The following is a 57,671-nucleotide window of genomic DNA, read 5'->3' as shown; positions in this document are numbered from 1 at the left end:
CTGAGCAGACCTTGCTCTACCGCTTTCATTGTATCTACCTGCATCATGGTGCCGATGAAAACCAGCAGACCACTAATAACCACTACAGCATTCCAAGGGATTTTTTTCACAAAATCTTTACTTTGCTGCGTAAAAAACAGCATCATAATTACTGCCAGCGTCAGAGCAGTCAGACCGACATTGGCTTTAGCAAATATCACTAATATCAGAAAAATCAATACCGCAATAGTAGAACAGATTGCATAAAATGGTTGTAACTGATGGTTATCACCATTTTCCTGTTTAATTGGTTTTAGCAGTACAAAGCCTTTTTCAGGCGCTTTAGAATCAATTGTTTCGACTACTCTTTTATCCTGAAATACAATTTGCAGGGCAATAACCAGCACAAAACTGATTAACATTCCCAGAAACCAGACCAGCCACGGACTATACTCAACATGTGCTTTTTTTGCTGCATCCAGAATCACCTGACCAGTAGGATTAATAGGTGAAAGTGCACCGGTATTGGCACCAATAATTGCTGCCATTTCACAGATGAAAAATAATCTGGGATGCTTTCTGCCTAAAGCAGCAATAACCGGAACCAGCAACGTTATCGATGCCGTAGAAAAGGCACCGGCTGTCGAAATCGCAAATCCGATAAAATAGCCAATCCAAGGAACAATATTAGTACGATGTCCCATTTTTGCGTAAATCTGATCTGTAAACCAGCTTAAGCCACCGCTTTTTTCCAGATGAGCAAAAAGTAAAGACACACCGATTAACAGCGTTACAATGGCTCCGGGAAAATGGCTGAGTACATCTTTGCTGCTCAAGACTGTATTTGTATCAGAACCATCAGCAATTGCAGTTGTCGCCATAACCATTATCGCCGCAGCACTAAAACCTAAAAGACCAATATTGACATGTCGCCAGACTGCCAGAACCAAAATCACAACCAGTAATATAAGCGATAAAATTTGTGGTAAGTTCATAAAGTGTCCTGAATGGTTATTGTTTCAGAATGAATATGCTGAAAATCGCACAATAAATAACATTTGTATTTATTCCGGATTCAGAGAACTCTTCAGCCTGCAGCTAATATACGGATATCATTAAATTGTCATATAATTAGATTTAAAAAATATATATTCTTTATAAAATAATATAAAAAATCACTTTTTATGTAAAGTAAAGTATAAGATATCTTTTTTAATGTTAAATAAAGAAGAATAAATCTGTTAGTCTGAATTCAGATATCTATATATACAGTACTGCCATGAGAATCCTGTAACCGGCCTTAACAGGAGCCAAACGGCAGCATTTAACTTAAAGCTAAAGCATCACTGCCGGCAAAATCATTGTTAATCCCGGAATAATCGGAACAATGAAAAAAGCAATGGTTAGCAGGCGCCTGAACATTGCATCCTGCTGCTTTTCATCGGTATAACTTACCACCAGCGTACCGGCAATATGAATCGGATTAATCACACTGAGTAAAGCCGGTGCTACACAGGCAGCCAGAATCAGCGACATATGCGCTGAACCGCTGAATATCGTAAAAATCATAGGTGTCATCAGACTGATCACACCAATAGTAGAAGATTCAACATTACTCAGACTGGTAGTTAAATACGTAATAATGAATAATAAAATTATCTGATTAGTAGTCATACCGAGTAAACGGTTTTCTAATGCACCCATGGTATGTACCGACATCATCGTACCAATAAACACCAGTAAACCACTGATTACTACCACAGCATTCCAGGGGATATTTCTGGCTAAATTTTTACTATATTCCGGAAACAGTAACAGCAATAATACAGCCAGAGAAATTGCTGTTAATCCCACGTCAGTACCTGCAAATACCACCAGAGTGATAAACAGCAATACAGATAATGTTGAGCAGATTGCATAGGCAGGATTCATTTGTCCTTTATCATTATTATCAATAGCAACCGGTTTCAGTAAAGCCAGACCACGAGCCGGTTTTTTTCCATTCGCACTGTCCTGCATGCGACTAGGACTAAAAATTATTTGCAATACCAATACAGTACTGACACTAACTATTGTGCCCAGTAACCATAACAGCCATCCGTTAAAACTGACCTGGGCATGATTTGCAGAGTCACGAATAACCGTACCTACCGGATTAATCGGAGATAAAGCACCAGTATTGGCGCCCACAATTGCAGCGACTTCACTGATGAAGAATATTTTTGGCATACGTCTGCCTAAAGCCGCAATAACCGGTACCAGTAATGTAATTGTTGCAGTAGAAAAAGCGCCGGCAGTAGAAATAAACAAACTAATCATGTAGCCAACCCACGGAATCAGTAAAGTGTGTTCACCAATTGCCTTATATACTTTATCCGTTAGCCAGCTCAGACTTCCGCTGCGTTCAAAATGACCAAAAAGCAGCGATACACCAATGAGTAAAGTAACAATTGACCCCGGAAAATGCCCGAATACTGATTTAGAAGTCAGTAGCAGTGCCGGGTCTGGTGCTGTCGCTGAACCAGTTACCGTGTAGAACTGTGTTGCTGTAACCATTACTGCGGCTGCACAAAAAACCAGTAAGCCAATATTTACATGCCGCCAGATTGATAATACCAATATCAGTACCAGCAATACCAAAGATAGTATTTGTGGAAAAGTCATAAAGAAATCCGTAACTTATAATTTTATTTAATAAATTAAATATTTAAAATGTTTAAATTTTAATGGATCAGATTAATCATGTACTGTGTTTCTTCATGGATTAATACCTTCGATGTATGTGAACAATATATTATTTTTTCTTTAACTTTATAACTATTATCCATAACAAATATTGTTCTCTATTAATTAGCTTTATCCAGCCAAAATAATAATGATAAAAACAATATTGATGCTTATAGTTAATATAGGTATTAAATATTTGCACAGCCGTAAAATAAAGTAATTTATCAGACAAACTTAAAAATTAAATTTTGATTCAGATAGTATTTGAAACCGGATATTAATATTTATTAATAAAAAACATAAACTAAGCATAAAAATAAAATAAAGTACATCAGTTTCGGTGTTGCATATTTATGCAGAACGTTTATCCGGATTCAGAGCAAAACCAGTTTAGTTTGTCTGTTTTAAGCGGAAATATTGAATCAGAGAATAAAAATAGCTTGATATTCAAAGAAGATTTGATGATTCAGATGGAACTTTGATAAAACAAAATAAACAGATTAATATCAAAGTATTCCATCAATTCGTACTATTGTAAGATTTTTTTCTGAAAAGAGCGGCAAATAATATCAATTGATATAAGGCTGATTTTTCTAATCAAGTAACATGATCAGGATTAAATAAAAGAAAGCTGCCTGATTACATTGATACAAGCTGTAAATATAGTTTATCCGAAAAAATACATATATGTAATCAGACAGCTTAATAGCAGAAAATATTTAATGTTTACCGTCAGGAGTCCTGTTTTTTAATTTCCAGGTATTACCCGGATGCTGGGTTGGAGGTACTTTTTCATGGTCTTTAATCGTGGCAAAATTATCCAGCTCATGACCATGCTGATCAACTTCCTGATAAATCCCGCCATTGGTTCCAGAGTTATCGCCGGGTTTCAGATTGCTCATATACAACTCCTTTTCAATAATTACCGTGAATCTACGGTAGCTTTATTATTCTTTTAAATTTTAAATAATACAAGTACTTAACTATAATTTAATTAGCCAGAATTAAATTAACACAGTAAATTCCATTAAGGTAATGAAAAGTAAATTGCTTAGTGCCAATACTGCCATAATAATGTCGGTTCTGCTTATACCGGATAAAATGAATAAAAAATATAAATTGCTTTAAAATGCCTGAGCTTTTGCTATCCGGTATCTGCATCGTTTTCGGTTACAATACCTGTTTGCAAAGAAAAAAGTAAGGAAGTGTATGACATGCGCTCAGGTGCGTGATTACCTGCAAACGCAAGAATTGAAATTACCAGAGCAGGAAGTCCGGATGGCAATGCTGGTTGCGCAATCTGTACTGGAGCTTGCTCAGGCAGAAATCGACATGTCTGTGCTATGGTATGAAGAAAACGGATTTAGTCTGGCTCGTAAATTCAATTTAAGTCCAGATTCACTATACCAGATTTATCCGGCAGACTTATTTACAGCCAATGAGAACAGTGCATATACCTTGCGCCAGCTATATCTGGCTTTCGATTCAATAGCAAGCCGGCATCATAATGATGTATTTGCTTTATATTTATATGAAGGAAATAATGAAATAGGGGAGTTATGCCGGCTACTGGCACGCGGGTATCATTTTCCCGCTGTAATAAACTGCGATCAGCAGCAGGTAAATCAGTATTTGTTTGCACGTACAGCTTCTACTGGCTGGCTGAACCAGATAAATAATGTACAAATGTGGATTAATGACAGCAGTCTGACAGGAGAACAAAGCGGGGCTTCACAGCTGGCTGTTCCTGTTACCGGTGAAGAAGGGCAAGTACTGGGTGTATTGTTTGCCGCTCATCAGCAGCAAGATGCCATTTCCGATACGGAACTTATCGACTGGATTGCCCTGGCAATGGTAATTACACCACTGATGCATAATTTGCATAACGCTGCCACAACACATACCAAGGGATAAATATTATGTCAAAAATATATCAAAACCAAATACAAGATAATAGTCCTGTACGTTTTATTGCTTCCTGCCGTTTACCAACGCAATGGGGTGAATTTACCATGCACGGATTTGAAGATGTACGCAACAGGCAGGAACACATTGCTCTTACTGTAGGTGATATTTCTACAGGAGAAGATATACTCGGACGAATTCATTCTGAATGTCTTACCGGTGATGCTTTATTTTCCAAACGCTGTGATTGCGGCCCCCAGCTTGAAGCTGCGATGAAAGCAGTACAGGAGGTAGGAAAAGGTGTCATTATTTATTTACGTCAGGAAGGCCGGGGTATAGGCTTACTGAATAAAATCCGGGCTTACAAACTTCAGGATGAAGGGCTGGATACCGTAGAAGCAAATCTTGCTTTAAATTTACCCATCGATGCCCGTGATTTTTCTTTGGCCAAACACATTCTTGATCATCTTGGCATACAGTCTGTACAGTTAATGACCAATAATCCGCAGAAAGTCGATACACTAAAAGCACTGGGTATTCATGTAACTAATCGTGTTCCCTTACATGTCGGACAAAATCCTGAAAACCGGCATTATCTGCATACCAAAATGGAAAAACTCGGACATTTTGCGGATTAATCTGATTAAATGACATCGAGGATGTTCTCCATAATATTTTTGCAATTAGTTAAGTATTATGGATTAAATTTAAAATCTTAGAAAACAGTTACTGTGAAAACTGCAATTGTATGCCGGAAAATGAAATAAAGCCAAAAATTGCAGCTGAACGGTTTCAACAGCTTTAAATATTACATGAATCACAATCTGAATTATTTTTGAATGTAGCATATCATTCTGTTAATACTCTTTGATTCACATCTGGTGATATCACCAAATACAATCAACTCATCAGTATCATTACCCATAAATAAAAAATTATCCCCTGAAATTTTATACAGATAAATTTTCAGGGGATGAGTGTAATGTTTATGCTCAGATGAAGTTTATGAATATTCCTAGCTTAAATAACCAGTCTTAACTTCTCTCCATGATAAACGATTGATGCTGACAGGACACATAACAACTCCCTTAATCTCATATACTTTACCATCATCACCTATGCCTTTAGGTGCTTTTCGTAAACAACTTTTTACAGGGGTTTCACCAAGTTTCTTTTCTTTACCCGAAGCTCCTGAATTTAAATTATCGTATCCATTAGGATTAGTAATAAGTAACCCTACCGCATCATCCATTCTAATACTATTTGCAAGTGGATTGTCTGCATCTATCATAACGTGTGCATCATTTTCCGTTAATGCTCCACCTGTAAGTGCATTAAACTGAGTAAAGTGGGAAACAAGTTTTGTTTTTTCTGTCCGTGACGTGGCTTCACAAGGATCATCTATTTTATCATCTTTGTTAACTGAATATGTTCTTGTCATAACCGTGCCTGTTGTCACTAATTTTTGTATTGATTCTGTTACGCGTTCTCCATCAGTATTCAGGTTAAAATACCAGCCTTTATACCTTGCCGATGAAAAGGGTTTGTTGGTCAAATAACTATAAGTATCAGCATATGTCATAACCTGTTGCAATAACGAATTTTTATTAATTAACGTAGCTGTATGTTCGTTATAATTATCGTATATTCCATATATGGTTTGTTGCTCTAAACTATCACGATCCGATTGATAAATATCACTTCCCGTTCCGAATACAACAACCACTTTATTTTTTGCTAAGGGATCCTGTTTATTTTCCGGAGCTAGGAAAACAGCCGGAGCACTTGTTATAGGTGCATTAGCTGAGAAAATCTTATTTACAGTCCATTTTGCCGGATCCGGACTTCTGAAATCAAATCTATAAACATTTCCTTTGTAATCAGCAGCATATGCAAGATCGGTAACTCCGTCATTATTGATATCCACACCTGTAGGGCTGGATAAACCACCGCCACCGTCACTTTCACCTTCTTTTGCAGCAACCAGTTTTCTTATTAATGTACCTTTTGGATCACCTGTTTTTTGAAAACTCTTTGTGCCTACATCAACACCTAATGCATCATAGATATACAATGCAGATTCATCATCCGAACCTTCTGATGATGTAGCTGTGCCGGAATAGTTATAACCATTACTGATTAAAGCGGTTTCACGAATATGGTCTGTATATGTTGTATCTGATGCATTCGTATCTCTGTTAACCCGGATTCTGGCTATTGCCGGTGTACCAATTGTATAGCCGAACAGATTATCTTCACCGCTTGGTGTCTGAAACAGTGATACACCTTTATACCAACTTCCACTGCCAATATTTTCTGCAGCAATGTTGTTACCACTAACGATATCTTGTCCGCCAATGTTAATGGCAAACGCTCCACGCCCTGCCTGTCCCATTGTAGATACCATAAATATCTGATTTCCGGCTTTTACGTCATCTCTGTCAGCAGTTTCTCTGACTACAATTCCCCCATTTAATAAATATCTGTGAGGATGCAGAGAGTTTTTACCATAATCGTTATTTAGTAAATCTTTGTAATAGTGACCAACTATATCACTGCCATCATAACTGTCCCGTTCAATAGACATTGGCATATAATTAAATTTAAGATCATACGGATGATCCGGGTCATCTGCTGCACGGAAAACGTATACCATTCCATCATTAGCCGAAGTGACGAGATATTTCTGTTTATTAAACTCAGTTCCGCCTGCTGTTACAATAGTATTATCAATAATATCACCCATATTACGGGCATTAGCCGGTCGCTGACGATAATTTAAAGTGAAGCCATCCTGATAAATGTCTTTATCTTCTTTGGCACGGCTCAACCAGGTGAGCAGACCATCAAGCCATTCTCTTTTATTTTTATCAGCATTCGTGCTAATTTCAAATGAGTTATTATCCAGGCCTTGATCTGGTGTCAGATTTGAATATAAATAAGTGGTATTGCCATCATTAATTAATAGCTGTCTGTTAGCAAAAGATGGTTGCACTTTACAATCATTTTTATCAATTGTTTGTCCTTTATCTTTTGAATTTTTATTAGTTAAATCATGTATACAAAGCTGGCTACTCCAGTTTCCGGTTTCAATTCTGGCTGTTATTCCTATATCATTTGTTGATGTGCTCGAAACACCGATACTTGGAGCATTTGTAGTTACGTTAACAGCAGTAGCTTTTACTTCACTTTTAATTTGATCAAAAATAGTTTTAAATGCATCCCTGATTTGCTGTCGAGAATCTGCATTAAAAAAATTACCGTTCGGATAATGGGCAGGTGGAACTGCACCAAGTCTCAGATACTGATAAGCTTTATCTGGATTAGCATCTGGATCTTTACCGTCATCCTCATCGCCCTCCTGTGCTAAAGCAAAACCAATCGTATATGTCTGAGCTGTTTGGAAAAAAGGTTTCTTTGTTAGCGAGTCTATAGAATTCCAAGGTTTGCCTGCTTCATCTGTAGTACGCAATTTAGCTGAGATATTTTTGGTTATACCATTTGCCCCTTTACCTGTTCCATTATAATAATTCTCACTATATATATATGGTCCAAAACCTAAAGGAGTATTAGGATCTTTAGGATCTGTATGAGTAGCCGGATTTGCCAATGTTTTTGAATAAAATCCTAATCGTTCGGTTAAATGATCTGAGTGTTCAAAAAATGCCTTTCTATCATCTTGTGTAGAAAATGATTTATCAAAAAATTCATCCAGGTCTTTATTAGGTTCATCAAAACTTTTATCTGATATGGAGTATTTGTCATTAGTTAAACCATCGCTTAAAAAAACGATATAAGATTTTTGGCAACGGTATTTCAATTGATTCATTACCAGATTTCTGGCGATTACAGGAAATTGTCTTGTACTTGGTGTGCCACCCCCTGTCGGTAATTTTGCTATATATTTAAGCATATCCGCATATTCTTTTGGATTTTCTGTATCATGAAAATAATTTTCCCAATCTTTGGGTGATGTAGAAAAGTTGTTTAAGCGGTGTATTGCAAAATACATGTCATTGTGATAATCGGTAACTATGTCATATAAAATTTCTTTAGCAGGATCAATCCGTCTGTATTTATTACACAAATATCCTTGTTTAGCTTTTTCTCGATATTCTTCATAGGTTAAATCAGATGTCCAGCCTTTTCCATCCTTCCCTTTTTGAGCTTCCCAAGTATCTGTAAATGCTTCTCTTGGGCCTAATTTATAGAGACATTTATATAAATACTTTGTTTTAGATGGATCAGAATTTCTTAGTCTGTAATGCATACTGCCGGAATCATCTATAAATAATAGAACATTAGGCTTTACGCTGTAAGCTTCCTGAGTAATAGATTTTTCCTGAAGTCGTAAAGGTGTATCCGCGAAAGAATTTGCTGTAGCATAAGTATATGGTGCCATAAGAATACCTAAGGCTCCAGTAACAGCTGAAACTAAAACTTTTTTACCTTTAGGAAATCTGGTTTTCCTGTTATTTTTAATCGCAGTATTCATGCTTTACCTTGCTAAGCTGAAAATAGATTTTGGATAGATTCTGGCGAAAATTAAATTTCGCTGAAATCAGCGTACAAATTTTAATGTTAAATTGTTTGATAATATAAGTAAAAATAACCTTTAAGTCAATAAAATTTAAATGTATTTCATTGTGTAATGAAATCTGTGGTTTATATGTATAATGTTTTTCTTAACTGGTTTTATATAATTATTTATATATTAAAAAGTAAAATTTATATAAAAAATATAAATTTATTTGGCTTCATAAAAGGGAATTTTTCTGTTTAAACCGAATTTATTGGTATTTATGTATATTTGTCATAAAAATGCCGGTTAAACTATATAGTTTAACCAGCAAAATAAATTAAAATTAATTAAAAATTGTAATTAATAGTAAGTTTTGTTAAAGATAACCTTCTTTTATTTCACGCCATGAAATCCGGTGAATTATGATCGGACAACGCGGGACATTAATAGTTAATTTATTTCCGTCTGTTGTCGCTGCTATCACGGCGGCACGCGAGCAGTTTTCTACCGGAGGAGATTTTTCAGTTAATGGTTTTTGGGTATATGAGCCGCCTATATCAATATTATTATTGCCTGAAACGGTAAAACCAAAAGGTCCTTCCGTACTCACGCTACTGCCTGCTGGCGCTGCTTCATCAAATACAAAATTCGGATCTGTGCTTTGTAATGCGCCCCCGGTTTTTACATTAAACTGAATTTTACCGGTGGTAACGGAGTTGCGCTGGACGATAGAAGTAATTTTGCACGGATCAGGCAGTTTATTTTCTTTTTCTACATTATAAGTGCGCGATAGGACTGCGCCAGCATAAGAAACAATTACCGGTTTGGATACAATGCGCTCACCGGTGTTTTCTTTGAGATTAAAATACCAGCCTCGATGAACTGCCGGGTTTAGCGGATAATTACTCAGTAAACGGTAATTGCCGGCTTGGATAAATTCTTGTTTTACCAGACTGCTTTTGCTGATTTCGTGCACTTCTTGCTGGCTCAGATCGTCATAAATGCCATATACACTTTGCTGATCTTTATTTGTCAGGTCTGACTGATAAATATCGCTGCCTGTGCCAAAAGTAACAATTGCTGTTGGTATTTCGCTATTTGTATGCTGTGCTCCTTTTGCTTTAAGAAGAAATACCCCGGGTGCTGAAGTGATGGGACCATCAGCAGTAAAGATTTTATACACTTTCCAATTTGACGGATTAGGAGCACGTAAGTCAAACCGATACAAATTACCCTGATAATCACCCGCATAGACAATATCAGCTACGCCGTCTCCGTCTATATCGATAACTGTCGGGCTGGAAAGGCCGCCGCTGCCATTAGGAGCAACCAGTTTGGCGATTAAATCTCCTTTTTTGCTGCCGGTATGAATATAGGCCTGGGTGCCTACATCTATTCCCAGTATGTCGTAAATATATAAAGCTGATTCAGGTGAGGGTTTGGTAGCGATATCCAGAGCCAGAGAGGGGGAGTAGTTATAGCCATTGCTGATAAATGCAGCCTGACGTATATGGTCTGTAATAGATGAATCTGAGGCATTAATATTTGAATTGACCCGCACTCTTGCAATGGCAGGTGAACCGACAGTGTAACCAAACTGATTGTCTTTTCCTTTAGGTGTTTGGAACAGGAAAACATCTTCATACCAGCGAGATGACTGCATGTTGTCTCCGGCTAATGGTCTGCCGGTAATAATGTCGTTTCCGCCGATATTGATGGCAAATGCGCCTCGTCCCGCTTGCCCGAGGGTTGAAACCATAAATATCTGCTGTGGTCGCCCGTTGCTGCCATCTGTTTGCTGTACCGCCATGCCTCCGTTAAGCAGGAAACGATGAGGAAAATTATCATTAACGCCATATTTTTTGCTGGTTAAATCCTTGTAATAGTGAGCAACCAGATCAGAACCGTCATTACTCTGCCTTTCAATCCCCATTGGCATGTAATTAAATTTTAAATCATAAGGAAATTTGGAATTATTACTCGAGCGGAAAACATAGACCATTCCGTCATTAGCTGATGTAATCAGATACCGCTGGCGGTTATTTTCTATATTGCCGGCTGTAAGAATCGGATTATCTATAATATCTCCTAAATCCCGCGTATTCCCGAAGTCTGGCAGCGAGCGACGGGTACGATAATCCAATACAAATTCATTTTTTTTCTGAGTATCAGCAGTAAGTGAACGGTTTAGCCATGCTAGTAAGCCATCGTGCCATTCATTACGATTTTTATTATTGTTGCTGATTTTAAATGTGCTGTTATTAAAGCTGTTAAGGCTTTCGTTAAAGAGATGTGTATATTTACCATCATTAAGCAATAATTGCCGGTTGCTGTATGTAGGCCGCATCGGGCATGAGCTGCTGTTATTTTTGGTATTGATATCGTAAATACAAATCCTGCTGCTCCATGAACCGGTTTCAACCTTGGCGGTAATCGACAGATTACCCAGGTTGGTATTGGAAATGGCTACAGTCGGAGCTGTTGTAGTAGTCTGAATGGTTGATGCGGTCATTTCTCCTTTGATGGTTTTAAATATTTTTTCAAAAGTGCTGATAATTTCATCACGGGAATTTGCGTTAAAGAAACGTCCGTTAGGATTGGTTGTCTCATTGTATTCGCCACTTGGCGTTGCGGCATTTTCCAGATAAGGAATGGCGATTTTGGCTTCGTTTGTATTGCGCTGCCCGAGTCCTACTCCGATGGTGAATGTTTGTGCAGTCTGGCGAAAACGTTTTTTTGTTTTTGGATCAACTTCATTCCATGGCTGACCCGCATCATCAGTTTTTTTTCGCACTGGTGAGGCATTAATGGATTTACCGGTTGAGCTATAGTAATCACTGGTGTAGATGTAGTCACCAAAGTTATAGTTATTGAGCCTGTCTGTATAGTATTTCAGACGCAGTGGTTTATTGGTATTGTGATTGCGGGCAAGAAAATTTAAGCGATCGTTATTAGTTTCAAAATCCCGATCAAAGTAGCTATCGTAGCGTGAATCTGTATTTTTGGTGAAATTTTTATCTGAAATAGAATATGTATTATCAGCTTCACCATCACTTAGCAAAATAATATAAGATTTTTGGCAGCGATATTTCAGTTTGTTTATTACCAGATTGCGCGCAATAACAGGAAACTGGCGTGTAGTGGGGGTGTCGCATGGTGTTTCCAGTTTTTTGATGTTATTTAGCATGCTTTCATAATTGGCCGGATCAGAAGTGTCATAAAATTTATTGAATTTTTTCTGGTCACCGGTGCCGCACATCGGGCGAAATGCAAAGTACATATCTTCATGATATTTTTTGATGATATCTGTCAGTACTTCTTTAACGGAATCAATACGCCGGTAGGTATCACAGCTATATCTGACTTCTGAGGTATTTTTGGGTTTTTTTGTAAATCCGTATTCATAACTACCAAATGGCGGCCATTTGCCCCCTTTACCATCCGGATTGGGAATCCATTTACTCACCCGACATTTATAGGTAATCGGTACGATGTTCATAGACATACTGCCTGAATCATCAATGTAAAAGGTAACATTGGGTTTAACGCTATATGACGAAGTAGTAATGGATTTACTTTGCAGATGCAGCGGAATATCAGCAAAGATATTTGCCGCAGCCAAAGCTGACGGAATAGCAAAAAGATTAAAAAGGCCCAGGACTGTGCGGCACAAAGTTCGACCGGATGTGATGTGTTTTGTTCCGGTAATTTGGAATTTATCTTTTTGTTTTTTCATGGAATTCCTTGTTCAGTAGCTTCTGTTGCTTACTTTTAGTAAATTCTTAGGCAATTAAGCTTTTTATGTGACAGACAGAAAATAAAATATGAATGTGCAGCTGATTGTCAGATAAAATATAAAGATTCAAATAGAGGGTTATATTTAACTTTCCGGTGATAGTTACTCAGGAAAAATCTCTGTCATGTTTCTGATTCAATACCGACGGCATTAATATGCTAAATAACTTATTTAGCAATTTTATGCTATTAAGGTTTAAATCTGAAAAATTAAAATCTGTAGTTTATTTTAGAAGAAGATTGATTAACTTTGATTAGTTTATGCTGATAAGTTAGCGTAAAATTCTTAATTATTGCTCTTTATCTATTTTTATTATTATAAATTGCTATTTAATTTTTTATAAATAATTTTTTATTTTTATTTAATAAATATTTAAAATCATTATTTCAATGTGAATAATTTATTTTAAAATTAATTTTATAGATTTTTAGCAATTTTATTGCTTGGAAGATGATAATAAGTGTTTATTGCTGTAAATATTGTATTTGGTTTTAGATATTTTTTTAATTTTAAGTGAGTATGGGAATATTGTTTAATATAACAAAAGTTCTATATGCCTGAATTTGTTTTGCTGGCATAAAAAACATTATTTTCCACTTTCAATATAGAGATAATAGGGAAAGGAGCAGAATTTTATATATTGAATGTCTGAATTAAACTGAGTATCCAACCCCTGCTATTGGTTAATCAATAACAAGTTTCAAGTACCCTAAAATTTAAATTTAAAAAACAGTAAACTAAAAAAAATGTGCAATATTGCGATAAAAAGGGCTTGCTGTGTTTCTTACTCTGTGATTAAATACGCGCCTCGACAGCACAGGGTGATTAGCTCAGTTGGTAGAGCGTCTGCCTTACAAGCAGAATGTCGGCGGTTCGACTCCGTCATCACCCACCAGTTTTCTGTTTTATGCGTTGCATAAAACTTGCGCGGTGGTAGCTCAGTTGGTTAGAGTACCGGCCTGTCACGCCGGGGGTCGCGGGTTCGAGCCCCGTCCGCCGCGCCAATTTCATATTTGCTGTTTTCTCTCTTAGGGGTGATTAGCTCAGTTGGTAGAGCGTCTGCCTTACAAGCAGAATGTCGGCGGTTCGACTCCGTCATCACCCACCAATCTATTTTTCTCCTGATTTCTGATTTAATTAAACTCTTGGTTGTTAGTGGACTATTTGTTTGCTGTTTTTTTGTATGCAATCAAACTATCTGTGCTGGTGGCATTCATAGCCGATCATCAGTTTGTGATATTCAGACTATTATTACTTGGTATTGGGCAATAAGAAACTCCACGGTATTTATGCTTATTCACAGCTCATTTGCATCTGTCTGTATATGCTTAAGATATTTCACTTGGCACAATTTGCAAACTAACCTATAATTCATCGCTCAATCTTTTACTGATTGATTGCGGATATGGCGAAATTGGTAGACGCACCAGATTTAGGTTCTGGCGCTGAAAGGCGTAAGAGTTCGAGTCTCTTTATCCGCACCATCGAATTTTAAAGATATCTTGTAAGCTAAGATATCTTTTTTTATTTCTACTCAGTGTGTCTGAACACTAACTAAAAACTATTTAGAAATTTGTTTTATCTGCTTTCAATTTTGTATTTTAAGTATAATTGTCATTGGCATGATATTCGAATTTACCTGAATTCGAAGTTAAATTAATTCTATATATTCTGTTGTAAGCTTTTATTGACAGGTATTTATGCAGATATATAGTTTATGCGTAAGGTATGATTTACGGATAAATGATATTTATCAATAGGTAAAAAACAGGTTATCTGACTGATTTTGAGCTTATTTGCCAGTTGAAATAAAAAATGCACCATTATATAAATTTAAATGGTGCATTTTTTGCTGATATGTTTGTATTAGTTACATGGTTTCAAGAGTATCTATACCTAATAATGCCAGACCCTGTTGCAAGGTTTTGCCGGTAAGGCTGGTGAGCTGCAATCGGCTATTGCGAGTGGCTTCGTCTGCTTTCAGTATCGGGCAGGCTTCATAAAAGCGGCTGAACAGGGTGGCAATCTGATACAGATAAGCGGCAAGATAGTGTGGATAAGAGGTATTGGCAACACTATCCAGAACATCTTCAAATTTAAGTAATTCTACAGCCAGTTGCTGTTCCATGGCTTCGTTCAGGGTAATCGCGGCATTGTTATCCCAGGTACCTGCTTTGCGAAAAACACTTTGTACGCGGGTATAGGCATATTGTAAGTAAGGAGCAGTATTGCCTTCGAAAGAGAGCATGCTGTCCCAGTCGAATATGTAATCACTGGTACGGTTTTTGCTTAAATCTGCATATTTAACCGCACCTATGCCTACGACTTCACCTATATGCGCGATTTCATTGGTACTCAGTTCAGGATTTTTGCTGGCAACCAGAGCAGATGCACGTGTTACAGCTTCGTTTAGTAAATCCATTAATTTTACAGTGTCACCGCTACGGGTTTTAAACGGTTTGCCGTCTTTACCCATCATGGTACCGAAAGGTACATGTTCCGCATGCACGGTATCAGGCAGCCAGCCGGCTTTACGGGCAACTGTAAATAATTCATCAAAGTGCAGGCTTTGGCGCGCATCCACAACATATAACAATCTGTTGCCGTGCAAGGTATTAATGCGGTAACGCAGGCAGGCTAAATCGGTACTGGCATACAGGAATCCGCCATCTTTTTTCTGAATAATAAATGCTGCCGGTTCATTATCCTGATTTTTAAACTCATCCAGAAAAACAACTTTAGTACCGTCACTGTCAACGGCAATACCTTTGGCAAGAAGTTCATTTACAGTTGATTGTAACTGATCATTATAAAATGATTCGCCGGTTACATCGGCTGGTAAAAGTTTTAGGCCAAGTTTTTTATAGACCGCCTGAGCATGTTGCAAAGAGGTCTGTACAAACTGTTGCCACAATGCCAGTACGCTGGCATCTCCGCTTTGAAGTTTAACTACGTAATCACGTGCTGTGTCGGCAAAGTTTTTATCTTCATCAAAGCGTACTTTGGCATTACGATAGAATTGTTCTAAATCCGCCAGTTCGAGATCTGCACGCCCGTTTTGCTGTTGTTCTATCAGGTAGGCGACCAGCATACCAAATTGTGTGCCCCAGTCACCTACATGATTTTGGGCAATAACTTTATGTCCGAGAAAAGTAAGTACCCGGTTAAGGCTGTCTCCTATGATGCTGGAGCGTAAATGACCTACGTGCATTTCTTTAGCCAGATTGGGTGATGAGTAATCTATAACTATTGTTTGTGGCTTGCTGTTTCTGGCAATGCCCAGATGCTCATCCTGCAATGAGGTCTTAATATATTGTGCCAGTTTTTCAGGGCGAAGTTTTAAGTTAATAAAACCAGGGCCGGCAACTCCTGCTGTGGCAATCAGTGGGTTCTGCTGTAATGCATCGGCAACTCTTTGTGCCAGTTCGCGAGGGTTTTGTTTGGTTTTTTTAGCGGCACCCATGACGCCGTTAATCTGATAATCGCCAAAGTCTCGATTTTTGGCTGGTTGCAGAATAATTGGCTGGCCTGTGAGCCCGTTTGCGCTAAATGCTTGTTCAACTTCAGCTGCAACTAGTTGATGTAATTTCATGTTGGTCTGATAAATAGGAAAATGGCTAATTTTCGCATAAATAAGCGTAAATCGCATTAGCGCAGCACAATGAATAAACAGACTTGACGGGAATAATGCCTAAATTAGTTAAGAAAAATTTTCTGTGGTTATAGCGGTTATAAAATAGTTATATAGGGGGTTAGGATTGTTATTTATAATAAATAAATTAAATAAAATCAAATATTTATATAAGTATATATAGTTGAATTATCGAACTCTTGATACATAACTGAATTATCGATAACTCCAAATTGAAAAATTAAATAAATCATAATGTTGCAAAAATAAAGTTGAATTATCGAACTTTTCATACATAGTTGAATTATCGATAACTCCAAATTAAAAAATTAAATAAATCATAATATTATAAAAATATAGTTGAATTATCGAACTCTTCATACATAACTGAATTATCGATAACTCCAAATTAAAAAATTAAATAAATCATAATGTTGCAAAAATAAAGTTGAATTATCGAACTTTTCATACATAGTTGAATTATCGATAACTCTAAATTAAAAAATTAAATAAATTATAATGTTATAAAAATATAGTCGAATTATCGAACTTTTGATTAAGAATACTATATCGATAAATGAATTGGTAATTATCAATTAGATTAACTGATTTATGCTGGATATTAGTTGTGCGTTTTTAGTGTGTAAATGGATAATGTTGTTAAAGTATACCGGATACCAGCCGGTATACTTTAACTGTGTGATGATCAGCCTACGCGATAAAAGGCCAGACTACCAAGCAAGTTTGGCCAGAGGGAAATGCGTTTATTTCCGCTCATTACTGCTCGTTGCAAAATTTTTAAATGATTTTTGGCACATAATTTATCAAAATCCTGAAGGGTGCACCAATGAATGTTCGGGGTGTTATACCATTGATAGGGCATGCGTTCGGATACCGGCATATGTCCGCCCAGTGCGATTTGCAGGCGGTTGCGCCAGTAGCCGAAATTGGGAAAGGTGACAATAGCTTCTGCGGCGACTCGTTTCATTTCCTGCAGGATGTTTTCCGTATTTTGCATAGACTGAATGGTTTGGCTCAAAACGATGATGTCAAAGCTGTTATCATTAAAATGTTGCAAACCGGCTTCCAGATCAGCCTGTATTACGTTGATGCCACGTTGCATAGCAGCTAATACGCTATTGGTATTAATTTCTAATCCATATCCCTGACAATTTTTGTGTCTGACTAGTGCGGCCAGCAGTTCTCCGTCTCCGCAGCCTAAATCCAGTACACGACTATTGGGTGTAATCCAGTCGAAAATCATTTGCAGGTCATCACGCAGTGGTACTGATGATATGTTCATTGTGTTAGTTCAGTGGCAATATTGTTGAAATAAATGCGGATAGCCGCCTGATAATCAGTATCTTCCATTAAAAAGGCATCATGTCCGTGAGCTGATTTAAGGGCAATATATTGCACGGGTTTGTTGGCCGCTACCAAAGCATCGAGTAATTCCTGTGAGCGTCTGGGTGAAAAACGCCAGTCGCTGCTGAAGCTGGCTATCAGTATTCTGGCCTGAATTGCCGATACTGCGGCTACCAGACTACCATCATAATCACGCGCCGGATCAAAATAATCAAGTGCTTTTGTCATCAGTAAATAACTATTGGCATCGAACACTTCGGCAAATTTATCGCCCTGATAGCGAAGATAGGATTCAACTTCAAATTCAACGTTGTAATCATACTGGTAGTTTGGTTGTCGCATCTGGCGCCCGAATTTTTTACCCAATCCGTCTTCTGCCAGATAGGTAATGTGTCCCATCATACGAGCGATACGCAAACCTCGTCGCGGAATTTTCTGCTGTTGCGCGTATTGTCCCTGACAAAAATCCGGATCGGTAAGAATGGCTTGTCTGGCTACATCATTAAAGGCAATATTTTGGGTAGATAATCGTGGAGCTGAGGCAATAATCAATGCATGTCTCAGGCGTTGCGGTTTGTCGATTGCCCATTGTAATGCCTGCATTCCGCCCAGACTTCCGCCCATAACCGCAGCCCATTTATCAATGCCGAAGCGGTCGGCCAGCATAGACTGACTTTCTACCCAGTCTTTTACGGTTACCATCGGAAAATCAGCACCGTAAGCTTTTCCTGTGTCCGGATTGATACTCAACGGACCGGTGCTGCCGTGACAGCCGCCCAGATTATTTAAGCCGACAACAAAAAAACGATTGGTATCAACAGGTTTTCCCGGACCAATCATATTATCCCACCAGCCGGGGTGTTTATCATTTTTACTATGGTAACCCGCTACATGGTGATTTCCTGACAGTGCATGACATATTAATACCGCATTACTTTTGTCTGCATTAAGTGTGCCGTAGGTTTCAATCATTAATTCAAACCGGGGCAGAATACAACCGTTTTGCAGGGTGAGCGGGCTGTCAAAAGACCACTTTTGCGGGGTTACAATGCCAATGCTGTCTATTTCTTTCATAGGATTAGTTAAAAGAATAGAAAACTGGCATTATAACGACTTTGTCTGGTTTGCACAGATATAACGTGTTTTGGAAAATAAATGATAGGCCGTTTGCTGCGTCTGTTTCTTTTTGTAATGTTATTGGGTGTTTTGCTTAAGTATATACTTGGAAGGCAGCAAAAACAGACGCTCGGATACTGGGTAAACTGTCTGGCGCTGGTGTTGATAGTAATTAGTTCGCTAATATTGCTGATATTTGTATTGAAATCTGTTTTGTATTAATCAGCATTAATACAAACAAGTGATAAAAAAAAAGCCGGTCTGATGTTTCAGGCCGGCCAGAGATATTTTCAGTATTTAAAGTAAGCTGCTCACTTCTGCTTTTTCTTCTTCAAGTTCAGCCAGTGTCTGATTAATACGCTGCTGACTGAATTCATCAATAGGTAAATCCTGAACAATAGTGTACTCGCCATTTTCACAAGTCATGGGAAAGCCGAATACTATTTCTTCCGGGATGCCATAAGAACCGTCTGAGGGTACGCCCATAGTAACCCATTCTCCATTACTGCCGATTACCCAGTCATGAATCTGATCGATAATTGCATTGGCGGCACTGGCAGCAGAAGACAGACCTCGTGCTTCAATGATGGCTGATCCGCGTTTGCCTACTTTAGGCAAATACTCTTTTACATACCAGTCCTGATCATTAATCATTTCTGCTACGTTTTCATTATCTATCCGGGCAAAGCGGTAATCAGTGTACATGGTAGGACTGTGATTTCCCCATACACACAGCTGTTTTATTTTGCTTACTGGTTTATTAATTTTTTCTGCCAGCTGACTAAGTGCGCGGTTCTGATCTAGACGCATCAGTGCGGTAAAATTTTTTGCCGGTAAATCAGGGGCAGACTTCATGGCGATATAAGCATTGGTATTGGCAGGATTACCTACAACAAGGACTTTCACATCGCGGCTGGCCACTTTATTCAGTGCTGCACCCTGTGTTTTGAAGATTTCGGCATTGGCCTGTAATAAGTCGCTGCGTTCCATACCTTTACTGCGCGGACGTGCACCGACGAGGATAGCTATATCTGCATCTTTGAATGCCACTTCAGGATCATGAGTCGCAAACATATCGGTGAGCAGGGGAAATGCGCAATCCTGTAATTCCATCATTACCCCCTGGGCAGCAGTTTGCGACTGAGGCAAATCAAGCAATTGCAGGATAACTGGAGTATCAGCTCCCAGCATATCACCGCTGGCAATCCGGAACAGTAAAGCATAACCAATCTGGCCGGTAGCACCCGTCACGGCAATGCGTACAGGTTTTTTCATAACATATCCTCTTAAAATAAAAACACGACTATAAATATTTTTTCTTGTCTTAAAGGTATTTAATATGTCTGTACTACAAGAATTTGGGCTGTATGATAGCAAAATTATTTTCAAAATTAAATTAATTGAAGTAATAGATTGATGCTTTTTTGAGAATATTAAGTGAGTTTTTCTGTGTTATCTTATGTCTTATATAAGACTTTATTTACATGAGTTTGAAATGTCGTACAATAGATTTAAAATCAGTTCGCTTAAAAGACACATTCCTTTATACCAGTCTGTAATGCAGCGGGTTTTTCATTTGCTTGCTGATGGTGATTTCAAGCCTGGTCAGCCTTTGCCTAGTGAATGGGATCTGGCCAGGCAGTGGAATGTAAGTCAGGGAACCGTGCGTAAAGGTCTGAGTGAACTGGCCGCGCGGGGTATTCTGCAGCGTTATCAGGGGGTAGGAACCTTTGTTACCCAGCAAAACTGGGACTGGGGATATTATCCTTTTACTGAAATTCCGGTATTGCAACAGGCTAAAACTGAGCAGGTTTGGCCGGTAGCTGAAGTTCTGAGTGTGACTGTTGCTGTTGCGGATGAAGAAACTGCTATGCAGTTAGGTATAAAAATCGCAGAACCGGTATGGAAAATTATGCTGCTATGGCGTACCGGTTATATTGAAGTGGCGGTGGATGAATTATTTTTACCTGTTGCGTTATTGCAGGATTTAAATGTACGTTTTATGCGCCGCCGCAGTAGTTTTTATGCTTTTTTGTTGCTTGAGTATGATGTTTTGATGGATACTTCGCGACAATGGCTTTGGCAGACAGTTCTGCGTCCTGAGATTGCCAGACTGTTGAAGGCAGATATGGCTTCGCATGCCCTTTGTATCGGGCGTTTGAGCCAGAGTGTCGACGGTGTTCCTTATGAATGGCGCCGGCGTTATTTACAACTTGGAAATCAGTCTTTGCAACTAAGTGGCAGCTCTGCTGAGTACTGATGCCGGTATTGTAAATAATTGGTGTGTAGTAATGTTGCCTGTTTGTTAAAAACTGGGTCAATTGCAGTAAATTTCGGTTGGGTGCGGCTTTGGTCGCTGGTTTTGAGTTTATATCTTCTAATAATACAAGAGGAGTCACCGATGCAAAAAGAAAGGCCAGTGTATCTGGATATACAAAAGATACGATTACCCATTCCGGGTATTGTGTCTATTTTTCATCGTTTTAGTGGTATCGCGCTATTTGTCTGTATTCCGCTGTTTTTATGGCTGTTTTCAGGTACGCTTTCCCATGAATCTGCGTTCAATACTTATCAGGAGCTTGTGCATCATCCTATGGTGAAGTGCATTCTTTTTGTTCTTTTGCTGGCATATGTTTACCACAGTCTGGCCGGTGTGCGCTTTTTGTTTATGGATATTCATAAAGGTACAGAACTAAAAACGGCACGCGCTTCGGCTAAAGCGGTGGTTATTTGTGCAATTGTATTGTCCGTTATTATTTATGGAGCGTGCTTGTTATCATGATTGATCGTAAATTAGCCGGCGCGCACTATGGTCTGCGCGATTGGATTATGCAGCGTATCACGGCAGTAATCATGCTGGTGTACTCAGTCTTGTTTTTAATTATGATTATCTGTTTACCGCATAGTTATCAGGAATGGCAGTGTTTCTTTGCTCAGACGTGGGTTCGTCTGATAACACAGATTTTTGTGCTGGCACTGGTATTGCATGCATGGGTTGGTATACGTGATTTGTGGATGGACTATATCAAACCAGCAGGTTTGCGCCTGTTTTTGCATGTTGCCACTATCCTGTGGCTGGTTGGCTGTCTGATTTATTCTGTTAAAGTGATTTGGGGGGTAGCATGAATATGCCCAAGAGTTTGCCGGTACGTCGTTTTGATGCAGTAATCGTAGGCGGCGGTGGTGCAGGGCTTCGTGCCGCTCTGCAATTATCTAAAGCAGGTTTAAATACAGTAGTGCTGTCTAAGGTTTTTCCAACCCGTTCTCATACGGTAGCTGCCCAGGGCGGGATTTCTGCTTCGCTGGGTAATGTACAGGAAGACCATTGGAACTGGCATATGTACGATACCGTTAAAGGTTCCGACTGGCTGGGTGATCAGGATGCAATCGAATTCATGACACGCCGCGCTCCTGATGCTGTAGTTGAACTTGAACATATGGGTATGCCGTTTGACCGGGTTGAATCCGGCAAAATTTATCAGCGCCCGTTTGGCGGACATACTGCTGAGTTTGGTAAACGTGCTGTAGAACGTGCCTGTGCAGTGGCAGACCGTACCGGTCATGCAATGCTGCATACCTTATATCAGCAAAATGTGCATGCAGAAACCCAGTTTTTTGTGGAATGGGCTGCTCTGGATCTGATTCGGGATTCAGAAGGTGTGGTAATCGGGGTTATTGCAATGGAAATGGAAACGGGTGAAGTTTTCATTTTGCATGCAAAGGCTGTACTTTTTGCTACTGGCGGTGCCGGACGTATCTATGCTTCTTCTACCAATGCCTATATGAATACTGGTGATGGTCTGGGTATGGCTGCCCGTGCAGGTATTCCTCTGGAAGACATGGAGTTCTGGCAATTCCATCCTACTGGTGTGGCGGGTGCCGGGGTGCTGATTACTGAAGGTGTGCGCGGTGAAGGCGGAATTTTGCTTAACAGTGAGGGCGAACGCTTTATGGAACGTTATGCGCCAACTGTAAAAGATCTGGCCTGTCGTGATGTGGTGTCCCGTGCAATGGCTATTGAAATTCATGAAGGCCGTGGAGTAGGTAAAAATAAAGACCATGTACTGCTGAAAGTGGACCATCTTGGCGCAGAAAAAATTATGGAAAAACTGCCGGGTATCCGCGAGATTTCCATTCAATTTGCCGGTGTGGACCCAATTAAAGATCCGATTCCGGTGGTTCCGACCTGCCACTATATGATGGGCGGTATTCCTACTAATTATCATGGTCAGGTGGTAATGGCCAAAGGTGATGATCTGGAAGCTCCAGTTCCCGGTTTCTATGCAGCAGGTGAATGTGCCTGTGCTTCAGTGCATGGTGCAAACCGTCTGGGTACCAATTCTTTACTTGACCTTGTGGTGTTCGGGAAAGCAGCCGGCGATCATATGATTGACTACATCAAAAAGCAGGTAGCACACCGTGAGTTGCCGGCAGATGTTGGTGAAAAAACACTTGCACGTCTAAGCCGTCTGGAAAATCAGACTAATGGTGAAGAGGTATCTGAAGTACGTAATGATTTGCAGCGGTGTGTACAGTCACATGCCGGGGTATTCCGTACAGATGCTCTGCTGAAAGAAGGAATTGAAAAAATCAATGAAATTGCCGAACGTGTAGCCAAAACCCAGATTCACGATAAGAGTAAGGTTTGGAATACTGCACGGCTGGAAGCGCTGGAGCTGGATAATCTGATTGAAGTGGCTCAGGCGACCCTGGTTTCTGCTGAGGCACGTAAAGAATCACGCGGAGCACATGCTTCCGATGATCATCCGAACCGTGATGATGAAAACTGGATGAAACACACATTGTACTACGCTGAAGATCAGCATCTGGAATATAAACCAGTACACACTAAACCTCTGAGTGTGGAATACATAAAACCAGCTGAACGCGTTTACTAAGGAACTATCAAGATGGAAAAAATCCGCTTCCAGGTGTACCGCTATAATCCCGATGTGGATGATAAGCCGTACATGAAAGATTATGAACTCGAAATTGAACCGACTGATGTAAAGCTGTTGGATGCGCTGATTAAACTTAAAGCGCAGGATGACAGTTTGTCATTCCGCCGTTCCTGCCGCGAAGGTATTTGCGGTTCTGATGGTATGAATATTAATGGTAAAAATGGTCTGGCATGTCTGACTGATATTCGCAGTCTAAAACAGCCGATAGTGTTAAAACCGTTACCTGCTTTGCCGGTTATCCGTGATCTGATTGTTGATTTTACTCAGTTCTTCAATCAATACCATTCAATTAAACCCTATGTGATCAATGATACAGCTGCTCCGACACGTGAACGTTTGCAGTCACAGGCTGAGCGTAAAGAGCTGGATGGTTTATATGAATGTATTCTGTGCGCCTGCTGTTCTACTTCTTGTCCTTCTTTCTGGTGGAATCCTGACAAATTTGTTGGTCCTTCAGGTTTGCTGAATGCTTACCGCTTTATTGCTGATACTCGTGATACGCGCACCAATGAACGTCTGGACAATCTGAATGATCCTTACCGTCTGTTCCGTTGTCATACGATCATGAATTGTGTGGATGTTTGCCCTAAACATCTGAATCCGACTCGTGCTATCGGTAAGATTAAAGATTTAATGTTGAGAAGAGCTATCTGATGCAGGATTTTGATGATAATGCCAAACGCCGCATACGCTGGCTAACCCGACGCGGTTTACTCGAGCTGGATATTATTCTGGGCCGGTTTATGACTCATGCTTTTGATCAGTTATGTAACGAAGAGTTAGCTGTGTTTGTGGCATTAATGGATTTGCCTGATCCGGAAATTCTGGCGTTAATCAATCAGTCTGAGGGTTGTACTGACTCTGAATTTGAGTCTGTTCTGGCTAAAATCAGGCAGGCTCAGTAGCTGTAAATACATTGCTTTTGTTAACGTATTTAAGTTTAGTTTATTTAAATAGAAAAATTGAAAATTAAGGAGTTATGGATGACTAAGAAAGCTATACTGAGCATTGAGGGGCAAGAGCCTTTTGAGATGCCGGTTTTGTCTGGCAGTTTGGGTCCGGATGTAGTGGACATTCGTAAACTGTATGGTGAGACCGGGACATTTATGTTTGATCCCGGGTTTACTTCAACCGCATCCTGTGAATCCAAAATCACTTTCATTGATGGTGAAAAGGGGCAGTTATATTATCGGGGATATCCTATTGAGCAGCTGGCTGAACACAGTGATTATCTGGAAACATGCTATCTGCTCGTATATGGTGAATTACCTGATGCAGTCGAAAAACAGAAATTTGAACTGGGTGTTTTGCGCCATAATATGGTGCATGAACAATTAACCTGGTTTTTCAGGGGTTTTCGTCGTGATGCTCATCCGATGTCAATGATGGTCGGGGTAGTAGGTGCACTGGCTGCATTCTATCAGGACAGTTTGGATATCAATAATCCTGAACACCGCCGAATTGCGGAATACCGCATGATTGCCAAGATTCCGACTCTCGCAGCTATGTGTTACCGCTACTCAAAAGGATTGCCATTTAATTATCCGCGGAACAATCTGACTTATACCGGTAATTTCCTGCATATGATGTTTGCTAAACCAACTGAGGATTATGTTGTTAATCCTGTGCTGGAACGTGCTTTAGACCGGATTTTCATTTTGCATGCGGATCATGAGCAGAATGCATCTACTTCTACAGTACGCATTGCCGGCTCTTCCGGGGCAAATCCGTTTGCATGTATTGCTGCCGGGATTGCCTGCCTGTGGGGACCTGCTCATGGTGGTGCCAATGAAGCTGTATTGAAAATGCTGGATGAAATTGGTGATGTGTCCCGCGTTGAAGAATTTATGCAGGGAGTTAAAGAAAAGCGTTATCGTCTGATGGGTTTTGGACATCGCGTGTACAAAAATATGGATCCGCGTGCCAAAATCATGAAGCAGACATGTGATGAAGTGTTAAAAGAACTGGGATTGCATGATAGCCCTAAATTCAAGCTGGCAATGGCTCTGGAAAAAATTGCGCTTGAAGATCCTTATTTTGTTGAACGCAAACTTTATCCGAACGTGGATTTTTACTCCGGTATTGTGCTGAGTGCTCTGGGTATTCCGGTAACTATGTTTACCGTGCTGTTTGCACTGGCACGCACAGTAGGCTGGGTATCACACTGGCACGAAATGATAGCTGATCCGAATCAGAAAATCGGTCGTCCGCGTCAGCTGTATACAGGATCCGGTCGGCGCGATTATCTCCCAGTGGATAAACGCTAGTTATTTATGTATTCAGGCAGCTTTATTGCTGCCTGAAGCATACTGATGCTTCATCACCATGCTTATGCGTGGTGATCTGGAATCGGTATGTTGATATGCGGTAATCTGGAATCGGCAATCGATTCTTTATTGGTAGGGGATAGTGATATTCCTGTTTTATTAGTTTGAGGTAAAAAGGATTTTTACCATGATGGAAGAACAAACCAATCTTTCTTATTTATATGGTGCCAATGCTCCTTATATTGAGGAGCTTTACGAGAGCTACCTAAAGGATCGTGATTCAGTTGACGAATACTGGAAAGATTATTTTGACAAAGTAGCTGCATTACCGGGCTATGTTGCCAAGGATATACCGCAATTACCGATTCAGGAATCTTTTGTTAATCTGTCCAGACAGCATGCTGCTACTCAGGGTAGTGTTGATTTAAATGTATTGCAAAAGCAGGTATCAGTATTAAATCTGATGAACGCTTATCGTATCCTCGGCGCGCGTAATGCAAATCTGGATCCGTTAAAACGCCGTCCTAAAGAATATCTGGCTGAACTTGACCCGGCACAATACGGGCTGACTGCGGCAGATATGTCTACTAAATTTTATACCGGCAGCGATTTTGGAAGCAGTCCTAAACTGCCTTTATCTGAAATTATTAACCGCCTGGATCAGACTTATTGCAGCACCGTGGGTGTTGAGTATATGCATATTACCCGGCCGGATGAACGCAACTGGGTACAAGAGCGGGTGGAAAAAGATTTATCAGTTTCCAGTTATACGCCTGAACACAAACGTCGCATTCTGAAGCAGCTGACTGCGGCTGAAACGCTTGAACGCTATTTGCACACCCGTTATGTCGGTCAGAAACGCTTTTCGCTTGAAGGTGGTGAAAGTACAATTGTCGCCCTTGATTATCTGATTCAGCACTGTGGTAGTCAGGGTGTTGAAGAAGTTATGATTGGCATGGCCCATCGCGGCCGCCTGAATGTACTGGTAAATATTCTGGGTAAAGAACCCCGTGATTTATTCAGCGAATTTGAAGGTAAATATACAACTACTCTGCCAAGTGGTGATGTGAAATATCATATGGGTTTCACTTCTGATCTGGCTACCGGTAACGGTCCTTTACACGTTTCACTGGCTTTCAATCCTTCTCATCTGGAAATTGTTAACCCTGTTGTCGAAGGGGCAGTACGTGCGCGGCAGAAACGCCGTGGTGAATCCGGTCGTAATGCGGTATTGCCGGTATTGATTCATGGTGATTCTGCATTTATTGGTCTGGGTGTCAATCAGGCTAATTTCAATCTGTCACAAACCCGCGGCTATACTACTGGCGGTACTATCCATATTGTCATCAATAATCAAATTGGTTTTACGACTTCTGATTTACGTGACACTCGTTCTACGGTTTACTGCACTGATCTGGCTAAAATGGTTGACGCGCCGATTTTCCATGTGAACGGTGATGATCCTGAAGCAGTAAGCTATGTAATGGGTCTGGCAATGGATTACCGTAAGTCTTTCGGTAAAGACGTGGTGGTGGATATTGTCTGCTTCCGTAAACTGGGTCACAACGAAGGTGATGATCCGATGCTGACTCAGCCAATGATGTATAACAAAATTCATCAGCATCCGGGCACCCGTTCTCTGTATTCTGATCGCCTGGTAAGTGAAAATGTCATTACTAAAGAACAGGCTGAGGGACTGATTCAGGCTTACCGTGATGCACTGGATAAAGGTGAGCATGTTGAGCAGACTACTCTGACTGATTATAACCATAAGTATGCAGTAGACTGGACACCTTATATGGGTACCCACTGGAATCATCCGGTTGAAACCGGTATTCCTGCTGCCGATATTAAACGTCTTGCTGAAAAATTTACTGCATTGCCGGAAGGGTTTACTCCGCATAATACGGTGAAAAAAATGCTGGCCGGTCGTATGGCGATGGCAGAAGGTACGCAGCCGGTAGACTGGGGTATGGCAGAAACTCTGGCTTATGCCAGTTTGGTAACTAATGGTAATGGTGTACGCATTTCCGGCGAGGACTCCGGTCGTGGTACTTTCTCACACCGTCATGCAGTATTGCACGATCAGAAACGTGAAAAAAGTGATGCCGGGGCTTATGTACCATTGCGTAATCTGAGCGAAAATCAGGCTTCTTTCTTAGTAATTGATTCTATTCTGAATGAAGAAGCTGTATTGGCTTATGAATACGGGTTTGCCTGCAGTGCGCCTGACCAGCTGGTTATCTGGGAAGGGCAGTTTGGCGACTTTGCCAATGGTGCTCAGGTTGCCATTGACCAGTTTGTCACTTCCGGTGAAACCAAATGGGGACGTTTATGCGGTCTGACGGTTATTCTGCCGCATGGTTATGATGGTCAGGGTCCGGAACACTCTTCTGGTCGTCTGGAACGCTGGCTGCAATTATGCTCTGAAGAGAATATTCAGGTTGTCATGCCGTCTGAGGCTTCTCAGATGTTCCACCTGCTGCGCCGTCAGGTATTACGTCCATACCGTAAACCACTGGTTATTTTCATGTCTAAACGTCTGCTGCGCTTTAATGAATCCATGAGCCAGCTCAGTGACTTTACTGAAGGCCACGTTTTCCGCCCGGTTATCGGCGATCAGGTTGAAGGTAATGAAAATAGTGTTAAGCGAGTGATTTTGTGTGCCGGACAGGTTTATTACGATATCAATAAAGCACGTCTTGAACGTGATCTGGGTAAAGACATTGCGATTATCCGCGTAGAACAGTTATATCCGTTCCCGTACGAACAGCTGGCTGCTGAACTGAGCCGTTATCCTAATGCAACTGAAATTCTTTGGGCTCAGGAAGAACCGAGAAATCAGGGTGCCTGGTTCCAGATTCGCCATCGCATTGAAAAGATTGCTGGTAGCAAGCAAAAGGTTATTTTTGCAGGCCGTCCGGCTAGTGCCTCACCAGCAGTGGGTTACATGAGTAAACACGTTGCCCAGCTTAAACAGCTGGTTGATGATGCGTTGGACTTAAAGTAATCCGAATCTGTTATGAATAACTGGCCACTGTAGTGGTGGCCGATACCCTTTTTTTAGGAGTAATCCATGATTATTGATGTAACCGTTCCTATGCTTCCGGAAAGTGTGACCGAAGCTACCCTGATGACCTGGAATAAAAAAGTGGGTGATTTCGTACAGCGTGACGAAAACCTGATTGATCTGGAAACAGATAAAGTTGTACTGGAATTACCGGCTCAGCAGGCAGGTAAACTGGTTGAAATCATTGAAGCAGATGGTGCTACCGTAACTGCCGGTCAGTTACTGGCAAAAATCGATACTTCAGCTACTGCTGAAGCCACAGCTCCGGCAGCAGCCGCTGCTGAAACTGCTCCGGCAGCTGCTGCAACTCAGACTGCCGCTCCGGCTAATCAGTCTCAGGCTGGTGTTGCCATGCCTGCTGCTGCCAAACTGGCAGCCGAAAAAGGTGTGAATACTGCTAATATTCAGGGTTCAGGCCGTGACGGACGTGTACTTAAAGAAGATGTTGCCGCTGCTGCTTCAGCTCTGGCTGCTGCTCCGGTTATGGCAACCAGCAAAGCCTCTGCACCTTCTACAACCGGTGAACGTGTGGAACAGCGTGTACCTATGTCGCGTCTGCGTTCTCGTGTTGCTGAGCGCTTATTACAGTCACAGCACGAAAATGCTATTCTGACAACATTTAATGAAGTGAACATGAAGCCGGTTATGGATTTACGTAACCGTTATAAAGAACAGTTCCAGAAAGAGTATGGTGTTAAACTGGGCTTTATGTCTTTCTTTGTTAAAGCTGCTGTTGCCGCATTGAAAAAATATCCGGTTGTTAATGCTTCTATTGATGGTACTGATGTTGTATACCATGGTTATTTTGATATTGGTATCGCGATTGGCAGCCCGCGCGGCCTGGTTGTACCGATTCTGCGTGATGCAGATCAGATGAGCATAGCCGATATCGAACAGGCTATTCATGATTATGCAGTTAAAGCGAAAGACGGCAAGCTGGCACTTGAAGACCTGACTGGTGGTACCTTCAGTATTACCAATGGCGGGACTTTCGGTTCTATGATGTCTACACCGATTATTAATCCGCCTCAATCTGCTATTTTAGGCATGCATGCGACTAAAGAACGTGCTGTAGTAGAAAATGGTCAGGTTGTTGTACGTCCGATGATGTATCTGGCTCTTTCTTACGACCACCGTTTGATAGATGGACGTGAAGCCGTACTGACTCTGGTAGCTATTAAGGATGCTCTGGAAGATCCTGCCCGTCTGTTGCTTGAACTGTAAGCAAATAAACTGGCTGCTATAGTTAGTATTTTTATCTGGCAGGCAATAATAACAACCGTAATGATGGCCGCCACACATTATCAAATGGCGTTTGTGCCGCATTACGGTTTATTTTATCAGTCAGAAATATTCATGATTGAAAGGAATTTTAATGTCTCAATTTGACGTTGTGGTAATTGGTGCAGGTCCTGGCGGCTATGTCGCTGCTATTCGTGCAGCTGAGCTGGGTTTTAAAACTGCTTGTATTGATGCCGGCTTGAATAAACAGGGTGATGCACCGGCATTGGGCGGTACCTGTCTGAATGTTGGCTGTATTCCTTCTAAAGCTTTATTACAGACCAGTGAAAATTACCATGCAGCGCAAACTGAATTTGCCGAACATGGTATTGATGTTCAGGTTAAAGGCTTTGATGCCAGAAAAATGATTGAACGTAAAGATGCCATTGTAAGTAAACTGACTAATGGTATTGGTTTTCTGTTTAAAAAAGATAAAGTAGAAAGTATTTTTGGCCGGGGTTCTCTGCAAGGGCAGGCTGATGGTTTATGGCAGATTGAAGTTGATACTAATGGTAACAAGCAACAGATAACTGCCAAACATGTAATTGTGGCGACAGGATCTTTACCTCGCCCGCTGCCTTTAACTGAAATCGACAATGTTAATGTACTGGATAATGAAGGTGCGCTGAATCTTGAAGCGGTACCGGCTAAACTGGGCATGATTGGTTCCGGTGTTATCGGGCTTGAAATGGGTTCAGTTTGGAATCGTCTCGGTTCTGAGGTGACTATTCTGGAAGCAATGCCGTCCTTCCTTGCTGCAGCTGATCAGCAGGTAGCGAAGGAAGCTTTCAAAATTTTCACTAAAGAACAAGGTCTTAATATTCACCTTGGCGTAATGGTTAAAGAAATTGTTAAAGGTGAAAACAATGTCACTGTTAAATATACAGTTGACGGTGAAGAAAAAACTGAAACTTTTGATAAACTGGTTATTGCTATCGGACGTATTCCTAATACTAATGGTCTGAATGCTGAAGCTGTTGGTCTGCAAAAAGATGAACGTGGCTTTATTGTTGTTGATGATGAATGCCGCACCAATTTGCCAAACGTCTGGGCAATTGGTGACGTGGTTCGTGGTCCGATGCTGGCGCATAAAGCTTCCGCTGAAGGCGTTGCTGTGGCTGAACGAATTGCCGGTCAGAAACCTTTTGTAGATATGAACACTATTCCTGCGGCTATGTATACTCATCCGGAAATTGCATGGGTTGGCCAGACCGAAGAACAGCTAAAAGCTGCCGGTGTAAAATACAAAAAAGGTCAGTCCAGCTTTGCTGCCAACGGCCGCGCCCTGGGTATGGGTCAGGCTAAGGGATTTGTGAAAATTCTGGCTGATGCAGATACTGATCGTGTACTGGGTGTGCATATTATTGGACCTGTTGCATCAGAACTGATTGCCGAAGCCGTTATGGCAATGGATTTCAAAGCTTCCAGCGAAGATATTACCCGAATTGTTCACGCTCATCCTACTTTATCTGAAGTGACTCATGAAGCAGCATCTTCAGTTAAATAAGTTTTAAATATTGTCCAAAAATAGCCCGTATCCGTGAGGATACGGGTTTTTTAGTGGATTATTGTGTATTGCTTTTTTATCTATTTGTACTATTTATTTGTCCTATCTATTTGTATTATATAATTATTTTTGTAGGTTTTTGTTTTGTTTTATTGTAATATCTGTAATATTGCTATTTTATTCATTAGAAAAAACTAAATCAGGGAAGAAATATGGCGCATAATTACAGTATTTTTCATGTTGAAGAACCGTTCAATGAGTTATCTGCGGGTGCTTTAGCTCAAAAGGACTATTATTATTATAATCAGTTAAGAACATGGAAATTTAAGGATGAACTTTTTCCTTTTAATGATATACATCATAAAAAATATGATGTCCGTGACGGTAGCGACTGGGACAGTGTGTTAAAACCTCGTATTAAAGAGCGTCTGGACAAAGCTGATAATATAATTTTGTTTTTGAGTGAAAATACTTTTCAGTCCAGAGGGGTAAAAGAAGAATTGGAGTATGGTATAGGATATCTGAAATTACCGGTTATTGTGCTGTATGCAGACATACAGGATAAAAAACTTATGATGGTAGAGGGTAAAAAAGACATGAGTTTTAAGGTACATTATTTTATAAATAAATTACCCTTATTCAAACAATTGAAATCGCAAGTTCCTGTGTTGCATGTACCGCTAAATAAAGAAATGGTATCTAAAGCCTTAAAGAAAAATAATTTTGTTAAAAATAGTCATCTTAGTCCGAATAATTATATGCTAAATGATTAAAATATAATTATTTTTAATCGTTATAAATTTTAATGTATTTTAGAATCTGAATATTATTACCTATTAAGGTTAAAGAATTATTCCTGCCAGTGTTTTTTTATTTTATCAAGTGCTCTGCGATCACGTTTGGTGGGTCTGCCGTCCGGATATGCAGCAGTTATCTGACTTGCCTGATTTAAAGCCTTGATCTCTTCACGCTTAGCGATGCTATTGTTGTCTTCGCTATAAAGTAAACGGGCTTCAGGAGCCGGGCGGCGCATATGATTTAATCGTTTTACCTGAATTTTGTAAGGAAGAGAATTTAGAGTTAAATCAATGGTATCACCAATCTGAATATTCTTACTGTTTTTGACTTTGGCGCCGTTGACCTGTACCCGTCCCAGTTCAATGTGTTTTTGTGCCAGTGCGCGGGTTTTAAAGAATCTTGCAGCCCAAAGCCATTTATCCAGACGCATTGCTACTGTGCTGATATTGTTGCTGTTATTCATATAATTTATATATTCCTGCTTGTAATTTTTATTTATTTTAGTTGCTGATAATTGTTGGATTAAATAATTTAGCTTATTTAAAACAGATTTTGCGCGAAATGTATAAGTTTAATCCGGATTAACAGAAATTTTGTCGGTTATATTGAAAACTTGACGTAAATAAGCCAGAAAAGTGCTGTTGTCTGTCATGGTTTTACCTGGCGAATCCGATATTTTGGCCACAGACTGGCCATTACATTCAACAAGTTTTAATACGATATTCAATGGGGTTAAGCCCATATCATTGGTAAAATTGGTACCGATACCAAAGCTGGTTTTGAAACGGCTGTTAAAATGAATATATAAGTCCCACGCGCGTTGTAAATCCAGACTGTCGCTGAAAGTCAGCATTTTGGTACGGGTATCTATTTTGAATTTCTGATAATGGGCATAGGCTTTTTCACCCCAGATATACGGATCACCGCTATCGTGGCGCAGTCCATCAAATAATTTGGCAAAATACAGATCGAAATCACACAAAAATGCATCCATACCGACTACATCTGTTAAGGCAATACCCAAATCACCACGATACTCATGTACCCAGGCTTCCAGTGCCGCTTTCTGAAAATCACGTAACCGGACATCTAAAGCCTGAAAAGCCTGCAAAAATTCATGAGCCATAGTGCCAATCGGAATCAAATTGAGTTCTTTGGCGATATGTACGTTGCTGGTTCCTCTGAAAACGCCGGGAGCCGCCTCATGAAGGGTTTTAATCACATGTTTTTGCCATGAATAACGATAACGCCTCCGGGTACCAAAATCGGAAACAACAAAAGGAGAGTTGTAATGGTGCTGTTCATTTGCATAGTGATGAATCAGTTCGGCCTTTGCTTGCAGACGACGCTCTCCCTCTGCCAGTATTTCCGGAGATTCCAGCCGATGAAAGTACAATTCGTTAACAATAGACAGCACAAATATTTCGAAAAACATTGCCTGAATAATCGGTCCTTCAATGCGGATATTCAGGTATTGATTATCATCTACAGAAGTTTTGATAAAACGCCTTTTTAGTTGAAACAGCTCCATATAGTCGACGAAATCACTTTTAATAAAACGCAGGCTGCGCAAATATTGCAATTCATCTTCAGTGAATTTCATCTGGCATAGCCGGTCAAGCTCCCAGTCAAGTTCTTCTAAAATTTCACCAAGCGGGTAGGCTGTTTCATGATTGTTACGGCAACGAAACTCATAGACACCGGTTGCCTGAGGGAATTGATGCAATACTACCTGAAGCATAGTGAATTTATATAAATCTGTATCCAGTAAAGACTGGATAATGGGCGGACGGTTGGTATCTATGGTCATATTGCTGGAGCAATTCATAAAAATAATTAATATGTATTATGCAGAAATATATGTACTGAATTCTGTTTCAGGATTGTTACAGAATTTTTTATCCGCATCTCAAAATTTGAGCTCATTCATTTAACAATCCTCATTCATTCGGGGCTAAACTTTCCGCTCCTGTTTCCATTTGAGAAATGGGTTTTATCAGCATAGTTGTAATCTTTACCCGGCTGCTGTGCAGTTCGTTTGAATAACTGTAACATGATTTATTATTACAGTTGCGTTGCTTGAATATAATTTACTATCAGTATTGTTTCTGATCTGCTTTGGATTTGCTTAAACTGGGATTGAGCTTAATTTCATGTTCAGCCGAGATTTAATACTGTTTACTTTTGAAAAGCTTTTTATCAGTTAGCAATTGCCGGCATTTGCAGATGTGCCCGTGCAAAAGCTATGGGTTTATCTGACTGAGCCTGCCACATAGTTGCAGTAACATGTGAAATGCGCTTTCCGGCATGCATAATTTCACATTGTGCATAACTGTCTACAGGTTTACCGCTTAATAAATAATCCGTTGAGTAGTCAATAATCTGGGCAGATTCTTGCAGGTTTTGCTGCTCCATCAGATATAAGCTGATACAACTCTGTAAAAAGCCGCCAATCAGCCCCCCATGCAGTGCAGGCAGGAAAATGTTACCAATATTTTGTCTGGCAAAAGGCAAGCTGTACAGACGTTTATTAAGGCTATCCGTACCAATTTGCAGATTGATAGCTGCACAGTACGGTATGCACTGATGAGCTTGAATAGTCAGCTGTTCATCCGGTTGAAAAATTGTTGGGTTCATTTTGCCTGCTCCTGTTGCAGATACGCCTGTAATGCTTGCTGTTCTGCTTGGGTTAACGGGTTATGAATAAAAGTAGACATTCCCAGTGCAAATGGCCGGGTTTCATCATTTTGAAAGCAATGGCTGCGGATAAAGGCAATTGAACCTTCCTGCCGGTAACAGTGTGCACGTACATGTATAGGCTGATCAGGCACTGGCTGCATCAGATAATCTATGCGCATATCCAGTGTAGCAGTCGTTTCAAACTGTTGAAACAATGCTGCTAATGTACAGGCGGAAGCCATATCTACCAGAGTAGTAATAACGCCGCCATGAATATTGCCGGTTTTCGGACTTTCCAGCAATTCGTCGCGCCAGTCTACCGAAATAACAGGTTCATCTGTACTACTGTCACCGTAGATTTTTAACCAGCGGCAATGCGGAATATTTAAGTAATGATTAAACAGAGTTTGAAATAATACAGGGTTAGCAGGCATAAGATTATCCTGATTGGAATATTAACTGTTATATTAGGGTTTTTTACAGTTATTGTCACTAGAATGCTGGTTTATTAATCAATTCTTGATTGTTGCCGGATTCGATACCGGCAGTCTGGATAGAGATCGGATCTCCAGTACTATGCTGGGTAATAAATACAAGCCCTTCTTTGGCCAGTTCCAGTAATGCTATGAAGGTGGTGACAACCAATGCCATACTGTCGTCATGCTTAAAGAGTTCTGTGAAATAACAGTGCTGCCGGGTTTGCAGGAAGCGCAGGACAACGGTCATCTGAGCCCGTACTGATAATGTTTCTTTGACCACATTATGGCTACGATTGTGCTGAGAGCGGGCAAGTATCGCCAGCCATGCCCGGGATAAATCAGCTACTTGTACATGCGGTGGTTGCGTTACGGCTACCAGTTCAACTGGTAACCATGCCCAGCCGAAATCACGTCCGGCACGGGGTAAAGCATCCAGACCGGCTGCAGCCAGCTTCATTTGCTCATAGGCAAGCAGACGGCGAACCAATTCAGCACGCGGATCGGCTACTTCTTCTTCGCTGGCGGGCGGAGCAGGGAGAAGTAAACGGGTTTTAATTTCAATCAGCACCGCAGCCATTAGCAAATATTCAGCGGTTAAATCCAGCTCATGCTGTTGCATCTGATGAATATAGGACAAATACTGCTCAGTAACAGTAAGCATGGGAATATCCAGTACATCAATATTTTGCTTACGAATCAGATACAGTAATAAATCGAGCGGACCTTCAAAGCTTTGTAATACCACTTGAAGTGCATCCGGGGGAATAAACAGGTCCTGTGGAATTTCGGTAACAGGCTGTCCGAAAAGCATAGCAACGGTTTTATCCGCTATACTTTCTTTACTCATGTTATGGTTCAGTGTTTGCACAGATATTCCAGACAAGCCTGAGTACAGCGCAAACCGAAGCTGGCTGTTACTACTATGGAGGCGCCATAACCGGCGCAGGAAAGACCTTGCGGAGCAGTTTGTTCTGTTAGGCAGATACCAGATTGAGGCGGAGTTATAGCCTCGCTGGAATAAATACAGGGGATGTGCATTTTATCTGCTGGCTGACGGCTAAAACCATAGTGTTTACGTAATGTATAACGCATATTTGCCAGCATGCGGTCATGGGTTACTCTGCTTAAATCAGCGCATTGAATCAAACCGGCATCTTTTTGTCCGCCTGCTCCCCCGGAAACAATAAAAGGCTGGTTTCGGGAGGTAAAAAATGCAGCCATGGCCGCTTTTACGCGTACCTGATCAATAGCATCTATTACGAAATCGAACGGCTGGCTGAATATATGTTCGATATTATCTGCTTCCACAAAATCTTCAATGCAGGTAACCTGACAATCTGGATTAATATCAGCAATACGTTCGGCCAGAGCTTCGACTTTGGGTTTGCCAATCAGGCTGATTAAGGCTGGAAGCTGGCGATTGATATTTGATTCGGCTACATTATCCAGGTCAATCAGGGTCAGATAACCAATACCACTTCGTGCCAGAGCTTCTACTGCCCATGAGCCGACGCCGCCCACTCCGACTATACACACATGAGCCGAGGCAAAACGCTGTAGGCAATCTTCACCGTACAGTCTGGCAATGCCGCCGAAGCGACGTTGATAATTTGTAGAAAAAGTGAGTATATGCGACACGTAAATTAAATCCGTAAAGCTGTTTTGTACAGGTAATGGTATTATACTGTATCTGCCATGTGATTCGAATTGCTAAAAAGATAGGAGGGTTTCATGTATAGACATTTACTGGTAGCGGTAGATGGCAGCCATACTTCGGAAAATGCTTTAGATCATGCTATTGGTCTGGCTAAGGGTGAGGATGCAGAATTAACTGTCGTGAATGTTGCCAATCCGACTGAATATATGGCTTTGGCTCCTGAGTTTCTCCAGCATGAAAGTTATGAAGCTGCTGCGTTGTCAGAAGGCAATACTGTACTGGATGCAGCAATCGAAAAAGCAAAAGCAGCTTTACCGGAAAATAAAGTTCACCGGCATTTGCTGATTGCCAATAAAGGGGCAAGAGAAATGGCTCAGATGCTGGTTGATTACGCTGACGGACATGGCAGTGATCTGATTATTCTTGGTACTCACGGACGCAGTGGTCTGATGCATTTGTTAATGGGTAGTTTTGCCGAAACTGTCATGCGTGAAACCAATCTGCCGTTACTGATTATTCGCAGTGAATCCAAAAATGAAGGTTAAATAGTTTGATTTTATAAGTTAGTATAAAGTCACAGCTGAAAAATAAAGCTGAATCCGTAACAAATCGGGTTCAGCTTTTTAGCTATTTATCTGAATTGCATTAACCGCACAATAACTTAAAAAGTATTCTGGCAAATTTAGCGAATATATTTTTTATGAATATCTCTGAATAGCGGGTTATTGGCACTACCCAGCCATTCAAATGCAATCATCTCACGGCTGACAATTTCACAACCAGCCTCCTGCATTCGTGCCAGACCTAATTTAACATCTTCCGGTTTGCGAGAGCTGACTGCATCAGCAACCACAAAAACCTCATAGCCATGTGCGCGCAGATCCAGAGCTGTCTGCAGAACACAGATATGAGCTTCAATACCGGATATGATGATCTGGTTAGCCTGTTGCAGGCTGTCTTCATTCAGCACACCGGCAGCATATACAGAAAAACTTTGTTTCTGGACAATTCTTGCTTGTGGTGCAGCAGTGATGATTTCTTCACGAGTTGCACCGATTTTATCGACACAATGTTCACTGATTAGGGTAGGAATCGCCATATCATGCGCCAGACCGGCCAGCCAGATATTATTGGCCAGCAATTCTTCCGTGTTGTTTAAAGCAGGCAACAGGCGTGTTTGTAAATCAATCATTAATACTGCGGAACGTTTACTGTCTAACAACATAATGTGCTTTCAGAAAGGTTAAATAATCTGCATGTAAATTATGCAGTATTTATATGTAGCTTAAGGTAAACACAGGTTAATCAGAGCAATAATGCTCACTGGCTGTACTAGCGGGCGGGGACGGTACCCATGCGTTCTGTCAGGGTGGTTCTGGGTTCACCAAACAGATTGGCGTAATAAGTCGTATTGGCCATTACATTTTTAACATAAGTTCGCGTTTCATCAAAAGGTATCGTTTCCGCATAAATTGCTCCTTCAAGAGGCGTATTAGCCTGCCAGCGACGAGCACGTCCGGGGCCGGCATTGTAGCCGGCTGTGGCCAATACTTCATCGGCAAATTGTTTACGTACGCTACTCATATACCATGTACCCATACGAATATTTCCGCTCATGGTATACAGCTCGCTGCTGTCCATACCCAGACGTTTGGCTATATCGCGAGCTGTAGCCGGCATGACCTGCATCAGTCCGGTCGCGCCAACACTGGATCGTGCACCAATCATAAAACGGCTTTCCTGCCGGATTAAGCCATACACCCAGGCAGGATCGATGCCGACTTGCTGAGCAAACGGAACAGTCAGTTCTTTAAATGGTGCCGGATAGCGCAATTCATAATTAAGCTGGTTATCAGCCCGGTCTGCACTATAGATACTCATTTCATAAAAACCATTGTTTTCGGCTAATGTTGCGGCAGCAATTAAGGTGTCATCATTGAAATTACGTGTCGCATAGCGCCATTCCTGCTGAGCCTGACGTCGCATTGTCCAGTTGTTTTCAGCCTGTGCAGTTTTAAATAAAGTCAGGGAACGGTCAATATTGCCATCAGTTGCTATTTTGCCTTGAATTTGCTGGCTACTTTTAGCAACAGTGTTTTGAACACTTGCTTTGCTCCCGAGTGCTTCTTTTGCAAGCAGAGAATAAAAGTTGTGTCCGCGTTTGGCAGTTTGTTCGAATATTTCCCGTGCCTGATTATTTTGCCCTAATGCACGGTAGCTGCGTGCCAGCCAGTACTGCCATGTAACCTGTTGCTGCAAAGCTTCCGGCATGCTGCGGATAATATTATTCAGTTTCTGCCAGCGTTGTAACCGCAGCGCAGAACGGGCATACCATTCCCACATTTCATTATTCATCTGTGCCGGATCGGCACGGTCGAAATATGTCAGTGCATTTATAGAATTCAAACTATAAGCCTGCGCCAATCCCAATTGCCCCCAGCCAAAACCGATTTGTTCTTTAGTCAGACTGGCTGATATTTGCATTAATGTGTTTGCAGCACTGTCTTTACTGCGGTTTTCTTTATTGGTTACCTGATATAACAAAGCTTCCTGTGCGCCCTGACTGTTTCCTGCGCTGGCATTCAACGGATCAGGTAAAGGACTGCCCAAAGCCTGAGCCAGATTACGTGCATTTGTAATTTGATTCAGTGCAAGCAGATAACGTACACGCCGCCAGCCATTTTGTGCATTAATTTGCTGGCTGGCAGCAGCTTGTACAAGCAGGCGATTACATCCTGTCGGCAGATTACCCGTTTCCTGACTCAGATTAGCGATCAGGCTGGAATCACTTTCTATACCACCTTGTACCGCATAGCAACGGGTTTCCATATCACGGGCATTTTTATCCAGTAAAGCATATTGCTGACGAAAAACAGCCCAGTTTCCCCTTTTTCCCAATTGCTGTAACCAGTTATTACGAATATTGTTACTCATTGCACTGTCCGGCTGACCGGCCAGGAATTGAGCAGGTAAAACATCATCTCCGTCTTTAACTGCCTTAAGGGCATTCTGATATTGCTGGAAGCTGCTAATAATTTTATCTGGTGTTTCGCTGGCCTGAGTCCCCGGCAGAACCGCATTACCTGTATTAGTATTGATTGGCTGGACAGCTACTTCATGCTGGTTGCTGCATGCTGTTATTAAAAGCACAGTACCAGAAATCAGACGATGCCGTTGAACTAATAATTTTGATTTCAGCATTATTAAATGTTTTATCAATTTTTTTCCTTCACTTTTTCTCATAATGTAATTTATTTTTTCCAGTAAGCTGGCGTAAAGAGTATAAAAACAGTAAAAATTTCCAGACGGCCAAGTAGCATAATCATAATACATAACCACTTTTGAATGTCTGAAAGAAAAGCAAAATTATTGGCTGGCCCTACAGCACCCAGTCCGGGGCCGGCATTAGTAATACAACTTATGGCAGCGGTAAGTGCAGACAGAAAATCCAGTCCGCTGATCATCAGTGCAAAGCTGAATAAAATAATAGTCAGCACATATACAAATACAAAGGCCATTACTGTCAGTGCACGCCGGTCAGGAATGTTGCTGCCGTTTATTTTAACCATACTGACAGCATTTGGATGCAGCATCAGCAGCATTTCTCTCAGACTGAATTTAAATAATACAATAGCTCGTACCGTTTTGATACCGCCACCGGCTGAACCGCCATTAGACAGTATATTGGACAGAAAAAACATCCATAATGAAGCAATTAAAGGCCATTTAGCAAAATCGGTATTTGAGTAACCGTTTGCCAGCCCGATTGAAATCAGATTGAAACTGGTGTAGCGAAATGCTTCTGAAAAAGAATAAAAGCTATGCCACCACAGATACAGGCTGATACCGACAATGCTGAATAAGAGTACACATAATAAAACTCTTACCTCTTCATCACGCCAGTAATAACGTAATGAGCCTTTCTGTAATGCATTAAAATGATTACTGAAATTGATTGCGCCTAATAAGGTAGCAATACTAAGAATTATTTCAATCGGAACGGAATGAAAATAGGAAATACTGTTGTCGTGGGTAGAAAATCCGCCCAGTGAAAAAGCGGACATGGCATGACAGACAGCATCAAACCAACTCATTCCGGCCAGACGCAACGCCAGTAAAGCGACTATAGTAAATAAAACATAGACACCCCATAAACGTTTAGCCGTTTCAGAAATACGCGGTGCCATCTTACTGTCTTTATTTACACCGGGTATTTCTGCTTTAAATAGCTGTGTACCTCCTACGCCGAGCATTGGCATCACCGCAACAGCCAGTACAATAATACCCATGCCACCCAGCCAGTTAAGCATGTGTCGCCAGAAATTCAATGATGGCGCAAGTGAATCCAGACTGGTAATAATGGTAGCACCGGTAGTAGTCAGCCCTGAAATAGCTTCAAAATAGGCGTTAGTAAAGCCTAGTCCGGGTAAATAAATATAAAAGGGCAGACAGGCGATCAGCGCAAAGCCAATCCACAGCATAAATACAAGTGTATAACCATCACGCGGTCGCAATTCACGGTTATAGCGCATGGTTAATAACCATGCTACTACACATACACTCATGCAAATGCCGGCAGTAAAAGCAAAGGCTGGAAACACATGATCCATATAGATTAAAGAAACAATCGTCGGAGCAAGCAGTAACAAGGAAAACAGAAAACCGGTTTTAGCCACAATATGTGCCGTAGGCGCAATTTTATTTAGAAAACCTGATTCCTTGTGATGCAAAACAAAGCGATTGGTAAAATGGCTCATAGTCTGGCAGCCTTAAGCAAAAAAGCCCAGTTTGACCTGAATCATTTTTTCCAGATCCTGAACAGCCTTACGCCGAGCGATAAAAAATATAACGTGATCTCCATCTGTGAGAACTGTATCCTGATGATACATAATTAATTTTTCATTGCGTATGACTGCACCAAAATAACAGCCGGCTGGCAGGCGCAGTTGAGTCATGGTGCGTCCGATTAACTTAGATGTATGGCGATCTCCGTGCAGCACTACTTCAATCGCTTCTGCAGAACCGCGGCGTAGCGGATAAACTGCCATAATATCGCCCAGATGTACATGAGTCAGGATAGAACCAATCGTAATTAAATGCGGAGATATCACAATATCAATGGCACTTCCCTGCAATAAATCAACGTAGCTGGAGCGATTAATAATCGCCATTACTCTTTTCGCACCGAGATTTTTAGCCAGCATTGCCGACATGATATTATTTTCATCATCATTAGTAAGTGCACAGAACACATCTATTTCATCGATATATTCGTTTTCCAGCAGACTTTCGTCTGATCCATTGCCTACCAGCACAAGAGTATTGTTCAGGTTTTCCGCCAGCCATTCGGCACGGTTTTGTTTCCGTTCAATAATCTTGATATCCAGCTGAGTTTCCAGTTGTCTGGCAACACGATAGCCAATATTTCCGCCACCGGCAATCATAATCCTGCGAGTGCGTTTGTTAATCGGGCGCAGCTCACGCATGATGTTTTCAAGATAGGCTGTGGGTGTAAGAACAAAAACCTCATCATCTTCCTGTATGACTGTACTTCCGGTGGGAACGAGCAGATGATTATTGCGGTAGATAGCACAAATCTGACAATCTACACCTTCTTCCAAATGCTGTTTCAGGTTACTGATAGGCTGATTGACCAGCATACCGCCATTCTGAGCACGAATTACCAGTAAACGAATTTTATCGTGTGCAAATCGCAGAATTTGCAGCGCACTGGAATGTAGTAATAAATTGACAATTTGCTCTGTTACCAGTTGCTCCGGACTAATGGCTTCAGTGATGTTGAATAAATCCAGACTGGTTTTATAATTATTATTACCGGTTTCGAATTCAACAAAATCGCTGTAGCGAATCCGGGCTATACGGTTAGGTGTATTGAATAGAGCATAAGCAATCCGGCAGGCTGCCATATTGGTTTCATCATTCTGAGTTAATGCTAATATCATGTCTGCATCCTGTGCACCGGCTGCCGATAATACAGAAGGCCAGGCACCATTACCTACAATCGTTTGTACATCAAGGCGCTGGTTAATTTGCTGCAAGGCACTCTCATTGATATCAATAATAGTGACATCATTATTGGTCATTCTGGCCAGATTACTGGCGATAGTTGAACCAACCTGCCCGCAACCGAGTATCAGGATTTTCACGTTATTTACATCACCTCAGTGGTACCTTCTTTATTGTAGCCTTTGTGCTGAATGGTGGAAATATTGGTGTAAAACTACGACACTTATGTTAATTGAATATTAAAGATAGCAGAAAATCCAAATAGATTTAAAACTGATAAGAATAATATTTAAATAATTGAATCTATGTATTAATAATAATTCAGACGAACACGGATGGCGGTTGAAAATTGCAGTATGGAATACTTCAATGTATTATTAAGTTAAATTAATCATATGTAAATTAATGTAATACAATACAATAAAACCCATTATTACATTTTTAGCTAAATGTAAGGCATTTAAAAGTGTTAATTTTCAATTTACTTTTATACTTGGATAAATTATGAATTTAATCAGGCTTAAACCGAAATTAATTACTCTGGCATCTGTTTTAATGGCTTTGAGTGGTTGCGCTCAGGTTGCAGAAGTAATGGGTTATGATACTCAGACATTAAATGCCGCTGCTGCCAAAAGTTATACTCAGATGATGGGGGAGGCTAAAGCCAAAGGTGAAATTGAAACCAATACTCCTGTTGCGAAGCGTGTACATACAATATTTCAGCGATTAGTACCTTATGCTAATGAAGCTAATCAGACAGGAGTTCCATTTGACTGGCAGCTTAATGTAATTAATAGTGAAATACCAAATGCCTTTGCAATGCCGGGTGGAAAAATGGTGGTTTATACCGGTATTGTTAATCGTCTGAATCTGAGTGATGATGAAATTGCGGCAATTATTGGTCACGAAATGACGCATGCTCTTCAGGAGCACAGCAAAAAAGCTGCCGGTCAGCAAATTCTGACTAGTGTTGCTCTTGAAATAGGTAGTTCTGCCTTACAGTCAAAAACAGGTGCCAGTGCCAACAATGTAGGCATTTATAAAGATGTTTTAAATCAGTTTGGGCTGACCCTGCCTTTCTCACGTCATCAGGAAAGTCTGGCAGATGCCGGCGGGCTGAAACTAATGGCACAGGCTGGATATGATCCGCATGCAGCCATTACGGTATGGGAAAAAATGAATAAAGTTATGGGTAACAACCGTGGTACAAGCTTACTTTCTACTCACCCGAGCAATGATGCCCGTATTAATGCACTAAAGAAAATGCTGCCAGAGGTATTACCTGTTTATGAGCAGGCCAGACAAAATAATATAGCAATAAAGTCACAGCCAGTTACTGCACAGAATATTCAGCGAGTCAATAATTTCCGCAAAGGAACGGTTAAAAAGAAAAAGCGTTCCTGAAACAAACTGATCAGGATGTAATTTTTTATCCTAATTCCTGTTTTTGTGTTTAGTGCAGCCTGTCTAAGGCTGCTTTTATTTTAATCTTTACATTTTCTTATCCTGACTACATTCGACTACAAATTGTTTCAATCGTCCCTGTTTTCGGTTATCATTCAGGTTATTGCATTGGGAATGCATAATAAATTTACAAGAAAAATTTAAAAAACCATTACATTAAGGACATTCAAGATGTTAGAAGCCTACCGCGCAGCCGCTGCTGAACGCGAAGCTCTGGGTATTCCGCCATTGCCGCTTACAGCTAAGCAAACAGAAGAGTTGGTTGAATTGCTGAAAAATCCTCCCAAAGGAGAAGAAAAATTTCTGGTTGAGCTGCTGTCGCATCGTGTACCGCCGGGTGTAGATGATGCATCTAAAGTAAAAGCATCCTTTCTGGGCGCAGTTGCAGAGAAAACTGTTACCAGTCCGTTAATTACACCGACTTTCGCTGTTGAATTGCTGGGTACCATGCTGGGTGGATATAACGTCCGGCCTTTAATAGAATTTCTTGATAATGAAGAATTGGCTTCTACTGCAGCCAATGCCTTAAAACATACCTTACTGATGTTTGATGCATTCCACGATGTAGAAGAAAAAATGCGTGCTGGTAATCAGTATGCAAAGGAAGTCATTGAATCATGGGCTAATGCAGAATGGTTTACTGCGCGTGAAAAAGTTCCGGAAAAAATCACGGTCACAGTATTTAAAGTAGTAGGTGAAACCAATACCGATGATTTATCACCTGCACCTGATGCGTGGAGCCGTCCGGATATTCCTTTGCATGCACTGGCTATGCTTAAAAATCCGCGTGAAGGTATTCAACCTGATAAACCGGGTGAGGTGGGACCAATCAGACAACTGGCTGAGCTGAAAGCCAAAGGTAATCTGGTTGCCTATGTAGGTGATGTAGTTGGTACAGGTTCGTCACGTAAATCAGCAACAAATTCCGTAATCTGGCATACCGGTAAAGATATCCCTTATGTACCGAATAAACGCTTCGGTGGCGTATGTCTTGGTGGCAAAATTGCTCCGATTTTCTTCAACACACAGGAAGACTCAGGTGCATTGCCTATAGAAGTTGATGTATCCAAATTGGAAATGGGCGATGTAGTTGATATTTTGCCTTATGAAGGCAAAATTATCAAAAACGGCGAAACAGTTGCTGAATTCGAATTGAAATCTCAGGTAATTCTGGATGAAGTTCAGGCGGGTGGGCGTATTAATCTGATTATTGGTCGTAGTTTGACTGCTAAAGCCAGAGATGCACTAAATCTGGGGCATTCAGAAGTTTTCCGCTTGCCACAGTCTCCGGCGCCAAGCAAAGCCGGTTTTACTCTGGCACAAAAAATGGTTGGCCGCGCTTGTGGTTTGCCGGAAGGTCAGGGTATTCGCCCGGGTACTTATTGTGAACCGCGCATGACGACAGTCGGTTCACAGGATACTACAGGTCCTATGACCCGTGATGAGCTGAAAGATCTGGCCTGTCTGGGGTTTAGTGCGGATTTGGTGATGCAATCTTTCTGCCATACCGCCGCTTATCCGAAACCAGTTGATGTTAAAACCCATAAAGAATTGCCGGTATTCATGTCTTCACGCGGTGGTGTGGCACTGCGTCCGGGTGACGGCATTATTCATTCATGGTTGAACCGCATGCTGCTACCCGATATGGTAGGTACTGGTGGTGATTCACATACACGCTTTCCGTTGGGTATTTCATTCCCCGCTGGTTCCGGTCTGGTAGCTTTTGCTGCTGCAACCGGTGTTATGCCGCTGGATATGCCGGAGTCAGTACTGGTACGCTTCTCCGGTAAAATGCAGCCGGGTATTACTTTGCGTGATTTGGTTAATGCTATTCCCTTGCAGGCTATTAAAGAGGGGTTACTTACCGTTGCCAAGGCAGGTAAAAAGAATATTTTCTCTGGCCGAATTCTGGAAATCGAAGGTTTACCGGATTTGAAAGTTGAACAGGCCTTTGAGCTCACAGATGCTTCTGCAGAGCGTTCAGCTGCCGGCTGTACGGTAAAACTGCACAAAGAACCTATTGAGGAGTATCTCAAATCCAATATCGTATTGCTGAAAAACATGATTGCCAATGGTTATCAGGATGCAAGGACACTGAAACGCCGTATTGAAAAAATGGAGCAATGGCTGGCAGAACCGAAATTACTTGAAGCTGATGCAGATGCAGAATATGCTGCCATTATCGATATCAATATGGATGAGATTAAAGAGCCTATTCTAGCTTGCCCGAATGATCCGGATGATGTGAAAATCTTGTCTGACGTGGCTGGTACACATATCGATGAAGTATTTATCGGCTCATGCATGACAAATATTGGTCATTATCGTGCCGCCTCAGCATTACTGGATGGTAAATCTGATCTGCCAGTCCGGCTGTGGGTAGCTCCTCCTACCAAGATGGATGCCAAAGAGCTGTCTGATGAAGGGTATTACGGTATTTTGGGTCGGGTAGGTGCGCGTATGGAAATGCCAGGCTGTTCTTTATGTATGGGTAATCAGGCACAGGCAAGAGAGGGATCAACTGTCGTTTCAACCTCTACCCGTAATTTTCCGAATCGACTGGGTAAAAATACCAAGGTATATCTAAGCTCAGCCGAACTGGCAGCCATCTGTTCAAAACTGGGACATATTCCGAATATCGATGAATATCGCGAAAATATTGCCATTATCAATGATAAAGGTATTGAAATTTATCGTTATATGAACTTCAATGAAATTCAGGAATATGTAGATGTAGCGGCTAAAGTAGATGCCTAAGATGTAACATATATACTGATTGCTTTATAAAAGGCTGCCGGTAACGACAGCCTTTTTATTGGCTTAAATTTTTTATGGCAATATCAAACCTGAATAAACTTTCTGTTTGAGTAGTTTTCAAAATGTTAAGATTAAATAATTTTTCAGATTACTGTTATAATAATTGATAGCATTTTAGCAATAATATTAATATTTTAAGCCTACATCATATATATTTAGTACGCCTATATAAATATTAATTGTATCTATCCGCATATAAATTATTTAGGCTGGTCACAATTTTCATCTAAGATAACAAAGATAGTTTCTCATGACGAAGGATAATAAATGAATATCGCCTCTAGCATCACCGATTTAATTGGTAATACACCACTGGTACAGTTGAATCGTCTAAGTGCGGGTTTACCGGGTAAAGTTGTAGTCAAACTGGAATTTTTTAATCCGGGCAATAGTGTTAAGGATAGAATAGCAGCCAGTATGATTGATGCTGCAGAAAAGGCCGGTAAAATTCATTCTGATACAGTGATTGTAGAGCCGACAAGCGGTAATACCGGTATTGGGCTGGCTATGGTTTGCGCTGCACGCGGATATAAACTGATTATTACCATGCCGGAAACAATGAGTAAAGAACGGCGTATGTTATTGCGTGCTTTTGGCGCTGAGCTGGTATTAACGCCCGGAGCAGAAGGCATGTCTGGTGCCATTGCCCGTGCACAGGCTTTCGTTGATTCAGACCCGAAAAAATATTTTATGCCGCAACAGTTTGAAAATCCGGCTAATCCTGAGATTCACCGTGAAACTACTGCGCAGGAAATATGGCATGATACCGATGGCAAAATCGATATTTTCGTAGCCGGTGTCGGTACAGGAGGTACCATAACCGGGGTAGGGGAAGTATTGAAAGAGAAGAAACCTGAAGTAGAAATTTATGCAGTTGAACCCGAAGCTTCTCCGGTATTGTCCGGTGGTTGCAAGGGGCCTCACCCGATTCAGGGTATTGGCGCGGGTTTCATCCCCAAAACTCTGAATACCAAAATATATGATGGTATTATTGAAGTGCCAAACGAAGTTTGTTTTGATACCGCTCGTGACATGGCATCTAAAGAAGGTATTCTGGTCGGTATATCTTCCGGTGCTGCCGTATGGGCTGGCCTGCAGCTTGCAGCTAAACCGGAAAACAAAAATAAACTGATTGTAGTTTTAATTCCTTCTTATGGTGAGCGTTATCTCTCTACACCACTATTTGCAGATCTTGCCTGATAATTTATTTGTCTGAATAATGCCGAACCAGAAAACAACTGGTTCGGTTTTTTATTACAGTCATGGCTGTGTTACAATTGTAAACGATATATGTACAGCCACACGCTTAAGCTAGCTGGCTTTTAATTTTGTTTTAAGCAATATTTTCAAGCAATATACTGAGTAAACAAATGATGAAAAAAACATTAGCATTATGTGTCGTTGCAGCCTTTTTGGGTGGTTGTTCATCTGTTAAAAACCCTTTAACGGCTAAGAATAATAAAGAAGTTAAACCAGTACAGGTGGTAGATGGTACTGGAAGTAACGAATTTCATTTAGCCAGCAGTCATTGGTCTGATGTGGCACGAATCCGTGATGAAGCTACCCGCCTGAGCTTTCAGGTTTCACAGGGAAGCATGACCAAAGTTCAGGCTGCACAATTACTGGATCAGTTTCGCATTGCTCAGGTAGGGCATAACATGGTAGATGATGACATGTATGCCATTTATTTACGCAGTGTGGTTGAAAGTCAGCAAGGTTCAATCGATACAGCACAATCAAAAGCTTATATTCAGAATGCTTTATCAGGCTGGCAGCAGCGCTGGCCGGTAATGCGCTCCAAACCGGCTAATCCGGCATTCACCAACTTCCTGATGGAAGTGATGAATATGAAGCCACTTCAATAAATCATTTAATGTTATAGCTAAATACCCTGCCAAAATAGTTTAGCAGGGTATTGTTTTATTCATAGATACAGTTTCTTTGATAGCATAAAAAAGCAGCCTTTAACAAGACTGCCTGCTGTGAAAATATGGACTTAATTACTTAATAAGTTAGGCGGGATTTTAGCAGCTTGAAATAAAGTAAATTCTAAATCAACAAGATCATAAACACAGAATGGATCTGACTTCATAATGTTTTTGACTTCTTCAATTGAGTCACTCATTACTATAATAATAGCACCAGTTTTATTGTCTAAAGGACCTGATGCTATAAACTTATTTTTAGCAAAATACTCATCTAAAAATTTATTATGTTCTTCAAATTTAGCTAGTAGTTCTTCCAGCGGTTTTTTGAATTTGAAAGTTACTATAATCATTAAGTACTCCTCGTATTTTAAATTATTGAAGTAAATCTTTAGCAGAATTTTTCAATGCCAGAAAATTTTGCTTATTCAAGTGAATCACTCATTACTATGCCGCGACGCTTTTAATGACTTCATATAAAGAATTTAATCAAAAGCTTTTGTGGACATTCCTATCAGGTGCAATAAATTCTTTTTCAATATAGAAATGGTCTATATTCCTATTCGGATAAGCTAATGTACCTCATTGCCGCATAGAAATGGCAAGTCTGTTCATTCCATTCATCAGCGATATCGCAAATGTAAGGTCAGATATCTCTGTATCATTGAAGTAATTTTTTAATAACTCAAACGACTCATCGTCGGCGTGGCTTGTCGATATTAGTGTTAACTGCTCTGCCCAGTTCAGTGCCGCTTGTTCTTTTTTTGAAAATTGATCACTAACACGCCATCCGGCCACTTCAGATATGCGGCGCTGCGTTTCACCAGCTTTTAGCAAGGAATTTGTATGTAGATTCAGGCAATATGCACATCCATTAATTTGAGAAACTCTGAGATAGACCAACTCAATAAGATTCTGTTCAACAACGCTTTTCTCAAGGGCGACTTTCACGGCTCTAAAACCACTCATGAGTTCTGGCGATAAGTCAAAATATTTCATTCTAAGATTTTTCATGTTCTCATCTCCTTATTATCATTATTGTTTGCTAAATATATTAATAACGCAGCGGCACAACAAACTATAACATTAAAATTACTCATCATTTTTACCACAAATAATATTAACATATTTGCAATAATAATGATTTTGTTCTTTACGTTAATAATATCACCAGTTTTATTGTCTAAAGAACCTGATGCTATAAACTCATTTTTAGCAAAATATTAATCTAAAATTTATTATGTTCTTCAAATTTAGCTACTAATTCTTCCAACGTTTTTTATTGAAGTAAATCTTTAGCAAAATTTTTCAATACCAAAAAATTTGGCTTATGAAGACATCATTAATTATATAAAAAAGGGTTAAAAAAGCAGTTAATTGCTCTTTTAAAAATGCATTAGGATTATCTAATGCATTTATTTTTAATGTTTTTTAAACAATTTCAGCTTTTTCAATGATCACATTTTCAACTGGTACATCCTGATGCGGGCCATGATTACCGGTTTTAACGCCTTTAATTTTATCAACCACATCCTGTCCTTCAACTACCTTACCAAATACAGCGTATCCCCAACCGTGTAAATCCGGTTTAGTATGGTTCAGAAAATCATTATCTTTTACATTGATGAAAAATTGTGCGCTGGCTGAATGAGGCTGCATGGTACGAGCCATTGCAATAGTATAGCGATCGTTTTTCAAACCATTATTGGCTTCATTTTCAATCGGTTCATGAGTGGGTTTTTGTTGCATATCTTTATCAAAGCCGCCACCCTGAATCATAAAACCGTCGATAACCCGATGAAAAATGGTACCATCATAAAAGCCTTCACGAACATAGCGTTCGAAATTTTCAGCGGTTTTGGGTGCTTTCTTATGGTCAAGCTCAATACCGATAACACCAAAATTCGTAGTTAATTTAATCATTAAAATCTCCTGAGGGGAGTAAAATAAAAAAATTGCAGAATGATCTGCAACGGTTAGTCTGCATTATGCATAGCAGTAACGTAGTCTACTTCTTCCTTGCTGCCAAGTACAACGGCTACACGCTGATGCAGGCCTTCTGGCTGAATATCAAGAATGTTCTGACGGGTGTTTGTAGCAGCCCCTTGAGCTTGCTCAACCAGTAAACTCATAGGATTTGCTTCATACATTAAGCGTAGCTTACCAGGTTTATCAGGATTGCGATTATCCTGCGGATAAGTAAAGATACCGCCGCGAATAAGAATCCGGTGCACCTCGGCTACCATCGATGCCACCCAGCGCATATTATAGTCTTTTCCGCGACAGCCACTTTTACCTGCCAGCAACTGAGCAATATAATTTTGCATAGCTGGCTGCCAGTGGCGCTGATTAGACATATTAATAGCAAATTCAGCTGTAGATACTGGTATCTGCGGATTTTCCTGAGTCAGTTGAAACTGGTTATGTTCATTCAGAGTAAACATGGCAATACCATGTTTCAATGTCAGTACCAGAATGGTTTGCGGTCCGTACAGCACATAACCACTGGCAAGCTGTAGCCGGCCGGATTGTAAAAAGCTTTCTGTAGTAAGCGCACCATCCGGCTTAGCCAATACCGAAAAAATAGTCCCGATTGATATGTTCACATCAATATTGGAACTTCCATCCAGTGGGTCGAATAACACCAGAAACTGTCCATTCTGACTGGCTGTAACAAATGAATCCTCTTCCTCGCTGGCCAGTCCGGCAATAGCCGGATTAGCAGAGAGGGTATCAATCATAATCTGATTGGATAAAACATCCAGTTTTTTCTGCTCTTCACCTTGTATATTACCAGTATGAGCACTGCCCAGAATATTATCCAGAGCGCCCATGCGTATTTCACGATTAATGTGTAGACAGGCCTGACTAATGCTCGTAATCACATCAGGCAAATTCGATGTAACAGCATATTTTTGCTGCTGCTGTTGCAGATAATCAGACAGTAAAACAGACATGCGAATACTCCCTTTTAAAACTCACTGTTATTATACATTTCTTAAGTATTATTCAGCTCGTTTAATCACTATATACATTAGATTTTATTTATCTTTGAATGATTTTTTTCAGAAAATCAATGAAGTTATTCAGCGATAATGATTGCGGATTTCCACTTTAATCCGATCTTCTTGATTTATTTATTACAGGCCGGATACACTTCGCATGAAAGCTTACAGAATAGCTTTAACTTTTCTCGACTAAATAACAGACTCTGCTAACCATAAATTATTTATATTCAGGCAATCACAGAGTTAAGAACGAAATGTGCGCTGTCATCCTGAGCCAGTAGCCGAGTCATTGCCGGTAATACCTTTTCCAGTATCCCGGGCAATGTGTACGGCGGATTGATAATAAACATACCACTGCCGTGCATACCAAAACCATCCGGGCGTGGTGCGTGTACATACAATTCTGCCTGAACAAAATTATCGGGAGCCAGTTTTTGCAGATTTTGGGGTAATTTCAGACTTTCACCACGGCTCAGACATGGATACCATATTAAATAACAGCCACTAGCAAATTTTTTCAGGGCGGTCTTAAGCGTGTCTGTTACCTGTTGGTAATCTTGCTTCAATTCATATGGGGGATCAATTAATACGACTGCACGCCGGCTTGGCGGGGGTAGCATAGATAGCAGACCTTTAAAGCCATCATCGCAAAACACTTGAGCACGATTTGGCTGTTTAATATTACGCATATTATTACGCAATAATTCTGCATCCGCGGGATGTAATTCAAACAGGCGCAGACGATCCTGTTCACGAGCCTGAGCCTGAGCCAGCCATGGGGAGCCGCAATAAAGATTTGTATCATCCGGCAGGCAGGAGACAACAGCATTACGGAATTGTTTTAAACTATTATCCAGATTAGTTGCAGCCAGAAGCCTGCCGATTCCCTCCCTGTATTCACCAACTTTCTGAGCTTCTTTACTGATCAGGCTATATAGCCCTGCACCTGCATGAGTATCAACATAGCAAAAAGGTTTGTCTTTCAGTTTGAAATATTCCAGTACTGTCATCAGACAATAATGTTTAAGAATGTCGGCATGATTACCGGAGTGAAAAGCATGGCGATAGCTGAGCATGTGCAATAACTGCTGTAGGACTGATTAATTTAGCCTGTTATTGTACCGAATTTACCGGCACGGGCAAAAAAATCTGTATTAAAGCACTTTTCTGATTTATCTTTCCCTTGCGCTAGATTACACAAGATTAAGCTGATACTGTGCTTAATCAATTAGAAAATATGACTACTAAAAGAAAAAAGCGAATGAATTACACACTTTATATCGGCAATAAAAATTATTCTACCTGGTCAATGCGGCCATGGGTAGTCATGAAGCATTTTCAGATAGACTTTACTGAGCATCTGGTACGCTTTGACAGTTTTGCACCCGATTCGGTTTTTAAACAAACCATACTGCCGCTCAATCCTTATGGTACTGTGCCTGTATTAACAGATGATGATCTGATTGTCAGTGATTCTCTGGCAATTTGTGAATATCTCGCAGAGCAACATCCGGAACTGGCATTATGGCCGCAAGACTATAAAGCCCGTGCCAGAGCTAGAAGTATAGTGGCTAAAATGCATAATGGATATAATCATATACGCCGGCATTTTCCTATGAATATCGAGGCAGTGTTGCCTGAAACCGGCCAGATTATCCTGCGGGATTTTCCCGCAGTAAAACAAGAAATTGATTTCCTTGATCAGCATTTGTCATCATTTCTGGCTGTATCTCAAGGGCCGTTTCTGTTTGGTAAATTCAGTATTGCCGATGCTTTTTATGCACCCATGTGTTTAAGATTAAAAGGTTTCCAAATTCATACTTCAGCAATCCTGACTGATTATATAAATGCATTATGTGCCAATGAAGCAGTAGCAGCATGGATTGCCCAGGCACTTGAAGAAAAAGATTTTATTGCTATGGATGAACCTTATCGCATAAAGCGATGAAAAAATTCTGAACATATAAAGCAGACAGCCTGATCAACTTCTGTCTGTCTGCTTTTATATTATTTATTCAGACTTTTCTTAATTTCAATAGCCAGCTGCGGATTCCACATGGCACCGGTAGCACTCATCACAGCATCAGCTCCGGCGGCACGGTAAGCCTGATAATGTTCAGTACAGCTTACACCGCCAACACCAATAATCGCAAAATGGTTTTGCAGACGGGCTCTTAATCTGGCCAGACGTTCTACCATTTCTAATCCGGCCCAGCGGATGGCATCACCACAAACACCACCGGTAGGTCGGTCTGTGCCTAAAGCAGGTTTACCATCTGCATCAACCGGTCTGGCTGATAACGTATTTATAGTACTGTAGCCGTCAACTACTCCGTCCAGCTTACTTAATAAGGGGAAGATAGCATTATCATCTGCAAAATACGCTAGTTTCAGAAACAAAGGTTTATCCGGAACAGCATTTTTAATTTCTTTAGCTATCCGCTCCACTTTGTCAAAATCAAAGCACAATAATTTATTTACCCCTTCATTCGGACAGCTTAAATTAGCTTCCAGTATCGGTGCCTTTGTTTCATTTACTAGAACGGCCGTTCGAGCATAATCTTTTTCTATACTGGATTCATTACCCGGTGTTCCCTGAAAGCTGCCGATAACATATTGGCCTTTCTGCGCAGCCTGAATTGCTTCTGCCATATCAGCCTGCCAGATATCCGGATTATAAGAAGGTACGCCAAAAGAATTTGTTATAGATAAAGGCTGAGTGTACTGATTATCAGCCAGAACAGTATCCACATTAGCAGAAAGCTTACCGGCAGGATGAATAGATAGAACATTAGGCAACGGGTGGCTGGCCTGAGCTCGGCTTCGGACAGTTTTATAAACACATAAATCAAAACCATGCTTAAATGCAGCCCGAATAAAATTTGCATTTAACAAAGGGCCAGCAGGAATACCAAAAGGTAAATTAACCTCCATATTCAGAAAACGCTCAGGCTGGCTTTGAATATCGACACATACAGTTAAATTTCTGAAATCACCGAAAGGCCCTTGATGATAATTATCTTCATAGCTTAATAAAGGGTTATAAAACGGAGTCGGGCTATTTTGCATTGTTATTCCTGTTAGTTTAAATTATTTTCTGTGACATATTGAGTAAATATTTAATACGCACACTTATCCATTGCCTGCCTGAAAATATATATAATTCGCTGGCGCAAAAAAAGCTACAGACAATTTGTAGCTTTTTTCAATCGTCTCAAAACTCAGATTTTGTTTGATTACTTGTAGTGTACACCACGTTTTAAAACAAAATATTGTTTTAAATTAATTTAACTCAGATGTGCAGTTCGGGCAGCGTTTTGCCTGAATTGGAATATCTGTACAGCATTGAGGGCACTGTTTTGTGGTGGCTTTTGGTGCAGGGCTTTTATGCAGTTTGTCGATTCCTTTGACAACCAAAAAAATCGCAAATCCAATGATTACTAAACTAATAACAGTATTGATGAATAAACCAATATTGAGTGTTACCGCACCAGCAGCCTGTGCCGCACCCAGTGTTTCATACGGGCCCGGATATTTAGAACCACTGCGTAAAGTAATAAATAAATTGGAAAAATCTACCCCGCCAATCAGCAGACCAATTGGTGGCATAATGACATTATCTACCAGTGATTTCACCATATTAGTAAAAGCAGTACCCACTACCATACCGACAGCCAGATCAATGACATTGCCTCGTAATAAAAAAGCTTTAAACTGTTCAATAAATTTCATGTTTGCCTCCATAGTTGGCCTGAAAATCAAGTATTTGGCTTTTTCATAGTAGCGCGATAAAGCAGGCAGTCATACCAGAGCTAAGTTATTCAATGTAAAAATAATAAAAGAAATAACTTAATTAAGAATAAATTAAGTTGGCTAAAGAGAATATTAATATTCAGATTTCTTAATATCTGAATATTTAAGTTCAATAATAGAATATTCGCACATATCCATATAATGCATACAATGGTCAATCGCTTCATCCATGACTTTTCTGTCAGTTGCATGCGTTGCCTTCATAAATGCCCGGAAATTTTTCTTTTCCATTTTACGCAGAGCAGATGCATTACAGATATTTAATTCCTGACAATAATCATGCTGTACCTGCTGTTTAATAAATTGTTTTACTGCTTTTTTCTGTTTCTGAGAACCATCGTAATCCATCGGATGAATAAATCCAGCCTGTACCAGTGCTGAATATAATAAAATTAAAAAAAGTATGGTTTTCTTCATTATATTTTTGAATTTTATACACGAATGAATTGTCGGGATGAGAGGAGTTACATCTGGCATCAGCTCTGTTGCCATTATAAATAGAAATAATAGAATTATTCGAAATTATTATTAATAAATAGACTTTAGTGATTCAAAGCTTACATTACAAAAGCCAAACCCGAAAAAAGTTTGGCTTTGCATATACTGAGTTTTATATCAAAACGGCTGATACATAATATTTTATATACTCTAAATTAAGTTTGTATTAATAAAACTATTTACAATTTAGCTGTGATGAGTACTTACCAGATCTTCCGGTACGCCCAGAGCATTGATACTGTAACCGCCATCAACATATGTGATTTCGCCTGTGATACCTGAAGCCAGATCTGATAACAGGAAAGCAGCAGTATTTCCAACTTCATCAATAGTGATATTACGACGAATAGGATTTTGTGCAGATACATGTGCCAGCAAA

The 57,671-nt window shown here is 40.5% G+C and carries 47 protein-coding genes and 4 tRNA genes (2 of these 51 cut by a window edge); 23 read left to right on the top strand and 28 right to left on the bottom strand.

Annotated elements, in window-relative coordinates; genetic code table 11:
• The 3 genes from GYX91_RS06280 to GYX91_RS06270 form a co-directional block, all read right to left on the bottom strand.
• On the bottom strand, window positions 1-974 hold the 5' portion of the coding sequence (locus GYX91_RS06280; protein WP_174830251.1) for an SLC13 family permease. The gene continues 340 nt to the left of window position 1, outside the view; the window shows 974 of its 1,314 coding nt (coding positions 1-974); its start codon is at window positions 972-974; its stop codon lies off the left edge, out of view.
• A gap of 340 nt (window positions 975-1,314) precedes the next feature.
• Window positions 1,315-2,643 (bottom strand): SLC13 family permease, encoded by a 1,329-nt coding sequence (locus GYX91_RS06275; RefSeq protein ID WP_174830248.1) that lies wholly within the window; start codon window positions 2,641-2,643, stop codon window positions 1,315-1,317.
• Window positions 2,644-3,425: 782 nt separating this feature from the next.
• On the bottom strand, window positions 3,426-3,608 hold the full coding sequence (locus GYX91_RS06270) for a hypothetical protein (RefSeq protein ID WP_078475752.1): 183 nt from the start codon (window positions 3,606-3,608) through the stop codon (window positions 3,426-3,428).
• Window positions 3,609-3,915: 307 nt separating this feature from the next.
• Between GYX91_RS06270 and GYX91_RS06265 the strand changes: the two genes are divergently transcribed.
• Window positions 3,916-4,620, top strand: coding sequence for a hypothetical protein (locus GYX91_RS06265; RefSeq protein ID WP_174830246.1), 705 nt, complete (start codon window positions 3,916-3,918; stop codon window positions 4,618-4,620).
• Window positions 4,621-4,625: 5 nt separating this feature from the next.
• Entirely contained in the window at window positions 4,626-5,249 is a 624-nt protein-coding gene (gene ribA / locus GYX91_RS06260; protein ID WP_174830244.1) for a GTP cyclohydrolase II, read from the top strand.
• A gap of 377 nt (window positions 5,250-5,626) precedes the next feature.
• Here the strand turns inward: ribA and GYX91_RS06255 are convergent, their stop codons facing one another.
• On the bottom strand, window positions 5,627-9,106 hold the full coding sequence (locus GYX91_RS06255; protein ID WP_174830242.1) for a PilC/PilY family type IV pilus protein: 3,480 nt from the start codon (window positions 9,104-9,106) through the stop codon (window positions 5,627-5,629).
• A gap of 403 nt (window positions 9,107-9,509) precedes the next feature.
• On the bottom strand, window positions 9,510-12,869 hold the full coding sequence (locus tag GYX91_RS06250; protein WP_174830240.1) for a PilC/PilY family type IV pilus protein: 3,360 nt from the start codon (window positions 12,867-12,869) through the stop codon (window positions 9,510-9,512).
• 879 nt (window positions 12,870-13,748) lie between these two features.
• Between GYX91_RS06250 and GYX91_RS06245 the strand changes: the two genes are divergently transcribed.
• The 4 genes from GYX91_RS06245 (at window position 13,749) to GYX91_RS06230 (ending at window position 14,413) form a co-directional block, all read left to right on the top strand.
• Window positions 13,749-13,824 (top strand) — tRNA-Val (locus tag GYX91_RS06245).
• Window positions 13,825-13,856: 32 nt separating this feature from the next.
• A tRNA-Asp gene (locus GYX91_RS06240) sits at window positions 13,857-13,933 on the top strand.
• 28 nt (window positions 13,934-13,961) lie between these two features.
• Window positions 13,962-14,037, top strand: a tRNA-Val gene (locus GYX91_RS06235).
• A 291-nt stretch (window positions 14,038-14,328) separates the two neighbouring features.
• Window positions 14,329-14,413: transfer RNA gene (locus GYX91_RS06230), tRNA-Leu, on the top strand.
• Window positions 14,414-14,799: 386 nt separating this feature from the next.
• On the opposite strand, the gene argS is transcribed toward GYX91_RS06230, so the two are convergent.
• The 4 genes from argS to GYX91_RS06210 form a co-directional block, all read right to left on the bottom strand.
• Window positions 14,800-16,521, bottom strand: coding sequence for an arginine--tRNA ligase (gene argS / locus GYX91_RS06225; protein ID WP_174830238.1), 1,722 nt, complete (start codon window positions 16,519-16,521; stop codon window positions 14,800-14,802).
• Between the two features lie 745 nt (window positions 16,522-17,266).
• Complete coding sequence (gene metW / locus GYX91_RS06220) at window positions 17,267-17,863, bottom strand: methionine biosynthesis protein MetW (RefSeq protein WP_084547802.1); 597 nt, start codon at window positions 17,861-17,863, stop codon at window positions 17,267-17,269.
• Complete coding sequence (locus tag GYX91_RS06215; protein WP_174830237.1) at window positions 17,860-18,999, bottom strand: homoserine O-acetyltransferase; 1,140 nt, start codon at window positions 18,997-18,999, stop codon at window positions 17,860-17,862. The genes metW and GYX91_RS06215 overlap by 4 nt, the downstream gene beginning before the upstream one ends.
• A 339-nt stretch (window positions 19,000-19,338) precedes the next feature.
• Window positions 19,339-20,316: a malate dehydrogenase gene (locus GYX91_RS06210; protein WP_025330888.1), complete on the bottom strand. Its 978-nt coding sequence runs from the start codon at window positions 20,314-20,316 to the stop codon at window positions 19,339-19,341.
• 220 nt (window positions 20,317-20,536) lie between these two features.
• Here GYX91_RS06210 and GYX91_RS06205 point away from each other — a divergent pair, with 220 nt between their 5' ends.
• The 11 genes from GYX91_RS06205 (at window position 20,537) to GYX91_RS06155 (ending at window position 32,900) form a co-directional block, all read left to right on the top strand.
• On the top strand, window positions 20,537-21,301 hold the full coding sequence (locus tag GYX91_RS06205) for a GntR family transcriptional regulator (RefSeq protein WP_174830235.1): 765 nt from the start codon (window positions 20,537-20,539) through the stop codon (window positions 21,299-21,301).
• Between the two features lie 141 nt (window positions 21,302-21,442).
• Window positions 21,443-21,823, top strand: coding sequence for a succinate dehydrogenase, cytochrome b556 subunit (sdhC, locus tag GYX91_RS06200; protein ID WP_174830233.1), 381 nt, complete (start codon window positions 21,443-21,445; stop codon window positions 21,821-21,823).
• Window positions 21,820-22,167, top strand: a complete 348-nt coding sequence (sdhD, locus tag GYX91_RS06195) for a succinate dehydrogenase, hydrophobic membrane anchor protein (RefSeq protein WP_025330885.1) — start codon at window positions 21,820-21,822, stop codon at window positions 22,165-22,167. The genes sdhC and sdhD overlap by 4 nt, the downstream gene beginning before the upstream one ends.
• A gap of 2 nt (window positions 22,168-22,169) precedes the next feature.
• Window positions 22,170-23,939 (top strand): succinate dehydrogenase flavoprotein subunit, encoded by a 1,770-nt coding sequence (sdhA, locus tag GYX91_RS06190; protein WP_037395298.1) that lies wholly within the window; start codon window positions 22,170-22,172, stop codon window positions 23,937-23,939.
• Window positions 23,940-23,951: 12 nt separating this feature from the next.
• Complete coding sequence (locus tag GYX91_RS06185; RefSeq protein ID WP_025330883.1) at window positions 23,952-24,656, top strand: succinate dehydrogenase iron-sulfur subunit; 705 nt, start codon at window positions 23,952-23,954, stop codon at window positions 24,654-24,656.
• A complete protein-coding gene (locus GYX91_RS06180) occupies window positions 24,656-24,907 on the top strand; it encodes a succinate dehydrogenase assembly factor 2 (protein WP_084564373.1) in 252 nt (83 codons plus the stop codon). Before GYX91_RS06185 ends, GYX91_RS06180 begins: the two co-directional genes overlap by 1 nt.
• Before the next feature lie 78 nt (window positions 24,908-24,985).
• Window positions 24,986-26,269: a citrate synthase gene (gene gltA / locus GYX91_RS06175; protein WP_037476469.1), complete on the top strand. Its 1,284-nt coding sequence runs from the start codon at window positions 24,986-24,988 to the stop codon at window positions 26,267-26,269.
• A gap of 187 nt (window positions 26,270-26,456) precedes the next feature.
• The gene (locus GYX91_RS06170) at window positions 26,457-29,279 is read left to right on the top strand and encodes a 2-oxoglutarate dehydrogenase E1 component (protein ID WP_084586346.1); all 2,823 of its coding nucleotides are present in this window, start codon (window positions 26,457-26,459) and stop codon (window positions 29,277-29,279) included.
• A 66-nt stretch (window positions 29,280-29,345) separates the two neighbouring features.
• On the top strand, window positions 29,346-30,563 hold the full coding sequence (gene odhB / locus GYX91_RS06165) for a 2-oxoglutarate dehydrogenase complex dihydrolipoyllysine-residue succinyltransferase (RefSeq protein ID WP_174830231.1): 1,218 nt from the start codon (window positions 29,346-29,348) through the stop codon (window positions 30,561-30,563).
• A 151-nt stretch (window positions 30,564-30,714) separates the two neighbouring features.
• Window positions 30,715-32,127, top strand: a complete 1,413-nt coding sequence (gene lpdA / locus GYX91_RS06160) for a dihydrolipoyl dehydrogenase (protein WP_084587276.1) — start codon at window positions 30,715-30,717, stop codon at window positions 32,125-32,127.
• 212 nt (window positions 32,128-32,339) lie between these two features.
• Window positions 32,340-32,900: a toll/interleukin-1 receptor domain-containing protein gene (locus GYX91_RS06155; protein ID WP_037395175.1), complete on the top strand. Its 561-nt coding sequence runs from the start codon at window positions 32,340-32,342 to the stop codon at window positions 32,898-32,900.
• A 77-nt stretch (window positions 32,901-32,977) separates the two neighbouring features.
• Here GYX91_RS06155 and GYX91_RS06150 read toward each other — a convergent pair whose 3' ends face one another.
• From GYX91_RS06150 to GYX91_RS06125, 6 genes are all read right to left on the bottom strand, one after another.
• The gene (locus GYX91_RS06150; protein WP_096765525.1) at window positions 32,978-33,388 is read right to left on the bottom strand and encodes an RNA-binding S4 domain-containing protein; all 411 of its coding nucleotides are present in this window, start codon (window positions 33,386-33,388) and stop codon (window positions 32,978-32,980) included.
• Between the two features lie 108 nt (window positions 33,389-33,496).
• The gene (pncB, locus tag GYX91_RS06145) at window positions 33,497-34,735 is read right to left on the bottom strand and encodes a nicotinate phosphoribosyltransferase (protein WP_174830229.1); all 1,239 of its coding nucleotides are present in this window, start codon (window positions 34,733-34,735) and stop codon (window positions 33,497-33,499) included.
• Window positions 34,736-35,124: 389 nt separating this feature from the next.
• A complete protein-coding gene (locus GYX91_RS06140) occupies window positions 35,125-35,562 on the bottom strand; it encodes a PaaI family thioesterase (RefSeq protein ID WP_174830226.1) in 438 nt (145 codons plus the stop codon).
• The gene (locus tag GYX91_RS06135; protein WP_174830224.1) at window positions 35,559-36,038 is read right to left on the bottom strand and encodes a PaaI family thioesterase; all 480 of its coding nucleotides are present in this window, start codon (window positions 36,036-36,038) and stop codon (window positions 35,559-35,561) included. The genes GYX91_RS06140 and GYX91_RS06135 overlap by 4 nt, the downstream gene beginning before the upstream one ends.
• A gap of 58 nt (window positions 36,039-36,096) precedes the next feature.
• Entirely contained in the window at window positions 36,097-36,930 is an 834-nt protein-coding gene (locus GYX91_RS06130; protein WP_084564381.1) for a ScpA family protein, read from the bottom strand.
• Between the two features lie 8 nt (window positions 36,931-36,938).
• Window positions 36,939-37,712 carry a ThiF family adenylyltransferase gene (locus tag GYX91_RS06125; protein ID WP_174830333.1) on the bottom strand — a complete coding sequence of 258 codons (774 nt, stop codon included), beginning with the start codon at window positions 37,710-37,712 and terminating at the stop codon, window positions 36,939-36,941.
• Window positions 37,713-37,814: 102 nt separating this feature from the next.
• On the opposite strand from GYX91_RS06125, the gene GYX91_RS06120 reads away from it, so the two are divergent.
• Window positions 37,815-38,285 (top strand): universal stress protein, encoded by a 471-nt coding sequence (locus GYX91_RS06120; RefSeq protein WP_037395164.1) that lies wholly within the window; start codon window positions 37,815-37,817, stop codon window positions 38,283-38,285.
• Window positions 38,286-38,422: 137 nt separating this feature from the next.
• Here the strand turns inward: GYX91_RS06120 and GYX91_RS06115 are convergent, their stop codons facing one another.
• From GYX91_RS06115 to trkA, 4 genes are all read right to left on the bottom strand, one after another.
• Window positions 38,423-38,965, bottom strand: a complete 543-nt coding sequence (locus tag GYX91_RS06115; RefSeq protein ID WP_174830222.1) for an isochorismatase family protein — start codon at window positions 38,963-38,965, stop codon at window positions 38,423-38,425.
• A 107-nt stretch (window positions 38,966-39,072) separates the two neighbouring features.
• The gene (locus tag GYX91_RS06110; RefSeq protein ID WP_174830221.1) at window positions 39,073-40,941 is read right to left on the bottom strand and encodes a lytic transglycosylase domain-containing protein; all 1,869 of its coding nucleotides are present in this window, start codon (window positions 40,939-40,941) and stop codon (window positions 39,073-39,075) included.
• A 50-nt stretch (window positions 40,942-40,991) separates the two neighbouring features.
• Window positions 40,992-42,497 (bottom strand): TrkH family potassium uptake protein, encoded by a 1,506-nt coding sequence (locus GYX91_RS06105; protein ID WP_025330868.1) that lies wholly within the window; start codon window positions 42,495-42,497, stop codon window positions 40,992-40,994.
• A 12-nt stretch (window positions 42,498-42,509) separates the two neighbouring features.
• Complete coding sequence (gene trkA, locus GYX91_RS06100; RefSeq protein ID WP_174830219.1) at window positions 42,510-43,907, bottom strand: Trk system potassium transporter TrkA; 1,398 nt, start codon at window positions 43,905-43,907, stop codon at window positions 42,510-42,512.
• A 364-nt stretch (window positions 43,908-44,271) separates the two neighbouring features.
• Here trkA and GYX91_RS06095 point away from each other — a divergent pair, with 364 nt between their 5' ends.
• The 4 genes from GYX91_RS06095 (at window position 44,272) to GYX91_RS06080 (ending at window position 49,913) form a co-directional block, all read left to right on the top strand.
• Window positions 44,272-45,171, top strand: a complete 900-nt coding sequence (locus GYX91_RS06095) for a M48 family metallopeptidase (RefSeq protein ID WP_174830217.1) — start codon at window positions 44,272-44,274, stop codon at window positions 45,169-45,171.
• A gap of 231 nt (window positions 45,172-45,402) precedes the next feature.
• A complete protein-coding gene (gene acnB / locus GYX91_RS06090) occupies window positions 45,403-47,988 on the top strand; it encodes a bifunctional aconitate hydratase 2/2-methylisocitrate dehydratase (protein WP_174830215.1) in 2,586 nt (861 codons plus the stop codon).
• Between the two features lie 327 nt (window positions 47,989-48,315).
• Window positions 48,316-49,248 carry a cysteine synthase A gene (gene cysK / locus GYX91_RS06085; protein ID WP_025330864.1) on the top strand — a complete coding sequence of 311 codons (933 nt, stop codon included), beginning with the start codon at window positions 48,316-48,318 and terminating at the stop codon, window positions 49,246-49,248.
• Window positions 49,249-49,421: 173 nt separating this feature from the next.
• Window positions 49,422-49,913, top strand: coding sequence for a prokaryotic membrane lipolipid attachment site family protein (locus tag GYX91_RS06080; protein WP_084564387.1), 492 nt, complete (start codon window positions 49,422-49,424; stop codon window positions 49,911-49,913).
• A gap of 131 nt (window positions 49,914-50,044) precedes the next feature.
• Here the strand turns inward: GYX91_RS06080 and GYX91_RS06075 are convergent, their stop codons facing one another.
• From GYX91_RS06075 to GYX91_RS06055, 5 genes are all read right to left on the bottom strand, one after another.
• Window positions 50,045-50,326 (bottom strand): YciI family protein, encoded by a 282-nt coding sequence (locus GYX91_RS06075; protein WP_174830213.1) that lies wholly within the window; start codon window positions 50,324-50,326, stop codon window positions 50,045-50,047.
• Window positions 50,327-50,555: 229 nt separating this feature from the next.
• Window positions 50,556-50,987 (bottom strand): carboxymuconolactone decarboxylase family protein, encoded by a 432-nt coding sequence (locus GYX91_RS06070; RefSeq protein WP_174830211.1) that lies wholly within the window; start codon window positions 50,985-50,987, stop codon window positions 50,556-50,558.
• Between the two features lie 417 nt (window positions 50,988-51,404).
• Complete coding sequence (locus tag GYX91_RS06065; RefSeq protein ID WP_084564389.1) at window positions 51,405-51,896, bottom strand: peptidylprolyl isomerase; 492 nt, start codon at window positions 51,894-51,896, stop codon at window positions 51,405-51,407.
• A gap of 53 nt (window positions 51,897-51,949) precedes the next feature.
• The gene (locus tag GYX91_RS06060) at window positions 51,950-52,930 is read right to left on the bottom strand and encodes a class 1 fructose-bisphosphatase (protein ID WP_084586357.1); all 981 of its coding nucleotides are present in this window, start codon (window positions 52,928-52,930) and stop codon (window positions 51,950-51,952) included.
• 278 nt (window positions 52,931-53,208) lie between these two features.
• Window positions 53,209-54,057, bottom strand: a complete 849-nt coding sequence (locus GYX91_RS06055) for a 23S rRNA (adenine(2030)-N(6))-methyltransferase RlmJ (protein WP_174830209.1) — start codon at window positions 54,055-54,057, stop codon at window positions 53,209-53,211.
• 185 nt (window positions 54,058-54,242) lie between these two features.
• Here GYX91_RS06055 and GYX91_RS06050 point away from each other — a divergent pair, with 185 nt between their 5' ends.
• Window positions 54,243-54,929 carry a glutathione S-transferase family protein gene (locus GYX91_RS06050; RefSeq protein WP_174830208.1) on the top strand — a complete coding sequence of 229 codons (687 nt, stop codon included), beginning with the start codon at window positions 54,243-54,245 and terminating at the stop codon, window positions 54,927-54,929.
• A 59-nt stretch (window positions 54,930-54,988) separates the two neighbouring features.
• On the opposite strand, the gene GYX91_RS06045 is transcribed toward GYX91_RS06050, so the two are convergent.
• The 4 genes from GYX91_RS06045 to fabI all read right to left on the bottom strand — a co-directional run.
• Window positions 54,989-56,050 carry a dihydroorotate oxidase gene (locus tag GYX91_RS06045; RefSeq protein ID WP_174830206.1) on the bottom strand — a complete coding sequence of 354 codons (1,062 nt, stop codon included), beginning with the start codon at window positions 56,048-56,050 and terminating at the stop codon, window positions 54,989-54,991.
• A gap of 213 nt (window positions 56,051-56,263) precedes the next feature.
• On the bottom strand, window positions 56,264-56,713 hold the full coding sequence (mscL, locus tag GYX91_RS06040; protein WP_025330856.1) for a large conductance mechanosensitive channel protein MscL: 450 nt from the start codon (window positions 56,711-56,713) through the stop codon (window positions 56,264-56,266).
• Window positions 56,714-56,866: 153 nt separating this feature from the next.
• Window positions 56,867-57,211 carry a hypothetical protein gene (locus GYX91_RS06035; protein WP_174830204.1) on the bottom strand — a complete coding sequence of 115 codons (345 nt, stop codon included), beginning with the start codon at window positions 57,209-57,211 and terminating at the stop codon, window positions 56,867-56,869.
• 267 nt (window positions 57,212-57,478) lie between these two features.
• Window positions 57,479-57,671 carry the 3' portion of an enoyl-ACP reductase FabI gene (gene fabI / locus GYX91_RS06030; protein ID WP_078475778.1) on the bottom strand. 617 nt of this gene lie beyond the right edge of the window, so only the last 193 of its 810 coding nucleotides appear in the window; its start codon lies beyond the right edge, outside the window — the gene reads right to left on this strand; it ends in the stop codon at window positions 57,479-57,481.

The sequence above is a fragment of the Snodgrassella sp. ESL0304 genome, from assembly GCF_013344995.1.
Taxonomy (GTDB): Bacteria; Pseudomonadota; Gammaproteobacteria; order Burkholderiales; family Neisseriaceae; genus Snodgrassella; species Snodgrassella alvi.
This window is presented reverse-complemented; position numbering and strand designations above follow the sequence as displayed.

What these genes read in the sequence shown, in the direction of transcription:
- GYX91_RS06130 (WP_084564381.1), bottom strand. Translation starts at nt 36,930, where the DNA reads ATGAGTAAAGAAAGTATAGCGGATAAAACCGTTGCTATGCTTTTCGGA.
- ribA (WP_174830244.1), top strand. Translation starts at nt 4,626, where the DNA reads ATGTCAAAAATATATCAAAACCAAATACAAGATAATAGTCCTGTACGT.
- GYX91_RS06255 (WP_174830242.1), bottom strand. Translation starts at nt 9,106, where the DNA reads ATGAATACTGCGATTAAAAATAACAGGAAAACCAGATTTCCTAAAGGT.
- GYX91_RS06065 (WP_084564389.1), bottom strand. Translation starts at nt 51,896, where the DNA reads ATGATTAAATTAACTACGAATTTTGGTGTTATCGGTATTGAGCTTGAC.
- GYX91_RS06110 (WP_174830221.1), bottom strand. Translation starts at nt 40,941, where the DNA reads ATGCTGAAATCAAAATTATTAGTTCAACGGCATCGTCTGATTTCTGGT.
- GYX91_RS06270 (WP_078475752.1), bottom strand. Translation starts at nt 3,608, where the DNA reads ATGAGCAATCTGAAACCCGGCGATAACTCTGGAACCAATGGCGGGATT.
- GYX91_RS06170 (WP_084586346.1), top strand. Translation starts at nt 26,457, where the DNA reads ATGATGGAAGAACAAACCAATCTTTCTTATTTATATGGTGCCAATGCT.
- lpdA (WP_084587276.1), top strand. Translation starts at nt 30,715, where the DNA reads ATGTCTCAATTTGACGTTGTGGTAATTGGTGCAGGTCCTGGCGGCTAT.
- sdhD (WP_025330885.1), top strand. Translation starts at nt 21,820, where the DNA reads ATGATTGATCGTAAATTAGCCGGCGCGCACTATGGTCTGCGCGATTGG.
- GYX91_RS06205 (WP_174830235.1), top strand. Translation starts at nt 20,537, where the DNA reads ATGTCGTACAATAGATTTAAAATCAGTTCGCTTAAAAGACACATTCCT.
- GYX91_RS06095 (WP_174830217.1), top strand. Translation starts at nt 44,272, where the DNA reads ATGAATTTAATCAGGCTTAAACCGAAATTAATTACTCTGGCATCTGTT.
- GYX91_RS06045 (WP_174830206.1), bottom strand. Translation starts at nt 56,050, where the DNA reads ATGCAAAATAGCCCGACTCCGTTTTATAACCCTTTATTAAGCTATGAA.
- GYX91_RS06210 (WP_025330888.1), bottom strand. Translation starts at nt 20,316, where the DNA reads ATGAAAAAACCTGTACGCATTGCCGTGACGGGTGCTACCGGCCAGATT.
- GYX91_RS06185 (WP_025330883.1), top strand. Translation starts at nt 23,952, where the DNA reads ATGGAAAAAATCCGCTTCCAGGTGTACCGCTATAATCCCGATGTGGAT.
- pncB (WP_174830229.1), bottom strand. Translation starts at nt 34,735, where the DNA reads ATGACCATAGATACCAACCGTCCGCCCATTATCCAGTCTTTACTGGAT.
- GYX91_RS06155 (WP_037395175.1), top strand. Translation starts at nt 32,340, where the DNA reads ATGGCGCATAATTACAGTATTTTTCATGTTGAAGAACCGTTCAATGAG.
- GYX91_RS06050 (WP_174830208.1), top strand. Translation starts at nt 54,243, where the DNA reads ATGAATTACACACTTTATATCGGCAATAAAAATTATTCTACCTGGTCA.
- gltA (WP_037476469.1), top strand. Translation starts at nt 24,986, where the DNA reads ATGACTAAGAAAGCTATACTGAGCATTGAGGGGCAAGAGCCTTTTGAG.
- GYX91_RS06250 (WP_174830240.1), bottom strand. Translation starts at nt 12,869, where the DNA reads ATGAAAAAACAAAAAGATAAATTCCAAATTACCGGAACAAAACACATC.
- GYX91_RS06035 (WP_174830204.1), bottom strand. Translation starts at nt 57,211, where the DNA reads ATGAAGAAAACCATACTTTTTTTAATTTTATTATATTCAGCACTGGTA.
- odhB (WP_174830231.1), top strand. Translation starts at nt 29,346, where the DNA reads ATGATTATTGATGTAACCGTTCCTATGCTTCCGGAAAGTGTGACCGAA.
- GYX91_RS06060 (WP_084586357.1), bottom strand. Translation starts at nt 52,930, where the DNA reads ATGTCTGTTTTACTGTCTGATTATCTGCAACAGCAGCAGCAAAAATAT.
- GYX91_RS06275 (WP_174830248.1), bottom strand. Translation starts at nt 2,643, where the DNA reads ATGACTTTTCCACAAATACTATCTTTGGTATTGCTGGTACTGATATTG.
- GYX91_RS06150 (WP_096765525.1), bottom strand. Translation starts at nt 33,388, where the DNA reads ATGAATAACAGCAACAATATCAGCACAGTAGCAATGCGTCTGGATAAA.
- GYX91_RS06080 (WP_084564387.1), top strand. Translation starts at nt 49,422, where the DNA reads ATGAAAAAAACATTAGCATTATGTGTCGTTGCAGCCTTTTTGGGTGGT.
- sdhA (WP_037395298.1), top strand. Translation starts at nt 22,170, where the DNA reads ATGCCCAAGAGTTTGCCGGTACGTCGTTTTGATGCAGTAATCGTAGGC.
- GYX91_RS06265 (WP_174830246.1), top strand. Translation starts at nt 3,916, where the DNA reads ATGACATGCGCTCAGGTGCGTGATTACCTGCAAACGCAAGAATTGAAA.
- GYX91_RS06055 (WP_174830209.1), bottom strand. Translation starts at nt 54,057, where the DNA reads ATGCTCAGCTATCGCCATGCTTTTCACTCCGGTAATCATGCCGACATT.
- GYX91_RS06115 (WP_174830222.1), bottom strand. Translation starts at nt 38,965, where the DNA reads ATGTTGTTAGACAGTAAACGTTCCGCAGTATTAATGATTGATTTACAA.
- cysK (WP_025330864.1), top strand. Translation starts at nt 48,316, where the DNA reads ATGAATATCGCCTCTAGCATCACCGATTTAATTGGTAATACACCACTG.
- GYX91_RS06120 (WP_037395164.1), top strand. Translation starts at nt 37,815, where the DNA reads ATGTATAGACATTTACTGGTAGCGGTAGATGGCAGCCATACTTCGGAA.
- sdhC (WP_174830233.1), top strand. Translation starts at nt 21,443, where the DNA reads ATGCAAAAAGAAAGGCCAGTGTATCTGGATATACAAAAGATACGATTA.
- argS (WP_174830238.1), bottom strand. Translation starts at nt 16,521, where the DNA reads ATGAAATTACATCAACTAGTTGCAGCTGAAGTTGAACAAGCATTTAGC.
- GYX91_RS06140 (WP_174830226.1), bottom strand. Translation starts at nt 35,562, where the DNA reads ATGAACCCAACAATTTTTCAACCGGATGAACAGCTGACTATTCAAGCT.
- GYX91_RS06105 (WP_025330868.1), bottom strand. Translation starts at nt 42,497, where the DNA reads ATGAGCCATTTTACCAATCGCTTTGTTTTGCATCACAAGGAATCAGGT.
- GYX91_RS06075 (WP_174830213.1), bottom strand. Translation starts at nt 50,326, where the DNA reads ATGATTATAGTAACTTTCAAATTCAAAAAACCGCTGGAAGAACTACTA.
- GYX91_RS06135 (WP_174830224.1), bottom strand. Translation starts at nt 36,038, where the DNA reads ATGCCTGCTAACCCTGTATTATTTCAAACTCTGTTTAATCATTACTTA.
- acnB (WP_174830215.1), top strand. Translation starts at nt 45,403, where the DNA reads ATGTTAGAAGCCTACCGCGCAGCCGCTGCTGAACGCGAAGCTCTGGGT.
- GYX91_RS06070 (WP_174830211.1), bottom strand. Translation starts at nt 50,987, where the DNA reads ATGAAAAATCTTAGAATGAAATATTTTGACTTATCGCCAGAACTCATG.
- mscL (WP_025330856.1), bottom strand. Translation starts at nt 56,713, where the DNA reads ATGAAATTTATTGAACAGTTTAAAGCTTTTTTATTACGAGGCAATGTC.
- GYX91_RS06180 (WP_084564373.1), top strand. Translation starts at nt 24,656, where the DNA reads ATGCAGGATTTTGATGATAATGCCAAACGCCGCATACGCTGGCTAACC.
- GYX91_RS06215 (WP_174830237.1), bottom strand. Translation starts at nt 18,999, where the DNA reads ATGAAAGAAATAGACAGCATTGGCATTGTAACCCCGCAAAAGTGGTCT.
- metW (WP_084547802.1), bottom strand. Translation starts at nt 17,863, where the DNA reads ATGAACATATCATCAGTACCACTGCGTGATGACCTGCAAATGATTTTC.